We start from the raw sequence: 40,478 nt of genomic DNA, 5'->3' as shown, positions 1-40,478 counted from the left end.
GAGCCGTCAGCTTCCCCTTGGCATGCTGCGCCTCGGTCGCCTTCTCGCTCGGGCCCCGGCGGACCTTCTCCCGGAGGTCGTGCAGCTCGGCCACCAGTTCCGGTACGGTCATCGTCTCCTCCTCCGCGCGACGCAGCCCGGCGTCGGCTGCGGTCACGCTGGGAGAGACGCCTCGCGATGGACTGGAGACCGGGTCAATGAACCCGGGTGACCTGGGCGCCCGCCCGATCGCCCCGTCAGGCCCACCGGTAGTCGGCCGAGAGCGCGAGGTGGGTCGGCACCAGTTCGAGCGCCGGGTTCCCGGCCAGGATCGCCTGGTGCAGCCGCTGCACCCGGGGCGAGGGCTCCAGGCCGATCTCGTCGATCAGCGTGGACCTGAGCCGCCGGAACACCTCCAGCGCCTTGCCGGAGCGGCCGGCCCGGTACAGCGCGATCATGTGCTGGGCGTGCAGGTTCTCGTGCGTCGGATGCTCGGCGGTGAGAGCGGTCAGCTCACCGAGCAGCTCGGTGTGGCGCCCGAGCCGGAGGTCGGCCTCGATGCGCAGCTCCAGCGCGCCGAGCCGCTCCTCCTCCAGGCTCAGGCACTCGATCCCCAGTTGCCGGCCCTTGGGCACGTCCACCAGCATCGGACCGCCCCAGAGCCCGAGCGCCTCGTGCAGCAGCCGGCAGCCCGTCCGGTCCTCCCCTGCGGCCAGTGCCTGCTGGCCCCGGTCGATCAGCGCACGGGCGCGGTGCACATCCACCGCGTCGGCCGGCAGTGCGAGCCGGTAGCCGCCGTAGACGGTGGCCAGCAGGTCCTTGGCCGCCGCGCCGGTCTCGTCGCCGAGGGCCGCGGCGATCCGTCGGCGCAACTGGAGCACATAGGTCTGCAGCGTGGTGACGGCACTGCGCGGCGGGCTCTCGCCCCAGAGCTCCTCGGTCAGCGCGTCGACCGTGACGATCTGTCCGGCCCGGACGGCGAGCAGCGCCATCACCTGCCGCGGCTTGGCCGCCGCGGGAAGCACGCCAACGTCACTGATCCGGGCCCGCATCGGCCCGAGCAGCCTGAAGTCAGCAATCACGGTCTCCCTCTCATGGCGTCCACGCGGTCGCGTCCCGAAGGGCCGGCGTCCGTTCAGGACCAACCCTCAGGGGACCTCAAGACGATCGCATACGCCCCGAGCCCACCGGGAGTGTGAAGTTCCCGAATCCTGCTGTGACTTCCTCATGTCAGAGCGGTGAAGGAGGCACTGGTCAAGGATTGCTCGGATTTCGTTTACTCCTTGCCTGAGCCCGGCTCCAGCATCCATGGATCCACGGTCGGCAACGGCCGCATCAACGGAGGAAGAGCATGTCCGTCAATGAGGACTGGCGTTTCGCAGAGCTGATCGTGCGTGCTTGGACCGAGCCCGGCCTGCGTCGCCGGTACGAGGAGAATCCGCATCAGGTGCTGGCCGAGGCCGGCATTCCGACGGTCCCCGGCGAGGCGGTACCCGCGCTTCCGGTCGTCGAGGAACTCGACGTGGTGGTCGACCTGTTCGACCTGCTCCCCGCCGAGGCACCGGCCACCGCCATGTGCCTCAGCATCAATGACACCGAGCCCACCGCCGTCCTCGCGGGTGCGGAGGCCCTGACGATATGACCACCGACGGGGGGAACGGGCGCGCGCCGCTGATCGGCTTCAAGCGCCACCTCCGGCCGGAGGTGGTCCCCGGTGATGCCGTCTATCTGATGTCCGAACACGGTGTGACGGCCGTCAGAGGGCCGCACCTGGCGGCCCTGGCACCGCTGCTCGACGGCACAAGGGACCTGCCCACGCTGCTGAACGAGGCGGCGCCCGTCGTTCCCCCCGCACAGGTCGCCCAGCTGGTCGGCCAGTTGACCCGGTGCGGGCTGCTCGACCACCGCGCGAACACCGGGCCCGCCGACGCCGCCGACAGCGCGGCCAGGGCGTACTGGGAGCTGGCCGGTGGTGGCGCAGGGGCCGGGACGGAGGCAGGGACGCTGCGGATCGTGACCGTCGGCGAGCTCGACGGCGCGCCGCTGCACACCGCCTGCCGCGGCGCGGGGATCACCCTCGCCGAGCCCGGCGAGGGCGCCGCCCTCGATCTGGTGGTCTGCGGCGACTATCTCGACCCCCGGCTGCGCGAGCTGGATGCCGAGCGGCGGGCGGACGGCCGTCCGTGGCTGCTCGCCAAGCTGTACGGCACCACCCTGTGGGTCGGCCCGGTCTTCCAGCCGGGTGCCACCGCCTGCTGGAACTGCCTGGCCCACCGGTTGCGCGGCCATCGCTGCGCCGAGACCCCGGTCCGGCTGCGGCACGGCGGCGATCCGGTACCCGTTCCGCAGGCCGCACTCCCGGTCACGATCCAACTGGGCGCCCAGATCGCCGCCCTGGAGTGCGCCAAGTGGCTGGCCGGCCACCGCAGCGGCGAGTACGACCGCGTGCTCACCCTGGACACCCTCACTCTCGCCAGCCGGTCGCACCGGCTCACCCGCCGACCGCAGTGCCCGGACTGCGGAGACGCCTCGCTGATGGCAAGTCAGGCCGAGCGGCCGGTGGTGCTGACCAGCCGCCGGCGCGCGGTCCAAAGCGGCGGCGGCCACCGGGCGATGTCCGCACAGAGCATGCTGGACCGGTACGGGCACCTGCTCAGCCCGGTCACCGGGGTGGTCAAGGACATCCGCCGCGACCCGCGCGGCCCCGAACTGCTCAACGTCTACCGCGCCGGCCACAACCTGGCGCTCGGCCCCCGGCACATGTCCGAACTCCGCGCCTCACTGCGCCAGGAGAGCTCCGGCAAGGGCCGGACTCCGCTCGACGCCAAGGTCGGCGCACTGTGCGAGGCGGTGGAGAGGATCAGCGGCCTCTGGCAGGGCGACGAGGCCCGGGTCCGCGGCTCACTTCGCTCCCTCGGTCCCGATGCCGTGCATCCCGGCAGCTGCCAGCTCTGGGACGAGCGGCAGTTCGCCCAGCGGGCCGGGTGGAACGCCGGCGGCCACCCGTTCCACCAGGTGGCCGAGCCCTTCGACCCGGACGCGGTGCTGGACTGGTCGCCCGCCTGGTCGCTGACCCGGGGCCGTCATGTGCTGTTCCCCAGCACCCTGCTCTACTACGACGTCCCCGACCGGCCGGGCCGACGGATGGTCCGCGCCGACTCCAACGGCTGCGCGGCCGGCAGCACGCTTGAGGACGCCGCACTGCAGGGCCTGCTGGAACTGGTCGAACGCGACGCGGTGGCCCTGTGGTGGTACAACCGGACCCGCCAGCCGGCCGTCGACCTGACCGCCTTCGGCGACCCGTGGACCGCCGAGGTACGACAGGCCCATGCCGAACTCGGCCGCGAGGTCTGGGCCCTGGACCTCACCTCGGATCTCGGCGTACCGGTGGTGGCGGCCCTGTCCAGGCGCACCGGCCGCGCCCACGAGGACATCGTCTTCGGCTTCGGCGCCCACCCCGACCCGGCGATCGCCCTCTCCCGAGCGCTCAGCGAGATGAACCAACTGCTGCCACCCGTCCTCGAAGCCCGCCCCGACGGCACCGGCTACGGCTGCTCCGACCCGGTGGCCCTGCACTGGTGGCGCACCGCCACCAGGGACGGCATGCCCTACCTCGCCGCGGACCCGGCCGCTCCCGCTCGTACGCCGCTCGACCACGGCTACAGCCCGGCCACAGACCTGCTGGAGGAACTCCGGAGTCTGCAACGAGCCCTGGAGCACCGGGGCCTGGAGGTCTGCATACTCGACCAGACCCGCCCCGACCTGGGGCTACCCGTAGTGCGGACCCTGGTCCCGGGACTCCGGCACTTCTGGCCCCGGTTCGCTCCGGGCCGGCTCTTCGACGTCCCGGTGTCGTTGGGCAGACTGCCGCGCCCGACGCCCTACGAGGAGCTGAATCCGATACCGCTGTTCGTCTGAACACCACCCCCGCAGGAGCAACCGTGCAACCCGTCCCGCCCTCCGACAGTTCCTCGCCCGCCACGTGGATCGAGCTGTGGTCGCTGAGAGAGGACATCCTGCTGGAGGAACAGCCGGACGACGACTCGGTGGTCCTCCGTTCCCAGTGGGGCGACCTGCACATCCCGCGGCCCGGCGCGGTGCTGACGGAGGCACTGCGCCGGATGCAACTCGGCCCCGTCCAGCTGGAGAACGTCCCGGGCACCGAGGAACTGGCCGCCCGGGTCCGCCTGTTGACCGCACTGCGGCAGCTGGGCGGCCTGGTGGTCCGCTCCATCGGGGCACCGGACGGCGAGCAGCCGCTGCTGTCCGTGGTACCGACGGCCACCGGTGTCCGGCTCGATCCCGTCCTGGTGCCGGAGGACCGCCTGCTGCGGCTGTCCCGGTTCGCCGCCCTGCGCTCCACCGGGCGAGTCAGCCTGCTGGAGTCGCCGCTCTCCCCCTTCCGGGCCGCCTTCACCAGGCCCGAGGCCGGCTGGCTGATCGCCTCACTGGGCCGCCCGATCACCCTGGAGCGGGCCGTCGAGCGGCTGCCGATCGCCCGGCCGACCGCCGTCGCGCTGCTCTCCCATCTGGTCGCGACCGGCATGGTCGAGGTGGCCGAGCAGGTCGCGCAACCCCACGATGCCACCTTCCCCGAGGACCACGACCCGGCGCTGCTCCCCTGGTCCCACGACGACCTGCGGTTCCACTGGAGCAGCCGTCCAGGACCGCACGACCGGCAGTTCGGCGCCACCTACCCGCTGCGCGGCCGGCAGGACCAGCCTCCGGTGCTCAAGCCCGCGCCGGCCGGCCCCCGGATCTCCCTGCCCAGGCCCGACCCGGGGAAACCCGACTGGGACACCTCGCTGGCCGAGGCGCTGGACCGGCGGCGGTCGGTCCGCAGCCACGGCGAGCAGGGTATGACGCTGCACCAGCTCGGCGAGCTGCTCCACCGGTCGCTGCGCGTCCGCAGCACCGGCGACCCCCTCTCGGCCGATGTCCTGCCGCAGGCCTCCAGCCGCCCGTACCCCAGCGGCGGCGCCTGCTACGAGCTGGAGTTCTACCTCACCGCCGGACGCTGCGAGGGCCTCGAACCCGGCGTCTACTACTACGAACCGCTCGGCCACGAGCTGATCCGCCTGCCGTCGGACGAGCGGCTGGGCACGGCACTGCTCTCCGAGGCCCAGACCGGCACCGGGATGGCCGCCCCGCCCGACCTGCTGCTCACCATGACCGCCCGGTTCGCCCGGGTCTCCTGGAAGTACAGCGGACTGGCGTACGCGCTGACGCTGAAGCACGTCGGCGTGGTGCAGCAGACGCTCTACCTGATGACCACCGGCATGGGCCTGGCCGGCTGTGCGCTGGGCACCGGCAACACCAGCCTCTCGGCCGAGGCCTTCGGTCTCGACTGGCGAACGGAGTCGGCGGTGGGCGAGTTCGTCCTCGGCTCCCTCCCCGCAGGGGACGAGACGCGTTAGCCGCCCCGAGGAAGTACGTTCACCACCCCATGGCCTGACGTCGGGTCAGTCATGCCCTCCGAGACGAGGTGTGGACCAGCACGTCACCCGGAATTCGCCCGAGCGGGTCATTTCCGCCCTACCATCGACCGGACGTCAGCGGTGACCGGAGGGAGAGCCATGACAGGCAAGGCCAGAGCGTCGGACTTACTGTCGTCCGACACCCCGGCTCAGGCCAGTCCCGAAGATCTCATCGAGAACCCGGGCAGGCAGGAACCCTGGGTGAGAGTGCTGGGCATCGAGGCTCCCGCACCGCACTTCGCGCTGGGGGTGGTGTGGACAGTCATAGCGGCATTCCTCACCATGCAGATTGTGGACATCCTTGAGGAGGCCATCACACCGTTCACCGTCACCTGCTGTCTGACCGTGCTGCCCGCCACCATCGGTCTCCAACTGGTGCACACCCTCCCCCGGTACCGGCGCATCCGGGCCGGGTACGGGCGGTGGACCCTGCTCGCCCAGGCACTGCTCACCGTCGTGCCCTCGCTGTTCCTCGGCTGGCCCTGGGGCGGGATGGGCGGATTCGTCGGCGCGTCGATGCTGTTGCTGCTGCCGCTGCGGGCAGCGCTCCCGGCCTTCGGCGCCCTGATCGCGGCCATCGGCCTCGGCACCGCGCTGACGGCGCACGGCACCCTGACCAACGTGCTGTACATGATGGTGTCCACGCTGGTCACCGGCATCATCCTGTACAGCCTCTCGCTGCTCGCCAATCTCACGCTCGCGGTCCACGAGGCACAGGAGGACATCGCCCGGGTCGCCGTCATCAAGGAGCGGCTGCGCTTCGCCCGGGACCTGCACGACCTGCTGGGCTACAGCCTCTCCGCGATCACTCTGAAGAGCGAGCTGGCCCACACCATGGTCAACCGCTCGCCCGACCGGGCCCGGGCGGAACTGGAGAGCATCGTCGAGCTCTCCCGCCAAGCCCTGTGCGACGTACGCGAGGTGGCCCGCAGCTACCGTTCGATGTCACTGCTGACGGAACTCTCCTCGGCCCGATCGGTGCTCTCGGCCGCCGGGATCGACGCCCATCTGCGGGTGGAGTGCGGACGGCTGTCGCGGGAGGCCGACACCGTACTGGCGACCGTGCTCCGCGAGGGCATCACCAACGTGATCCGGCACAGCAAGGCGTCGCAGTGCACCATCGAGGCGGTCGCCCAGCACGGCGCGACCAGCCTGCGGCTGGCCAACGACGGTGTCCCCACGCGCGAGCGGGAGCGCGACCGGGACCACCAGGACCGGCTCTCGCGAGGCAGCGGCGGCCTCGGCAACCTGGCCGCCCGGCTGGCGAAGGTCGGCGGGACACTCTCGTCCGGAGTACGCGAGGACGGCTGGTTCCACCTGGAGGCCGCGATCGCGGCAGAGCCGCACGAGACCACGGACACCGAAGAACTCGCCACCCGCGATCGCCTAGCACCCCCAGGGGCACAAGACCGCGCACGCCCGCCGTGCGCTCCCCGGGGGCGCGGGGAACTGCGCGAAGAACCACGCACGACCTCGGCGATGAAGCACTCGATCAGCCATGCGCCGCCCGGGGGCGTCCGCGACTAGACCCAGCCGGCCTCGCGGGCGATGCGTACCGCGTCGAGCCGGTTGCGGGCGTTGAGCTTGACCACCGTCGACGTCAGGTAGTTCCGTACCGTCCCCACCGACAGATACAGCCTTCCCGCTATCTCGGTGACCTCCGCGCCGTCGGCCGCCAGCCGCAGCACCTCGGTCTCGCGCTCCGTCAGCGGGTTGTCGCCGCTGTCCCAGGCGGCCACCATCAGGTCGGGGTCGACCACCCGCTCGCCCTGCGCCACGCGCCGGACCGCCTGGGCCAGTTGGCGGGGCGGGGCGTCCTTCAGGATGAACCCGCGCACTCCGGCCGCCAGGGCCCGGCGAAACGTTCCTGGACGGCCGAGACTGGTCAGGATCAGCGTCCGGCACTCGGGCATCACCTCGTGCAGCTGCGCCGCGGCCGTGATGCCGTCCGTCCCGGCCAGGTCGATGTCGATGACGGCCACATCGGGCTTGTGCTCCAGGGCCGTCGGGACGATCTCGTCGCCGTTGGCCAGCTCCGCGATCACCTCGATGTCCTCTTCGAGGTCGAGCAGCGCCACCAGGGCGCCCCGCACCATGTGCATGTCCTCGGCCAGCAAAACCCTGATGATCACAGGAACTTCCCCCGACTGTCAGCCCCAGGACGACTCGAATATCGTTCGACGGCGCCCACAGAGGATGCTATCCGCACAGACGGCAATCAGCTGTGCTGTTGCCCCAGGAGCCCCACCGAACTTCGACGAGCCGGGGCCGGACCCGCCCCCGGCCGGCCCGGCCCCGGCCGATCCTCCAACGGGCCGTCAGCGCAGCTGGAGCTCCCGTTGCAGCCGTTGTTCCAGGGGGCTCAGCGGCTCCCCCGGACAGAGTCGCTCGGGATGGCCCGGCGACGGGCAGGACAGCCTCGGCCGATCCACCATCTCGGCCGGGACCATCGCACCGAAGAACGACCCGACCGCCATGAGCCCGTGCACCGCGGGTGAGTTCAGCAACCTCGCCAGGCCCCGCACCACCGGGCCCCTCATCATCAGGATGGCCATCGTTGGAATCTCCTCCTCCCGGCCGGGGTCCGCGCCCGGCCAGGAGAAGCCTGTACGCCGGGGCTCAAGGAGCGCTCCAGCGCCGCACAAGAAGTCCACTCCATGCCTCATATGCTCGCGATCAGAGCGATCAGAGCAATCAGAGTGAATATTCACAGGCCATGACGTGAATTTATGCGCATACCAAAGGTGAACAGGTCCACAAACCTTGCGATCGAATTTGCTCCCATGCTGAGACCATGCAATAGTCGGACATGTCCGGATGCACTGCATCCATCGACAAGCCACGGCCTCCCACTGACCCGGTTCGGCCGTCGCCACTGCGCGGCACGCACCCCCTTGGCCGGCGCAGTGACCATGCAGGGGCCCCCGAAGACCACACATCAGGTGGACCGGGGGCCCCGCATTGTTCCCAGGACGGTCAGACGGCGCGCTCGCGGACCTTGAGCTCGAACCAGACGCCCTTGCCGCGCGGCAGCAGATCGGCGCCCCAGCGCTCGGAGAGCGCGTCCACGAGCTTTATCCCGTAGCCGTTCCCGTTGCCCGGCTCGGCCAGGATCAGGCAGGGCAGCGCCCGCGAGGAGTCGCGGACCTCCACCCGCAGCCAGCCGGGCCGCCGGGCGAGCCGCAGCCCCACCGTCCGCCCGCCGGTGTGCCGGACGGCGTTGGCCATCAGCTCACCGGAGAGCAGTTCGCCGACCTCCAGCAGCTGCGGCAGCTGCCAGCCCTGAATCACCGAGAGAACGACCCGCCTGACCACCCGGACCAGCTCGGGCCGGGAGGGCAGGCAGACCTCCTGCTCGGCCCCGACCTGCTCGCAGAGCCAGCCGAAGTACTCCTCCTCCACCTGCCGAGGAGTGAGCCGCTCCAACGTCTCCAGGGCCAAGGATCCTTCGCCTGACTGATCATCAGCAACCGGGCCCACTCCCGGAGGTGACGTCCATTCCGCTTCGCCCCATCCCGCCATGCGCCAATCATTGCGGAACGCATGCGGCCGCGTACGGACAATGACGAAACGATCACTATTTATTTGGCATATGCCATCGGCAAGTCAGGTTGGACTAACCGGGGTTGGCGGGCCGCTACCACTTGCTCCAGGCCAGGTTCCAGCCACTCAGGCCGTTGTCCGGGGCCACCTTGGCGCCCTTGGACCTGACCACCGTGACCGGATCGCCGATCAGCGAGGAGTGGAAGAACTTACCGGCGTTCGAGTTCTCGTTCCCGTAACGGGTGTCCGCCACACCGATGCAGCCGTGGCTGGCGTTGTAGTGGCCCATCGCGTCGGTGGCCCAGGAGTTGCCGTGGACGAACGTCCCGGTGTCGGTGAGCCGCATCGCGTGCGGCACGTCCTTCAGGTCGTACTGGTCGCCCTTGCCGGCACCGTCCGGCGACTTCATCTCGACGTGCTCGTCCTTCTCCTCGATCACCATGATGCCGTTCCAGGAGTCGAAGCCCGCCTTGCCCGCGGTGATCGGCACGGTGCTCACCGTCCGGCCGTTGCGGGCGACCTTCATGGTGTCCGCGGTGGCGTCGACGGTGGTGCGCTGGTCGCGGCCGATGGTGAAGGTCTGGTCGCTGTCCACCCCGCCGTAGATGCCGGGAGCCACCTCGACGTTCTTCAGCCGGTAGTGCACCGTCACCTTGGTGCCCGGCTTCCAGAAGTTCTCCGGCCGGAAGTCCACCCGGTTGCCGCCGAACCAGTGGCCCTTGACCTTGGAGCCGTCCGAGGTGTCGAAGCTGATGCCCTTGTCGACCGCCGCCCTGTTCTTCACCGCCTTGCGGAAGTTGAGCGAGACGATCATCCCGATGCCGTACGTGCTGCCACTCTCGACATTGTCGTACGGGCCCGCGTCCTGCCTCGGCGCCGCCACCGGCTGGGCAGCGGCCGCCGTTCCGGCCCCGCCGCCGACGACCGCGCCGACGACCGCGGTGGTCAGCACCAGCGTCCCGGCGGCCATCCTCTTGCTTATCTGCTTCATGTCCCTGTCCTCCCCTGTGAGTTCGTACCGGCTGTGGCCGGTTACCAGTTCTTCCAGTCGACGTTCCAACCACTCAGACCGTTGTCCGGCGACACCTCGGGGCCCTTGGACTTGACCACCGTGACCGGGTCGCCGACCAGCGAGGAGTGGAAGAACCTACCGGCGTTCGAGTTGTCGTTCCCGTAACGGGCGTCCGCCACACCGATGCAGCCGTGGCTGGCGTTGTAGGAGCCCATCGCGTCGGTGGCCCAGGAGTTGCCGTGGACGTACGTCCCGGTGTCGGTGAGCCGCATCGCGTGCGGCACGTCGGACAGGTCGTACGACTCCGCCGCGCTGACACCGCTGACGCCCTGGGAGCTCATCCTGGTGCGCTCGGCCTTCTCCTCGATCACCATGGTGCCGTTCCAGGAGTCGAAGCCCCGCTTGCCCGCGGTGATCGGGATCGTGTCGACCGTCTGACCGTCCTTGACGACCGTCATGGTGTCCTCGGAGGCGTCCACCGTGCTGCGCTGGTCGCGGCCGATGGTGAAGGTCTGGTCGCTGTCCACCCCGCCGTAGACGCCCGGGGCCACCTCGACACTCTTCAGCCGGTAGTGCGCGGTCACCTTGGTGCCCGGCTTCCAGAACTTCTCCGGGCGGAAGTCCACCCGGCTGTCGCCGAACCAGTGACCCTTGACCTTGGAGCCGTCCGAGGTCTCGAAGGTGACGGCCTTCTCCACCGCGGCCGTGTCCTTCACCGACTTGTGGAAGTTGAGCGAGACGATCATCCCGACGCCGTACTCGGCGCCGTTGTCGATGTTGTCGTACGGGCCCGCTTCCTTCTCCGGGGTGAGCGTGCCGAAGGTGCTCTCCGCCTGCGTGGACAGGCCGTTGGCGTCCGCCGCCTGGGCCCTCACCCGGTACTGCGAGGAGACCGACAGGCCCGCCGCCGGCACCCAGCCGGCGCCGTCCGCCGAGATCGCACCCGCGACCTCCTTGCCCGCCTGATCGGTCACCGTGACCTTGCTCAGCCTGCCGCCGGCCACCGCCACCTTGAGCACACCCTGCGGCTTCACATCCGTCGTGCCGCTCTTCGGCTCGATGGATATCTGCGCCGCCGACACCGTCGGCTTCGGCGCCCCCGCGACCTCGGTGGCCTGCCCCGAGGCCCCGCTCCCGCCGCCTGCGCTGCAGGCCGCGGTGGTCAGCACCAGTACCGTCGCGGCCAGCCCCCCGCGCATCACCTTCATGTCCCCGTCCCCCCTGTGAGTTGCCCTACCGACGAACCGACGAACTGCTGCGACTACCAGCTCTTCCAGTCGAGGTTCCAGCCGCTCAGACCGTTGTCGGGCTTGACGTCCTCGCCGACCGAGTTCTTGACCGTCACCACGTCGCCGATGATGGAGTCGGCGTAGAACTTGCCGGCCGAGGTGCTCTCGCCGCCCTGGTCACCGGGGGCGTCCTGGAGACCGATGCAGCCGTGGCTGACGTTCTCGTGCCCGAAGACGCTCGCGTCCGACCAGTTGTTGCCGTGCACATAGGTACCCGAGTCGGTCAGCCGCAGCGAGTGCGGGACGGGGTGCTTGTACGGCGAGCCCTCCAGGCCGGGAACGGTGGAGGAGTCCATGATCGCAGAGCCCTCGCGGGCCTCGATCACCATCGTGCCGTTGTAGGCGTTCCAGGACTTGGGCTCGGAGGCACCGGTGCTGATCGGGATGGTCTGTACCACCTTGCCGTCCTTCTCGACGGTCATCTGGTGGGTCGAGGCGTCGACCGTGCTCTCCTTGTCACGGCCGATGGTGAAGGTCTCGTCGCTGTCCACCCCGCCGTACACGTCGGGGGCGACCTCGACGCTCTTCAGCTTGTAGTGCACGGTGATCTTGGTGCCGGACTTCCAGAAGTGCTCGGGCCGGTAGTCCACCCGGCGGCTGCCGAACCAGTGCCCCTTGAGGACGGTGCCGTCCGAGATGTCGAAGGTGATGCCCTTCTCCACCGCCGCCTTGTCCTTGACGTCCTTGCCGAAGGAAAGCGAGATGATCATGCCGACGCCGTAGGTGCCGTTGTCGTCGACGTTGTCGTGCGGGTTGGCGGTCTTGGCGGGGGTGAGCGTGGTGAAGCTGCTGTCGGCGGTCGCCACCACGCCCTTGTCGTCCGCCGCCTGGGCGCTCACCTTGTACTGCGAGGAGACCGCCAGGCCGGCCGCGGGCACCCAGCCGGCGCCGTCCGCCGAGATCGCACCCGCGACCTCCTTGCCCGCCTGATCGGTCACCGTGACCTTGCTCAGCTTGCCGCCGGCCACCGCCACCTTGAGCGCGCCCTGCGGCTTCACATCCGTCGCACCGGCCTTCGGCTCGATGGATATCTGCGCCGCCGACACCGCGGCCTTGGACTCGGCCGGCTTGCCGCCGTCCGAGGAACCGCCCTTGCCGCTGCTGCTGCATGCGGTGGTCAGCGCCAGTGCGCCCCCAAGCAGTCCGGCCACCAGAGCCCTGCTCACCGACTTCACGTACGTCCCCCATCCCTGGATCCCAGCGGTATACACGTCGCATCCGCCCGATAAGTTGCGCCCGAAACGGGCAATCGAGTCACGAAAAGACAACGGCCCGGCCACTCGGAGGAGCGGCCGGGCCGTGCTGTCCGAGATGGCTGCCCGACTGTCACCAGCTGGCCCAGCTGAGGTTCCAACCGCTCAGCCCGTTGTCCGGCTGGACCGTTTTGCCCTTGGAGTTGACCACCTTCACCACATCGCCGATCAGCGAGTCCGCGAAGAACTTGCCGGCGACCGAGGCGTCTTCACCTCCCTTGGCGTCCTGCATCGAGATGCAGCCGTGGCTGGCGTTGGACTTGCCGAAGGAACTGCCCCAGTAGTTGCCGTGCACATAGGTGCCCGAGTTGGTGAGCCGCATCGCGTGCGGCACGTCCGAGATGTCGTACTCGGAGCCCTTGACGTTGGAGACGGTGGCGGAGTTCATCCGGGTCACCTTCTCCCTGCTGGAGATGACCATCGTGCCGTTCCAGGACGGGTTGTCGTCGTTCCCGGCCGTGATCGGGACGGTCTTCACCGTGGCACCGTCCTTCTGGACGGTCATCTGGTGGGTGGCCGCGTCGGCGGTGCTGATCTGCGAGCGGCCGATCGTGAACGGCTCGTCCCGGTCCACGTCGCCGTAGACCCCGGGCGCGACCTCGACGTTCTTCAGCCGGTACTTGACCGTCACCTTGGTGCCCGGCTTCCAGTACTTCTCCGGACGGAAGTCCAGGCGCTGGCCGCCGAACCAGTGGCCCTTCACCACGGTGCCGTTGTTGGTCTCGAACGCGATGTTCTTGACCACCTCGTCCTTGTTCTTGACCGGCTTGCTGAAGTTCACCGAGATGATCATGCCGACGCCGTAGGTGCCGTTGTCGGAGATGTTGTCGTTGGTGGAGACCGTCTTGGCCGGGGAGAGCGTGGTGAAGCTGCTGGTCGAGGCCGCGACCAGACCTGCGGAGTCCTTGGCCTGGGCGTTCACGGTGTAGACCGTGCCGACGCCGAGTGCGGCGCCGGGCTTCCAGCTCAGGCCGTCGGAGGCGATCTGTCCCGGCACCGCCTTGCCGTTCTTGTCGGTCATCTCGACGTTGGTCAGGGTGCCGCTGGCCACGGTGACCTGGAACCCGGCCGGAGTCACGTCGGTGGCACCGTCCTTGGCCGAGACCGTCAGCACGGCAGCCGAGGTCTTCGGCGCCGGAGTGGCATCGGCCCCGCCTCCGGCGGCGTCGCCCTTGGCCGAGGAGGTCGCCGAACCGCCCGAGCTGCAGGCCGCTCCGAGCAGCAGAACACCGCCCATGACCAGCGCGACACCGGCCCGACGGCCGGCCCTGCGGGCCCGGCTCCGTCCAGCGGCAGTGCGGGTCGTGTCTATCGCGGCGTCGACCGCCTGAACGGGCTCCACTGCTGCTCCCCTCCCGGTATCCATACCTGGTATACGCACTGTGACCCGGTTGGGTTGCACCGAGCCGGAGACTTCTGCCGCGCGCAGCCTTCGGGGCAGGACCTCGGTCGGGCGCGCCAGGTCAGGATAACTGGGCCGTCTGGGTGAATCCTGAGTGGAGGTCCTGCGTCGTCAGTGTGCGGATGTCCGGGCCGTCGGCTGCCACTGACCCCACGGCAGGTCCCAGCCGCCCAGTCCGTTGTCCGCGGACACGTGCTCGCCCTCCCTGGCGCGCACCTCGACCACGTCGCCGACCAGTGAGTGCCCGAAGAGCCAGCCCGCCGGACTGTCGGGCGAGCCGCCCTTCTCGTCCTCCAGGCCGATACAGCCGTGGCTGGTGTTGGCGCTGCCGAAGAGGTCCCTGGGCGACCAGTAGTTGCCGTGCACGAAGGTGCCGGACTGGGTGAGCCGCATCGCGTGCGGCACGTCCTTGATGTCGTACTCGTCGCCCAGGCCGACGGTCTGCGAGTTCATCCGGGTGACCTGGAACTTCTCCGAGATCACCATCGTGCCGAGGTAGGTGGGGTGGTCGGGGCCGCCGGCCGAGACCGGCATGGTGCGCAGCACCTGCCTGCCCTGGCGCACGGTCAGCATCCGGGTGTCCAGGTCGACCGTGCTGATCTGGGAGCGGCCGATGGTGAAGTGGACCTCCTTCTGCTGGGTGCCGTAGTCGCCGGGCGCGCCCTGCACGTCCTTGAGGTGCAGGGCGAGGGTGACCCTGGTGCCGGGCGTCCAGAACTTCTCGGGGCGGATGTCGATCCGCTGGTTGCCGAACCAGTGCTCGCCGAGCGGTACCGGCGGGTCTGAACTGACGGCGACGGCGCGCTCGACGGCGGCCCGGTCGGTGATCGGGCGGCTGAAGCGCAGCGAGAGGGGCATGCCCACGCCGACCGTGCTGCCGTCCTCGGGGGTGAAGAAGGCCGCGAAGGTGTGGGCGGAGGTGACGGTGGTGAAGGCGGTGTGGCTGACGGCCTTCAGGCCGTCGGCATCCTCGGCCACCACCTCCAGGGCGTAGGGGGTGGTCACGGCGAGTCCGGTGTCCGGGGTCCAGCTGGTGCCGTCGGGGCTGGTCCGGCCGGTCAGCAGGTTGCCCTTGCCGTCGGCGAGGCGGACGGAGGTCAGCCTGCCCTTCTCCACCGTCACCTTGACCGGGCCGTCCAGCGGGACGTTCTGGCTGCCGTCCGTCGGGCTGGTGGTGATCACCGCGCGGGAGACCGCCGGCGCCGACGCGCCGAGCGGAAAGCCGGAGCAGCCGGTGAGGAGGCAGAGCCCCAGAGTCGCCGCATACCGTGCCCAGACCCGTACTGCCGGGTGCATGTTCCGGCCCTCCCAGCTCAGTTGTTCTCGTCGGTTCCGACCGATGCCGGGCATAACGACCCGCATTGCCGGGTGGACACGAGGGAACGATTTCAACCAGCGGACGCCAGAAGGACTAACAGAGGGACAGAATCGTTCACAGTCCGTCATGGGGCACGCCATCACGTGACAGCGACAGCCGATCAGGGAAGAAGAGGGAGGCGGGGAACGGGACTCCCCGCGCTGGGAGGGTGCGGCATGGCGGCGTGGCAGGAGCAGGGGCAGCGGGAGACCCTTCGACGTACGCCCGCCCGAGCCCGCCCCGACGGCGCCGCCCCCGACCCCCTCACGGCCGCCCCCTGGCCGGGCAGCTGGCAGCCGCTCGGCGCCCGCTTCCGGATCGACCCGGCCGGCAACCGGGGCACCAACTTCGCGCTCTGGGCGGCCGGGGCCGAGGCCGTGGAACTCTGCCTCTTCGACGAACAGGGCCGGGAGACCAGACACCCGCTCACCGAACAGACCTTCCAGACCTGGCACGGCTATCTGCCCGGCGTGCTGCCCGGCACCCGCTACGGCTACCGGGTGCACGGCCGCTGGGACCCGTGGACGGGCGCCCGCTGGAACCCGGCCAAGCTGCTGCTCGACCCGTACGCCCGAGCCGTCGACGGCCACTACACCAGCCATGACGCCGTCTGCAGCGCCGTCCGCGGCTGGCCCGAGCGGGACGTCGGCGACACCGTACGGGACAACCGGGACTCCGCCCCCTATGTGCCCAAGGCCGTGGTGGTCCATGACGACGACGACTGGTACGACGACCAGCGGCCCAAGACCCCGTGGGCCGAGACCGTCCTGTACGAGCTGCACGTCCGGGGTTTCACCATGCGCCACCCCGGCGTCCCGCCCCAGCTGCGCGGGACCTACGCGGGGCTCGCCCACCCGGCCGCGCTGGAGCACCTGACGGGCCTCGGCGTCACCGCCGTCGAGCTGCTGCCCGTGCACCACCACGTCAGCGAGGACCACCTCCAGCAGCGCGGCCTCACCAACTACTGGGGCTACAACACCCTCGGCTACTTCGCCCCGCACGCCGGATACTCGGCGAGCGGCAGCCGGGGCCAGCAGGTCGGCGAGTTCAAACGGATGGTGCGCGCCCTGCACGCGGCCGGCATCGAGGTGATCCTCGACGTGGTCTACAACCACACCGCCGAGAGCGGCGTGATGGGTCCGGCCCTCTCACTGCGCGGCATCGACAACGGCGCCTACTACCGCCTCGACCGCAGCCGCCGCGGCTACGCCGACTACACCGGCTGCGGGAACACCCTGGACACCCGCCAACCGCACGTGGTCCGCCTGATCACCGACTCGCTGCGCTACTGGGTCACCGAGATGGGCGTGGACGGCTTCCGCTTCGACCTCGCCGCCGCGCTCGCCCGGGGCAGCGACGGCGTCGAGATGCACCACCCCTTCCTCGCCGCCGTCTCCCAGGACCCGCTGCTCAGCCGGGTCAAGCTGATCGCCGAGCCCTGGGACGTCGGACCCGGCGGCTACCAGGTCGGCGGCTTCCCACCGCTGTGGGCCGAATGGAACGACAAGTACCGCGACACCGTCCGCGACTTCTGGCGCGGCGCCCGACCCGATGTACGAGAGCTCGGCTACCGGCTCTCCGGCTCCTCCGACCTCTACCAGCGCGGCGGCCGCCGCCCGTACGCCTCCGTCAACTACATCACCGCCCACGACGGCTTCACCCTGCGCGACCTGGTCTCCTACCAGCGCAAGCACAACGAGGCCAACGGCGAGGACAACCGGGACGGCACGGACGACAACCGCTCCTGGAACTGCGGCGCCGAGGGCGAGAGCGCCGAAGGCGGCGTGCGTGAACTGAGGCACCGCCAACTGCGCAACATGCTCGCCACCCTGCTGCTCTCCACCGGTGTCCCGATGCTCACCGCGGGCGACGAGCTCGGCCGCACCCAGGGCGGCAACAACAACGCCTACTGCCAGGACAACGACACCAGTTGGCTGGACTGGTCGCTGCTGGAGGAGCCCGAGTGGCGGGCACTGCACCGGCTGACGGCCCGGCTGATCCGACTGCGCCGCGAGCACCCGGTACTGCGGCAGCGAGCCTTCTTCTCCGGCCGGGCCGCCGTCCCCGGAGGACAGCGCGACCTGGCCTGGTTCACCGCGCGCGGACGGGAGATGACCGAGGCCGACTGGTTCGCCCCGACGGCCGTCCTCGGCATGCTGCTCTCCGGCACCGCGATGTCCGAACGCGACGCGCACGGCTGCGAACTGACCGACGGCAGCTTCCTGCTGCTGCTCAACGCCGGCGACCGGCCGGTCCCCTTCACCCTCCCCGGCGAGCCCTGGGCCTCGGCCTACCGCACCCTGGTGGACACCGCCACCGACGACCCGCCCGGGGCCCGGCACCCCGCGCTCACCGCCGTCACACTGAGCGGACGCTCACTGCAACTTCTGCAAACGCCCGCCGTGCCGTGACGGGCCGGTCCCGCTCATGGCCGATTCCGGCTGTCAGGGGCAAAAACCGGATGATAAATGTCAACTGCCCCGCCTACCCTCACGGCGATGGCCACGAACCAGAATCCCGTCCCCATACGCCGGTCCACGGTGCGCTCGCTGCTGCGGCTGTGGCCCTACGCGCGCGAAGTCCGCTGGCGGATCGCCGCTTCGGTCGCCGCCGCGCTCATCGCCTCCGTCAGCGTGCTGGTGGTCCCGCTGGTACTCCGCAGCATCGTGGACGGCCCGATCGCCGACCACGACCTGAACGCGCTCTGGCCGCTCGCCGGACTGCTCCTGCTGCTCGGCCTGATCGAGGCGGGCCTGTTCGGTGTCCGGCGGGTGATCGTGGCCCGCCCGCTCGCCCGGGTGGAGAGCGCCATGCGTGGCGACCTCTACGCCAAGCTCCAGCGCCTGCCGATCTCCTTCCACGACCGCTGGCCGTCGGGGCAGTTGCTCTCCCGGGCCACCTCCGACATGTTCACCATGCGGCTCTTCCTGGCCTTCCCCATCGTCTTCCTGATCGTCAACTCCCTGGTCTTCCTGACCGGTTCGGCACTGATGTTCGCCCTGGACTGGCGGCTCGGCCTGATCGCCCTGCTGCCCATGCTGCCGCTGATGCTGCTCACCCGTCACTTCGAGCGCAGTTACGCCGCCATCGCCCGCCGCGCCCAGGACCAGAACGGCGATCTGGCCACCGTGATCGAGGAGTCCATCCTCGGCATCCGGATCCTCAAGGCGTTCGGCCGCCACCGCACCATGGCCGAGCGCTTCCGGCAGCAGAGCCGCGAACTGCGCGGCACGGAGCTGGAGAAGGCCGATATGCTGGCCAATCTGTGGGCCGTGATCACCGGCCTGCCGGAACTCGCCCTCGGCTGCGCCCTCGCGGTCGGCGCCGTCCGGGTGGCCAACGACGAGCTGACCACCGGAACCCTGGTCGCCTTCCTCTCCACCGCGCTCGCGCTGCGCTGGCCGGTCGAGTCGCTCGGCTGGCTGCTCGCCTACGCCAACGAGGCCGCCACCGCGACGGACCGCTTCTTCGAGGTGCTGGACGAGCCCGAGCACCCCGAACAGCCCCTGGGACTCCCCGTCGTGGCCGACGAGGGCATCCGGTTCACCGGCGTCCACTTCCGCTACCCGGACGCCCCCGCCGACTCCCCCGACCTGCTGCGCGGTATCGACCTGCACATCCGGCGCGGCGAGACGCTGGCCCTGGTCGGCGCCACCGGCAGCGGCAAGACCACCCTCACCGCGCTGCTCCCCCGCCTCTACGAGGCCACCGGGGGCCGGATCACCCTGGACGGCCGGGACATCCGGGACATCCCCCGCCACCGGCTGCGCGAACTGGTCTCGGTCGCCTTCGAGGAACCGACCCTGTTCTCCGCCTCCGTCCGGGAGAACGTGCTGATGGGCTCCCCCGACGCCACCGCCGAGCAGCTCGACGCCGCCCTGGCCACGGCTCAGGCGGGCTTTGTCGAGCGGCTCCCCGCCGGGGTCGAGACCCAGGTCGGCGAGCAGGGACTGAGCCTGTCCGGCGGTCAGCGCCAACGCCTGGCACTGGCCCGCGCGGTGGTCGGCGAGCCCGGCTTCCTGGTGCTGGACGACCCGCTCTCGGCCCTGGACGTGCACACCGAGGCCCTGGTCGAGCAGGCGCTCCGTCAGGTGCTCGGCGGGACAACCGCACTGGTGGTGGCACACCGCCCGAGCACCGTACTGCTCGCCGACCGGGTCGCCGTCCTGGACGAGGGCCGGATCACCGCCGTCGGTACCCACCAGGAGCTGATGAAGAGCTCGCCGACCTACCGCGAGCTGATGTCGGGCGAGTCCGCTTCGACGCTCGAAGGGAGCCCTGCCCGATGACCACCATTGTCGAGCCCGCCAAGCCGGCCGAGCCGGACGAGCCTGCCAAGAGCCCCGCCGAGGCCGACGAACTCCCGTCGCCCGGCGAGGACGAGGACATCCCCGTCCCGCCCGGCGCCGCCCGCGCCCTGCTGCGTGAACTGCTCGGCCCGCACCGCCGCCGGATCGCCTTCGCGATGCTGGTGGTGCTGGTGCAGCAGGCCGCGCTGCAGTCGGGGCCGCTGCTGGTCGCCTTCGCGATGGACCGGGGCATCCCGGCGCTGCGCGACCACGACAGCGGCCCGCTAATCGCGGTGGTCGCCGCCTATCTCGGCTGCGGCGCCCTGAGCACCGTGCTCCAGCGGATGTTCATCCGCCTCAGCGGCCGGATCAACCAGGACATCCTGCTCGACCTGCGCGGCCGGATCTTCCGGCACGCCCAGCGGCTCAGCCTGGACTTCCACGAGCGCTACACCTCCGGCCGGATCATCTCCCGGGCGACCAGCGACGTGGACGCCCTGCGCGAACTGCTCTCCGAGGGGCTCCAGGAGCTGCTGACGGTGATCCTGTCGGTCTGTTACATCAGCGTGGTGCTGGTGGTGATGGACTGGCGCCTCGGCCTGGCGGCCCTGATCTCCTTCCTGCCGATGTACCTGAGCATCCGTTCGTTCCGGCGCCGCTCGCTGCGGGTCTACCGCCGGTCGCGGACGGCCGTCGCCGGGGTGATCGTCAAGTTCAGCGAGACCATGAACGGCATCCGCCCGGTGCAGGCCTTCCGCCGCGAGGCCGCCAACAACGAGTCCTTCGGCACGGTCAACCGCCAGTCCGCCATCGCCACGGCGGACGGCCTGCTGGAGATGGCCAGATACGTCGGCGTCTCCCGGGCCGTCGCCAACACCTGGATCACCGGTGTCGTGGTGCTCGGCGCCTTCCTGGTCGACGACGGCAGCCTGGCGCTGGGCGTGCTCACCGCCTTCGTGCTCTACCTGCGGCGGCTGTACGACCCGATCGACCAGCTGGCGATGTTCCTGAACAGCTACCAGTCGGCCGCCGCCGCCCTGGAGAAGATGGCCGGACTGCTGGCGCACGAGCCGACCGTCGCCGAGCCCACCGAGCCGAAGGAACTGCCGGCCGGCCCGGAGGCGGGCGGACGAGCAGCGGGCAAGGGCCGCGAGGTGTCCTTCGAGCAGGTCCGCTTCGCCTACCGGACGGGGAAGGAGGTACTGCCTCCCTTCGACCTCGTGCTGCCGGCCGGACAGACCACCGCCGTGGTGGGCGCGACCGGTGCGGGCAAGTCCACCCTGGCCAAACTGCTGGCCCGGTTCTACGACCCGACCAGCGGCCGGGTCACCCTGGACGGCGTGGACGTGCGCGACCTCTCCACCACCGAACTCCGGCGCGGGGTGGTCATGGTGACGCAGGAGTCCTTCCTGTTCTCCGGCACGGTCGCCGAGAACATCGCCATCGGCAGGCCCGGAGCCTCCCGCGAGGAGGTCGAGCAGGCTGCCAGGGAGATCGGCGCGTACGAGTTCATCGCGGCGCTGCCCGACGGCTTCGACACCGACGTCCGCAAGCGCGGCGGCCGGATCTCCGCGGGGCAGCGCCAGTTGGTGGCCTTCGCCCGCGCACTGCTCGCCGACCCCGCGGTGCTGATCCTGGACGAGGCCACCTCCTCGCTGGACGTCCCGGGCGAGCAGGCGGTGCAGCGTGCGATGCGTACGGTGCTGGCGGGCCGAACGGCCGTGATCATCGCGCACCGGCTCTCCACGGTGGAGATCGCCGACCGCGTACTGGTGATGGACCAGGGCCGGATCGTCGAGGACGGCACCCCGGCCGACCTGATCAGCGGCCAGGGCCGATTCGCCAACCTCCACCAAGCCTGGCGCGAAAGCCTGGTCTGACACCCCCCGGGAGTGCGCACGACAAGGCTGACCCCGAGGGGCGCGGCTCGGTCGCGCACAGCCGACCCGCGCCCCTAATGCGCTGCCGCCGCAGTAGAGCGTTCAGCGCAAGGGGCCGGTGTCCATTCCCGAGGTCTCCGCCGGGAGGGCGATCAGGCCAGGCTCGGCCGGGGAGGCGAGCAGGCGGTGGGTGGGCAGGACTCGCACGGTGTAGCCGAACGGGCCGGTGCGGCAGAGTTCGAGCGAGCCCTCGTAGCGCTGGCGGCCGTCCAGGTCCGGGCCGCCGGCGGGCTTGAGCAGCAGGACCAGGCCGTCCGAGATCGCATCGCTCTCGTCCACCCGCCCGGAGACCACCTGGACCTCCACGTCGGAGGGCTCCAGCGCCCCGAGCGAGACCTGCACCCGGAGCATGAGCGTGGAGCCCAGCTCCTGGGCCTCGGCCAGCCCTTCGGCCTCGACGTGTTCCACCCGCACGGCCGGCCAGCCCTCCCGGACCCTGGCCTTCCACTCCGCCAGCTCCCGGGCCCCGGCGTTCGCGGCCTCCCCTGGTGCCTCGGCCAGCTCCCGCCGGGCCACGGCCGCCGGTGCGTACAGCCGCTCGACGTACTCCCTGACCATCCGCCCGGCCAGTACCTTCGGGCCGAGGGTGACGAGGGTGTGCCGGACCATGGCGATCCAGCGGTGCGGCAGCCCGTCCGCGCCCCGGTCGTAGAACCGGGCGGCGACCTGGTGCTCGATCAGGTCGTAGAGCGCGGCGGCCTCGATGTCGTCCCGCCGCTCGGCCTCGACGCTGTCCGGGTCGAGGGTGCCGCCGACGCCGTCGGCGGTGGGGATGGCCCAGCCGTTCTGGCCGTCGTACCACTCGTCCCACCAGCCGTCCAGGATGGAGAGGTTGAGGCAGCCGTTGAGGGCCGCCTTCATCCCGGAGGTGCCGCATGCCTCCAGCGGGCGGAGCGGGTTGTTCAGCCAGACGTCGCAGCCCGGGTAGAGGTGCTGGGCCATGGCCATGTCGTAGTCGGGCAGGAAGACGATCCGGTGGCGTACCGCCGGGTCGTCGGCGAAGGCGACCAGCTGCTGGATCAGCCGCTTGCCGCCGTCGTCGGCCGGGTGGGCCTTGCCGGCGACCACGATCTGCACCGGCCTGGTCGGGTGCAGCAGCAGCTCCCGCAGCCTGGTCTGGTCGCGCAGCATCAGGGTGAGCCGCTTGTAGGAGGGGACGCGCCGGGCGAAGCCGATGGTGAGCACGTCCGGGTCGAGGGCGGCGCCCACCCAGCCGAGCTCGGCGTCGCCCGCGCCGCGCTGGCGCCAGGAGGCGCGCAGCCGGTGGCGGGCCTCCTCGACCAGCTGGCCGCGCAGGGTACGGCGCAGTTCCCAGATCTCGGCGTTGCCGATCCGCTCCAGGTCCGTCCAGCGCTTGGCCTCGCCGGTCATCATGGCGTCCTCGGCGCGTTCCAGGCCGAGTTCGGTGGCGCCGAGCCTGACCACGGCCGGGTCGATCCAGGTGGGGGCGTGGACGCCGTTGGTGATCGAGGTGATCGGCACCTCGGTGGCGTCGAAGCCCGGCCAGAGCCCGTTGAACATGGACCTGCTGACCTCGCCGTGCAGGGTGGAGACGCCGTTCGCCCGCTGGGCCAGGCGCAGGCCCATCGCGGCCATGTTGAACAGCTTGGGGTCCCCGTCCGCCCAGGTCTCGGCACCGAGGGCGAGCACCTGCTCGACGGGCACCCCGGCGAGCGCGGCGTCGCCGCTGAAGTGACGGGCCACCAGGTCGCGGTCGAAGCGGTCGATCCCGGCGGGTACGGGGGTGTGGGTGGTGAAGACCGTACCGGCCCGGACGGCCTCCAGGGCGGCGGCGAAGTCCAGTCCCGGGGAGTCGGCCCCCTTCTCCCGCTCGGTGACGAGCTCGCGGATCCGCTCGACGCCGAGGAAGCCGGCGTGGCCCTCGTTGGTGTGGAAGACCTCGGGCTCGGGGTGGCCGGTGAGCCGGCAGTACGTCCGCACGGCGCGGACGCCGCCGATGCCGAGCAGCATCTCCTGGAGCAGCCGGTGCTCGCTGCCGCCGCCGTAGAGGCGGTCGGTGACGTTGCGGTCGGCGGCGCTGTTGGGCTCGATGTCGGAGTCGAGCAGCAGCAGTGGCACCCGCCCGACCTGGGCCTTCCAGATGTGGGCGGCAAGGGTGCGCCCGGCCGGGAGGGCCAGGTCGACCCGGCAGGGGCTGCCGTCGCTCTCCCGGAGCAGACTGACGGCCAGCTCGTCCGGGTCGAGCAGCGGGTAGCGCTCCTGCTGCCAGCCGTCGCGCGAGAGCGACTGGCGGAAGTAGCCGTGCCGGTAGAACAGGCCGACGCCGATGATCGGTGCCCCGAGGTCGCTGGCGGCCTTGAGATGGTCGCCCGCCAGGATGCCGAGGCCGCCGGAGTACTGGGGCAGCGCGGCGGCGATGCCGTACTCGGGCGAGAAGTAGGCGATGGCGGCGGGCAGCGGGCCGCTGCCGTCGCCGGGTGACCGGGCGGACTGGTACCAGCGCGGGCCGGTCAGGTAGTCGCGCAGGTCGTCGTGGAGGTCGCCGAGTCTGCGCAGGAAGCGGCGGTCGGCCGCCAGCGCGGCCAGCCGTGTCGCCGGGACCTCGCCGAGCAACCGCACCGGGTCCTCGCCGACCGCGGCCCAGACCTCGGGATCGACGGAGCGGAAGAGCTCCCTCGTCTCCGGGTGCCAGGACCAGCGGAGGTTGAGCGCGAGTTCGTGCAGCGGCTGGAGTTGTTCGGGCAGGACGGTGCGGACGGTGAATCTGCGGATTGCCTTCACGCCGTGAAGCCTAGACCCCGGAAAGGTGGTGATGGACCGTCAACTGTCGTAGTGCGCACCCGTTCGGGCTATTGGTGAGATCACATTCGGCGCACTCGGCCGTACAGGGGGCGCACAGGGGCGCAAACGACCTGCTGGACGCGCTCCTGGCGCGTGAACAGTCGGGAACAGCTACGTTTCCGCTGGCCGATATGCCCCTGCCTACCGTCCGAAATCGCGCGCTTACCCATACGCAGGGCTTGCCGGTGGTGCGAGGATGCACAAAGGTCGTTGGTACCGCGGGGAGTGCGATCCGGGTGGCGCCTCCCTGCTGCCCCACGGCCGGAAAACTCTTGCGTTGACGAACCATCACAGCCTTCTTCGCCCATTCGGCCTCAGCCGCGGTCCTCACGCGTGTCCTGGCCCTCCGTTCGCTCGTTCTCGAGTGGGCTGGGTCGCTCCGGGGCGTGCTCCGAGGACTGCGTGCCGGGACGCGCGCACGGCGGCGCGGGCAGTTCTTCCGGCCGTACGTCCTCCCTCACCCATGCAGTTTCCCCGGTACTCCCCTTGGCTCCGCACCGGCCTGCGGGAGCTGCCGCCGATCTCGGGCAGGAGTTTGGCATGCACGGCGACACGCGGGACCAGTCCATCTCGGTGGCGGGCGAGCCCGACACCCCCTCCGAAGCGGAGCCGCCACTGCCGGCCCCACGCGCGGCGACCCGCCGGACTCCTGACCGTCAGACTGCGGCCGACAGGACCGCCACCCCCCGCAGGGCCGGCAAGACCACCACCCCCCGGAAGGCAACCTCCCGAAGGGCTCCAGCCCGCAAGACGACAGAGAGCGACACCGTGATCGGCCGCATCCCCGTCCTGGACGTCACCCCGCTGATCGACGCCGGGCGCCGCCCGGCCAAGGCCGTGGTCGGCGAGAGCTTCCTGGTCACGGCCACCGTCTTCCGTGAGGGCCATGACGCGGTCAACGCCAATGTGGTCCTGCGCGACCCGCGCGGCCGCAGCGGCCCGTGGACGCCGATGCGCGAGCTGGCGCCCGGTACCGACCGCTGGGGCGCGCATGTCGCCCCGAGCGCCCCGGGGCGCTGGTCGTACCTGGTGGAAGCCTGGGCCGACCCGGTGGCGAGCTGGCGCAAGACGGCCTCGGTGAAGCTCCCTGCCGGGATCGACACGGCGCTCGTGCTTGAGGAGGGCGCGCAACTGCTCGAACGCGCCGCCGGTGGTGTGCCGAAGAAGGAGGGGCGCGCGCTGGTCCTGGCCGCGGTGGACGCGCTGCGCGATCCCGGACTGCCCCCGCTCAGCCGCCTGGCCGCCGCCCTCGCCCCCGAGGTGACGGACCGGCTGGCCCGCTACCCGCTGCGCGAGCTGGTGAGCGCCTCCCGCCCGCTGCCGCTCCAGGTGGACCGCCCCCGGGCGCTGTTCGGGTCCTGGTACGAGTTCTTCCCGCGCTCCGAAGGCGCCGTGGTGGACCCGGACGGCAACCTTCCGCCGGTCTCCGGCACCTTCCGCACGGCCGCCGAGCGGCTGCCCGCGATCGCCGCGATGGGCTTCGACGTCGTCTATCTGCCCCCGATCCACCCGATCGGCCGCGCCTATCGCAAGGGCCCCGACAACACCCTGACCGCCGGTCGGCACGACGTCGGCTCGCCCTGGGCGATCGGCTCCCCCGAGGGCGGCCACGACGCCGTCCACCCCGACCTGGGCACCGTCGAGGACTTCGACCACTTCGTCTCGGAGGCGAGCGCCCTCGGGCTGGAAGTCGCCCTCGACTTCGCCCTCCAGTGCTCCCCCGACCACCCCTGGGTCAACAAGCATCCCGAGTGGTTCACCCATCGGGCCGACGGCACCATCGCCTACGCCGAGAACCCGCCCAAGAAGTACCAGGACATCTACCCGGTCAACTTCGACCAGGACTTCGACGGCCTGGTCAAGGAGACCCTGCGGGTGCTGCGCCACTGGATGGCCCACGGGGTGCGGATCTTCCGGGTCGACAACCCCCACACCAAACCGGTGGTGTTCTGGGAGAAGGTCCTCGGCGACATCGCCCGTACCGACCCCGACGTACTGTTCCTCGCCGAGGCGTTCACCCGGCCCGCGATGATGCACACCCTGGGGAAGATCGGCTTCCACCAGTCCTACACGTACTTCACCTGGCGCAACACCAAGCAGGAACTCACCGAGTACCTCACCGAACTGGCCGACGAGACCGCCGCGTACATGCGCCCCAACTTCTTCGCCAACACCCCCGACATCCTGCCCGGGTATCTGCAGACCGGCGGCAGGGCCGCCTTCGCCGTACGCGCCGCGCTCGCCGCCACCCTCGCCCCCACCTGGGGCATCTACGCGGGCTACGAGCACTACGAGAACGAGCCCGCCCACCCCGGGTCCGAGGAGTACCTGCACTCGGAGAAGTACGAGCTGCGCCCACGCGACTGGAACAGCCCCGACACCCTGGCCCCGCTGATCACCACCCTCAACCGGCTGCGGCGCCGGCACCCCTCCCTCCAGCAGCTGCGGAACATCACCTTCCACCCCACCGACAACGACCGCATCCTCGCGTACTCGAAGAAGGCCACCACCACCGACGGCCTGGTCGACCACGTCATCACCGTGGTCAACCTCGATCCGCACCATGCCCAGGAAGCCACCATCACCCTCGAAGGCGACCACAGCCTGAGCGTGCACGACGAACTCACCGGCGCCGCCTACACCTGGGCGAGGCACAACTACGTCCGACTCGACCCCACCACGGGCCCGGCCCACATCCTCACGGTTCGGAGGAACCCTCAGTGACAGTCAACGAGCCCGTCGCCGACACCTTCGCCGAAACCTCCCCCAAGAACCTCGACCCCGAGTGGTTCAAACGCGCGGTCTTCTACGAAGTCCTGGTCCGCTCCTTCCAGGACAGCAACGGCGACGGGGTCGGCGACCTCAAGGGGCTCACCTCCAAGCTGGACTACCTGCAGTGGCTGGGCGTGGACTGCCTCTGGCTGCCGCCGTTCTTCGCGTCCCCGCTGCGCGACGGCGGCTACGACGTGGCCGACTACAAGTCGGTGCTGCCGGAGTTCGGCGACCTGGCCGACTTCGTCGAGTTCGTGGACGCCGCCCACGCCCGCGGCATGCGCGTGATCATCGACTTCGTGATGAACCACACCAGCGACCAGCACCCGTGGTTCCAGGCCTCCCGCAGCGACCCTGACGGACCGTACGGCGACTTCTACGTATGGGCGGACGACGACAAGCAGTACCCCGACGCCCGGATCATCTTCGTCGACACCGAGAGCAGCAACTGGACCTACGACCCGGTCCGCAAGCAGTACTTCTGGCACCGCTTCTTCTCCCACCAGCCGGACCTGAACTACGACAACCCCCGGGTCCAGGAGGAGATGATCGCCGGGCTGCGGTTCTGGCTGGACCTCGGCATCGACGGCTTCCGCCTGGACGCGGTGCCGTACCTCTTCGCCCGCGAGGGCACCAACTGCGAGAACCTGCCGGAGACTCACACCTTCCTGCAGCGGGTCCGCAAGGAGATCGACGCCGACTACCCGGACACCGTGCTGCTCGCCGAGGCCAACCAGTGGCCCGAGGACGTGGTGGACTACTTCGGCGACTTCGCCTCCGGCGGCGACGAGTGCCACATGGCGTTCCACTTCCCGGTGATGCCACGGATCTTCATGGCCGTGCGCCGCGAGAGCCGCTACCCGGTCTCCGAGATCCTCGCCAAGACGCCGACCATCCCGGCCGGCTGCCAGTGGGGCATCTTCCTGCGCAACCACGACGAGTTGACCCTGGAGATGGTCACCGACGAGGAGCGCGACTACATGTACGCGGAGTACGCCAAGGACCCCCGGATGCGCGCCAATGTGGGCATCCGGCGGCGGCTCGCCCCGCTGCTGGAGAACGACCGCAACCAGATCGAGCTGTTCACCGCGCTACTGCTCTCGCTACCGGGATCCCCGGTGCTCTACTACGGCGACGAGATCGGCATGGGCGACAACATCTGGCTGGGCGACCGGGACGGCGTCCGAACACCCATGCAGTGGACGCCCGACCGCAACGCGGGTTTCTCCTCCGCCGACCCGGGCAGGCTCAGTCTGCCGCCCATCATGGATCCGGTGTACGGCTACCAGGTGACCAACGTCGAAGCACAGCAGAGCAGTTCGTCCTCTCTGCTGCACTGGACGCGTCGCATGATCGAGATCCGGAAGCTCAACCCTGCGTTCGGCCTCGGCAGCTACACCGAGCTGCCCTCCAGCAACCCCGCGGTGCTGGCCTTCGTGCGCGAGTACGAGGGCGACCTGGTCATGTGCGTGAACAACTTCTCGCGGTTCGCGCAGCCGACCGAACTGGACCTGCGACGGTACGGAGGGCGGTACCCGGTCGAGTTGATCGGCGGCGTGCGCTTCCCGTCCATCGGCGAGTGGCCCTACCTGCTCACCCTGGCCGGGCACGGCTTCTACTGGTTCCAACTGCGCAACCCCCGCGCCGCATAACGCTCGTGAGAACGGCGGCCGGCCGAGCACTCCCCGCGCGAACGGGGATGGGCCCGGTCGCGAAGTAACGATCCATCCGGCTTCACCCCCGGGGGCGCGAGATCCACCACCCGCGCCCCCGGGCTCTCTGCACCATCGCGTACGGAGAACAGCCCAACGGCCACCCACACTATGGCGTGACACCCGAGCCCACCTCGCGTGCCGTCGCCGTCGCGCCGCCGAAATCCGGAAGACTGACGGACCCGGCCAGACCCGTCGGGCAGTCGGCCCGCTTCCGGGGAAAGGGAGTCATGTCCGAAACCTCCCGTTCTCAAGCCCATGTGCACAGCGATCCCTCGAACGGTGCCCCCGCGCCCGTCGGGACGCGCGGCACCGGGGTTCGGAGAACCAGCCCCGGGGTCAGCGAGCTGGTCCAGGCCGCGCTGCCACTGATCGCCGCCTGGCTGCCCAGCCAGCGGTGGTACGCCGGCAAGGGGCGCGCGATCACCGGGCTCACGCCTGTGGTCGGCACACCGCTCCAGGTCGGCGACCCGACGCTGCTGCACCTGCTGCTCAGGGTCGAGCACGCCGGTGACGGGTCCGCGGCCTACGGCGACATCTACCAGTTGCTGCTGGGCATCCGCTCGCAGCCGTCCACCCAGATCGCCCCCTCCGCCGTGCTCGGGCGGCTCAGCGGAGGCCAGCACGACGGCGCGATGGTCTACGACGCGGTGCACGACCCGGAGCTGACTGGGCGCCTGCTGGAGCACATGGCCACCGGTGACCGCTTCGGCTCGCTCTCCTTCCGCCGCACCCCGGGGCCCGGCCTGCCGAGCAACCTGCCGGGGCGGGCCTCCACCGCCGAGCAGTCCAACAGCTCGGTCATCTACGGCACCTCCTTCATCCTCAAGCTCTTCCGCCGGATCAGCCCCGGCACCAACCCTGACCTGGAACTCTCCCTCGCCCTCTCCCGGGCCGGTTCCACCCGGATCCCTCGCGTCGCCGCCTGGTTCGAATGCCGGCTGGAGCGATCGGAACCGGCCACCCTCGGCCTGCTCCAGCGCTACCTCCCCGACGCCGAGGACGGCTGGGAACTCGCCCTCGACCAGGTCGCCAGGCTCAAGGGCGACCCCTCGCCGGGCAACTTCGCGATCGAGGCCCACCGACTCGGCCGGGCCACCGCCGAGGTGCACCGGGTGCTCGCCCGCACCATGCCGGTGGCCCGGCTCGACCGCGCCCAGGTCGGCCTGCTCGCCGGGGCGATGGCCGACCGGCTCGACAGCGCGGTGGCCGCCGTCCCCGGCCTGCTGCGCTACCGGGCCGCGCTGCGCGCCGCCTTCCGGCAGCTGACGGCCGACCACCTGGACGGACTGCCGGTCCAGCGCATCCACGGCGACCTCCACCTCGGCCAGGCGATGCGCACCCCGCACGGCTGGGTCCTGCTCGACTTCGAGGGCGAACCTGCCAGGCCGCTGGCCGAACGCCGCCTCCCGCAGCCCGCCCTGCGGGACGTCGCCGCGATGCTGCGCTCCTTCGACTACGCCGCCGCCCACCTGCTCGCCGGGGCCCCGCCCGACCCCGAACTGGCCCACCTGGCCGCGGCCTGGGCGGCCCGCAACCGTACGGCGTACTGCGCGGGCTACACCGCGGGCGGCGGAAGCGACCCGTCGGCCTCGCCGGAGCTGATGCGTGCACTGGAGATCGACAAGGCGGTCTACGAAGTGGTCTACGAGGCCAGGCACCGGCCCAGCTGGCTGCCCATCCCACTGGCCGCCATCAACCGCCTGGCTCTGACCGTCTGACCTGCCGATCCCCCCCGCCGACAACCGAACACCCCCCACCAGTACGGGAGTCGGCACCCGACCCCGATGTCCAGGAGGCCCCAGCCGTGACTCCGCTCGGCCCGAAGCCCGACCGCACCACGCCCGCCGTGCCCGCCACCTTCCTGCCAGGGCGGGCCGGGGGGTCCGGCGAGAGTGCGCCGGTACGGTCCGCCGCCCCGGCCCGGGCGGAACGGCCCTCGGCCTCGCCCCCTGACTCGCCCCCTGCCGCGGCCACTCCGGCCGTCGAGCCCGACCGGGCCGCCCCGGCCTCGACCGGGCACGCGGCGCTCCGGCTGCCGGAGGCCCCGCTGCCGCCGTCCGAGATCGAGCGTCTGCTCCGCGGCGAGCACCACGACCCGCACTCCCTGCTCGGCGCGCACCTGACCTCCGAGGGCGTCGCGATCCGGGTGCTCCGCCCGTTCGCCGAGCGGGTGGTGGTGGAGACCGAGCACGGGCCGGTCGAGCTGACGCATCTTCAAGGCGGCCTGTTCACCGGACTGCTGTCGGGGCGCACCCTCCCCTCGTACCGGCTGCTGGTGACATACCCCGGCGGCGGAGCGCTCGCCCAGCACGACGGCTACCGGGCCAGGCCCACCCTCGGCGACCTCGACCTGCATCTGATCTCCGAAGGCCGGCACGAGCAGCTGTGGCAGGCGCTCGGCTCGCACGTGCGCGAGGTGGACGGGATCAGCGGCACCGCCTTCGCGGTCTGGGCACCGAACGCCGTCGGGGTCCGGCTGATCGGCGACTTCAACCACTGGGACGGCACCGGCCACCCGATGCGCTCGCTCGGCTCCTGCGGCATCTGGGAGCTCTTCGTCCCGGGCCTGGGCGAGGGCACCCACTACAAGTACGAGATCCACACCCGACAGGGCTGGGTGCTCGGCAAGGCAGACCCGCTCGCCCGCGCCGCCCAGTGCCCGCCGGACACCGCCTCCATCGTGCACGTCTCACGCCACGAGTGGCGAGACACCGAGTGGCTGGCCCGCCGGGCACACGCCGTGCACCACCGCACCCCTATGTCGGTGTACGAGCTGCACCTGGCCTCCTGGCGCCCCGAGCTCACCAGCTACCGCCGGATCGCCGAGGAACTCCCCGTCTACCTCAAGGACTTGGGCTTCACCCATGTGGAGTTCATGCCGGTGATGGAGCATCCCTTCGGCGGCTCCTGGGGCTACCAGGTCTCCGGCTTCTACGCCCCCACCGCCCGGCTCGGCACCCCAGACGACTTCAAGTACCTGATCGACACCCTGCACCAGCACGGAATCGGCGTGATCGTCGACTGGGTGCCCGCCCACTTCCCCAGGGACGACTTCGCCCTCGCCCGCTTCGACGGCGAGCCGCTGTACGAGCCCGCCGACCCGCTGCGCGCCGAACACCCCGACTGGGGCACGCTGGAGTTCGACTACGGCCGCACCGAGGTGCGCAACTTCCTTGTCGCCAACGCCGTCTACTGGTGCGAGGAGTTCCACATCGACGGCCTTCGGGTGGACGCCGTCGCCTCCATGCTCTACCTCGACTACTCCCGCGAGGGCGGCGGCTGGACCCCCAACCAGTACGGCGGGCGCGAGAACCTGGACGCCGCGTCCTTCCTCCAGGAGATGAACGCAACCGTCTACCGCCGCTGCCCCGGCGTGGTCACCATCGCCGAGGAGTCCACCGCCTGGGACGGCGTCACCCGCCCCACCGACAGCGGCGGCCTCGGCTTCGGGCTGAAGTGGAACATGGGCTGGATGCACGACTCGCTGGTCTACATGTCCAAGGAGCCGGTGCACCGCAAGTACCACCACAACGAGATCACCTTCTCGATGGTGTACGCCTACTCGGAGAACTACATCCTGCCGATCTCGCACGACGAGGTCGTCCACGGCAAGCAGGCGCTGGTCGCCAAGATGCCCGGCGACTGGTGGCAGCAGCGCGCCAACCACCGCGCCTACCTCGGCTTCATGTGGGCCCACCCGGGCAAGCAACTCCTCTTCATGGGACAGGAGTTCGCCCAGGGTGCCGAGTGGGACCACGAGCACGGCCCGCAGTGGTGGGTGCTCGACGAGGGCTGGCCCTCGGCCGAGGAGCACCGCGGCGTCCAGCGCCTGGTCCGCGACCTCAACCTCACCTACCGGGACGCCCCCGCCCTCTGGGAGCAGGACACCGCCCCCGACGGCTTCCGCTGGCTGGACGGCGGCGCCGCCGAGGACAACCTGCTCTCCTTCGTCCGCTACGCCGCCGACGGCACACCGCTGGTCTCGATCAGCAACTTCTCCCCCGTCGTCCGCCACTGCCACCGTGTCGGCCTGCCGCTGCTCGACACCGGCGAGCAGCTCTGGGCGGAGGTGCTCAACACCGACGCCGCGGCCTACGGCGGCAGCGGGGTCGCCAACTCCCGTCCGGTCAAGGCCGATCCCACCCCCTGGAACGGCCAGCCCCGCAGCGCCGAACTGATCCTGCCGCCGCTCGCCACCGTGTGGCTGCGACCGGCCTGATCCGACGTCTGCGATGGCTCCCCGATGAGCAGTCGGTAAACACTCAGGGAACGACATCCGCGCGCCCGAACCGCTGTAGTACGTTCACGACGGCCGACCTCCGAACGCGTGCACGAGACACCGTTTCGGCATCCGGCCCTGCCCGCCGAGAGCCGTACCGCAGAGCCGAGAGTGTGTGATGTCGTCCCTGACCTACATGGAATCCGTCGGTGTGGGCCTGCTGCAGGGCGTCACCGAGCTCTTCCCGGTGTCCAGCCTCGGCCACAGCATCCTGATACCCGCGCTGATCGGCGGACAGACCCAGCGCGACCTGGACGTCACCGCCGACGGCTCGCCGTACCTCTCGGTGCTGGTCGGTCTGCACCTGGCCACCGCACTGGCCCTGGTGGTCTTCTTCCGCCGGGACTGGATCCGGATCATTCGCGGGCTGTTCAGCTCGATCCGCCAACGCCGGGTCCAGACACCCGACCAGAAGCTGGCCTGGCTGCTGGTGATCGCCACCATCCCGGTCGGTGTCGCCGGGCTGGCGCTCGACCACCTGCTGCGCGACGCCCTCGGCAAGCCCACCCCGGCGGCGGCCTTCCTCGCCCTCAACGGCCTTGTGCTGCTGGGCGCCGAGCGTCTCAAGCGCGGCGGGACCGGCCGGCGCAGGGCCGGGCAGTACCCGGCCCACATCCCGGGCGGCGACCCCGCGCGGGAGTCCGACCGCCGGATCGCCCGGCTGAGCTACCTCCAGGGCACCTGGATCGGCGCCGCCCAGATCCTCGCCCTCTTCCCCGGCATCAGCCGCTCCGGCGTCACCATGAGCACCGGTGTCCTGCGCGGCCTCGGCCACGAGGACGCCGCCCGGTTCTCCTTCCTCCTCGCCACACCGGTCATCCTGGCGGCCTCCGCCCTCAAGCTTCCCGAGCTGCTGGCGCCCGAGAACGCCGCCGTCCGCGGCCCCCTGCTCGCCGGAAGCCTGGCCGCCTTCGTCGCCGGGTACGTCTCGGTCCGCTTCCTCACCAAGTACTTCGAGACCCGCAGCCTGACCCCGTTCGCGGTCTACTGCACCGTGGCCGGCCTCGGCTGCCTCGCGTACCTGAACCTCTAGGGCCTGCCCGACAGCGAAGGGGCAGCGCCCCTGGGTGGTACATGGCTGATCGGGTGCGTTACAGCCCCGGGCGGTGCATGGTTTCTCGCACAGTTCCTCGTGCCCCTGATCGTGCAATCGGGACTTTGGTCCCTTGCGTTCGGGGGTCCCGGTGGGTGCCGACGGGCTGCTCGGGTGCAAAGGTATGGTCGATATGTCTTCTTCTTGCTGACCATGCCGACGAAACGGAGATAGCCACGTGGCGCGCAGCGTGTACGTGACCGGGATCGACCGGGGGGACGGTCGGCAGGCCGTCGAACTCGGGGTCATGGAACTGCTCACCCGCCAGGTGGACCGGGTCGGCGTCTTCCGGCCGCTGGTGCATGCGGCCGGACCCGGCGAGCCGGGTTCCGACCATGTGGTGGAGCTGCTCCGCAGCCGGTACCGGCTCGACCTCCCCGCCGCCGAGCTGTACGGCCTGACCTACGAGGAGGCCGCCGCGCTCCAGGCCGCCCAGGGGCAGGACGAGCTGGTCTCCACGCTGGTGGACAGGTTCCGCGCGCTGGAGCGCAAGTGCCAGGCGGTCCTCGTACTCGGTACGGACTTCGCCGACACCAACATCCCGGACGAGCTGGCCTTCAACGCCCGTCTGGCGAACGAGTTCGGGGCCTGGGTTCTCCCGGTGGTCGGCGGCCACGACGAGGACCCGCAGGCCGTGATCGCCGAGGTCCGCAACGCCCACCGCGCCTACCGCGACCTCGGCTGCTCCACCCTGGCGATGATCGCCAACCGGGTCGCGCCGAGTGCCAAGCAGCAGGTCCAGCGGGTGCTGGGCGAGAAGCTGTCGATCCCCTCCTATGTCATCCCCGAGGAGCCGGCGCTGGCCGCGCCGACCGTGGGGCAGCTGGTCGAGGCGACCGGCGCCGAGGTGCTGCTGGGCGATGCGGCGGGACTCGCCAGGGACGTCCGGTCCTTCGTCTTCGGCGGCGCGATGCTGCCGACCTTCCTGGACGCACTGACCGAGGGCGCCCTGGTGGTCACCCCCGGGGACCGCGCCGACCTGATGGTGGGCTCGCTGGCGGCGCACGCCGCCGGTGCCCCGCCGATCGCGGGCGTCCTGCTGACGCTCGGCCAGCACCCGGGCCCGAACGTGATGGCCCTGGCCGCCCGCCTCGCCCCCGGCACCCCGGTCGCCGTGGTGCCCGAGGGCAGCTGGCCGACCGCCGCCGCGCTGACCCACCTGGAGGGCCGGCTCGGCCCGTCCAGCTCACGGAAGGCCGAGATCGCCCTCGGCCTGTTCGAACTCCACGTGGACACCGTCGAGTTGACCAGGCGGATCGAGCTGAGCCGCTCCGAGCGGGTCACCCCGATGATGTTCGAGCACGAGCTGCTGGAGCGCGCCCGCGGCGACCGCCGCCATGTCGTGCTGCCGGAGGGCACCGAGGAGCGGGTGCTGCGCGCCGCCGAGGTACTGCTGCGCCGCAACATCTGTGACCTCACCCTGCTCGGCGAGCCGGAGACGATCCGCCGCAAGGCCGCGAGCCTGGGCATCGACCTGCCGCACGAGGACGCTGCGGCCGACCGCGCCCGGGTGCGGATCGTGGACCCGGCGACCAGCCCGCTGCGCCGGCAGTTCGCCGAGCTCTACGCCAAGCTGCGCGCCCACAAGGGCATGACCGTCGAGCTGGCCCTGGACGTGGTCACGGACGTCTCCTACTTCGGCACCCTGATGGTGCAGGAGGGCATCGCCGACGGCATGGTCTCCGGCGCGGTGCACTCCACGGCGGCGACCATCCGCCCCGCCTTCGAGGTGATCAAGACCTCGCCGGGTGCCTCGATCGTCTCCTCGGTCTTCTTCATGTGCCTGGCCGACAAGGTGCTGGTGTACGGCGACTGCGCGGTCAACCCGGACCCGGACGCCCAGCAGCTGGCCGACATCGCCATCCAGTCCGCCGAGACCGCGGTCCAGTTCGGCGTCGAGCCGAGGGTCGCGATGCTCTCGTACTCGACCGGCACCTCGGGCTCGGGCGCGGACGTGGACAAGGTCCGCAAGGCCACCGAGATCGTCCGCGAGCTGCGCCCGGACATCCTGGTCGAGGGCCCGATCCAGTACGACGCCGCGGTGGACGCCCATGTCGCGGCCACCAAGCTGCCGGGCTCGCCGGTGGCCGGGCGGGCGACCGTGCTGATCTTCCCGGATCTCAACACCGGCAACAACACCTACAAGGCCGTGCAGCGCTCGGCCGGTGCCGTGGCGGTCGGCCCGGTGCTCCAGGGGCTGCGCAAGCCCGTCAACGACCTGTCGCGCGGCGCCCTGGTCGAGGACATCGTCAACACGGTCGCGATCACGGCCATCCAGTCCCAGAACGCCTCTGCTGCCGAAGGAGCCCACCCGTGAGCGAAGGCACCCGGGTTCTCGTCCTCAACGCCGGCTCCTCGTCGGTCAAGTACCAGCTGATCGACATGCTCGACGGCACCCGGCTGGCCTCCGGTCTGGTGGAGCGGATCGGCGAGTCGGGCGGGCGGCTCGTCCACACCCCGCGCAGCGGCCTCAAGCGGGAGAGTCTCCAGGTCTTCCCCGGCCACGACGCCGCCCTGAAGGCCGTCGCCGAGGAGCTGGCCGCCGACGGGGTCGGCCTGGACTCGCCGGAGCTGGCGGCGATCGGGCACCGCGTGGTGCACGGCGGGAAGCGGTTCACCGTCCCGACGCTGATCACCGACGAGGTGCTCACCGAGATCCGCCGGCTGATCCCGGTCGCCCCGCTGCACAACCCGGCCAACATCACCGGCATCGAGGTGGCCCGGGACCTGCGCCCGGACCTGCCGCAGGTCGCGGTCTTCGACACGGCCTTCCACGCGAGCATGCCGGAGTACGCGGCCAGATACGCGATCGACAGGGCGGTGGCCGACGAGCACCGGGTCCGCCGCTACGGCTTCCACGGCACCTCGCACCAGTACGTCTCCCGGGCCACCGCCGCGCTGCTCGGCAAAGACCCGGCCGAGGTGAACGTGATCGTGCTGCACCTGGGCAACGGCGCCTCCGCCTCGGCCGTGTCCGGCGGGGTCTGCGTGGACACCTCGATGGGCCTGACCCCGCTGGAGGGCCTGGTCATGGGCACCCGTTCGGGCGATGTGGACGCGGGCGTGGTCTTCCATCTGCACCGGGTCGGGGGCATGAGCATCGACGAGATCGACGACCTGCTGAACCGCCGCAGCGGCCTGCTCGGCCTGTGCGGGGACAACGACATGCGCGAGATCATGCGCCGGGCCGAGGAAGGCGACGCGGACGCCAGGCTCGCCTTCGACACGTACATCCACCGGCTGCGCAAGTACATAGGCGGCTACTACGCCGTGCTCGGCCGGGTGGACGCGATCGCCTTCACGGCGGGCGTCGGCGAGAACGCCGCACCGGTCCGGGCGGCGGCGACGGCGGGCCTGGCGGAGCTGGGCATCGCGGTGGACGCCGAGCTGAACTCGATCCGCTCCGGCGAGGCCCGGGTGATCTCTCCGGAGTACGCACGGGTGACCGTCGCCGTGGTGCCGACCGACGAGGAGCTGGAGATCGCGCAGCAGACCTTCGCCCTGGTGCACTCCGCAGTCTGAGCAGGTGTCAGGGTCGGATCCCACCGGGCGTCCCACTCAGCGAGACGGTTCGTTGGCGATTCCTCATCTTTCGCGCCGAATGCGCCTATAACACGAACGGATAGACTGACCGATATGCGCCGAGCGAAAATTGTCTGCACCCTGGGTCCGGCGACGGACTCCTACGAACAGCTGAAGGCCATCGTCGAAGCGGGCATGAACGTCGCCCGACTCAACATGAGCCACGGCTCGCACGCCGAGCACGAGGAGCGGTACCGCAAGGTCCGCCAGGTGTCCGAGGACACCGGCCGCACCATCGGTGTGCTGGCCGACCTCCAGGGCCCGAAGATCCGACTGGCGACCTTCGCCAACGGCCCGGTCACCGTCGACAACGGCGACGAGTTCACCATCACCACCGAGGACGTGCCGGGCGACCAGCACATCTGCGGCACCACCTACAAGGGCCTCCCGGGCGATGTGAAGCCGGGCGACCCGATCCTGATCAACGATGGCGTCATCGCCCTCGAGGTCGTCAGCGTCGACGGCCCGCGGGTGAAGACCGTGGTCATCGAGGGCGGCGTGCTCTCGAACAACAAGGGGATCAACCTCCCCGGCGCGGCCGTGAACGTGCCGGCCCTGTCCGAGAAGGACAAGGACGACCTGCGCTTCGCGCTCCGCCTGGGCGTCGACATGGTCGCGCTCTCCTTCGTCCGCAACGCGGCCGACATCGAGGACGTCCACAAGGTCATGGACGAGGTCGGGATCCGCGTCCCGGTCATCGCCAAGATCGAGAAGCCGCAGGCCGTCGAGGCCATGGAGGAGATCGTCCTCGCCTTCGACGCCATCATGGTGGCCCGTGGCGACCTCGCCGTGGAGTACCCGCTGGAGCGGGTGCCGCTGGTGCAGAAGAAGCTCATCACGCTGGCCCGCCGCAACGCCAAGCCGGTCATCGTCGCCACCCAGATGATGGAGTCGATGATCCACGCCTCGCGGCCGACCCGCGCCGAGGTCTCGGACGTCGCCAACGCCATCCTGGACGGCACGGACGCGGTCATGCTCTCCGCCGAGTCCAGCGTCGGCAAGTACCCGGTCGAGACGGTCAAGACGATGAGCCGGATCGCCGAGAAGGCCGAGGAGGAGCTGCTCGCGCAGGGCCTCCAGCCGCTGAACCCGGGCCGCAAGCCGCGCACCCAGGGCGGTTCGATCGCCCGCGCCGCCTGCGAGCTGGGCGACTTCCTGAACGCCAGGTCGCTGGTCGCCTTCACCAAGTCCGGTGACACCGCGCGCCGCCTCTCGCGCTACCGCTCGCCGATCCCGGTGATCGCCTTCACCCCGGACGCCGCCACCCGCAACCAGCTCTCGCTGAGCTGGGGCGTCGAGGCGTATGTGACCGAGCAGGTCGCCACCACCGACGAGATGGTGGTCCAGGTCGACCAGGAGCTTCTGAGCATGAAGCGGCTCAACGAGGGCGACACGGTGATCGTCACCGCCGGTTCGCCGCCCGGCATCCCCGGCAACACCAACATGGTCCAGGTGCACCACCTGGGCGCCCGCGCAGGTCTCTGACCTGCGGGCCGCCGTGCCGAACGCCAGTGGGGCGCGCTCTCCTTCGCGGAGGGCGCGCCCCACTGGCGTTTCCCGGGGCCGCTACTGGCCGTAGGGGAGGTTGTCGTTGTACATCTGCATGCCCGGGATGCTCAGGGTGCCGCCGAACTGGCCCGCCTGGACGGCGGTGACCTGCTTCATCTCCAGGTCGAGCGGGATAGGCACGCTGCCGATCAGGTCGTACAGCCACTGCGGCAGGGTGTCCGGCGTGAGCGTGATCTCGCCGAGGTCGATCGGGAGCGGCAGGCCGAGGATCTTGCTGAGGTGACCGGAGAGCCGCTCCACGTACATGGTCACCTCACCGTCGCGCATGGTGGAGGTCGAGCCCGGGGCGCCCTTCACATGGAAGGTCATACCGTTGCCCTCAAGTGTCGACATATCGAGATCGCCGATGTCGACCCGGTCCACGACGAACTTGAGCACCCGCTTGGTGGTGGTCTGGGTCCGGACGTCCACCAGGCCGTAGAACTTCGCGCCGTACAGGCCGAGGGTGGACGAGTGCAGCGTCCAGTTCTGCTCGGGCACGAGCCGGTTGGGCTCCGCCTTGCCGGCGCTCAGCGCGCGGGTGTCCACCTGGCAGTTGGGGTTCTTGGTGGGCGAGGCGGAAGGCGAGGGGCTGGAACTGGGCGTCGCGGTCGGGCTCCCGGACGGCGCCGGAGAGGCGGTCTCGGAGTCGGAGGCGGACGGAGACGAGGACGGCGACGGCGACTCGGCGGCGGGGGTCTCGGCCTCGGGCACGCGGGTCTTCGCCGGAGGCGGGCCGGGAGTGGCCGACGGGCTCGGCGCCGAAGTGGCCTTCGGGGTCGGAGCCGGGGTCGGGGTCGGGCTCCGGTGACTGCCCAGGTGCAGGATCGGGTCGAGGATGTCGTCCAGGATCCCGGCCGGTCCGACCGAGTCGGCCTTCGGGGTCGGCGAAGTGGTCGCCGCCGCCTGCTGAGGCCGGGGGTGCGTCGTGGCGGTGGCGCTCACGGTCGGCGACGGCACAGTGGTCGGCGTCGACACCGGAGCCGGCTGCTGCGTCTGCGAGTCGGGCTGCGCGGTCGGCTGCTCACTTGGCCGGGCGGCCTTGGTGGACGTCGGCTTCGGGTCCGGCACCGGGGTGATCTCGCTCTTCGGCACCGGCGTCTCTTCGAGAACCGTGTCGGCAGCGGTGGCGCAGCCCTTGTCCTT

26 protein-coding genes (1 of these 26 only partly in view) are annotated in these 40,478 nt (G+C 70.6%); 15 read left to right on the top strand and 11 right to left on the bottom strand.

The genetic code is table 11. The features are described 5' to 3' along the window. Nucleotides 1-236 precede the first annotated feature (236 nt). The gene (locus tag P3T39_RS24885; protein WP_348534383.1) at nucleotides 237-1,061 is read right to left on the bottom strand and encodes an AfsR/SARP family transcriptional regulator; all 825 of its coding nucleotides are present in this window, start codon (nucleotides 1,059-1,061) and stop codon (nucleotides 237-239) included. Nucleotides 1,062-1,330: 269 nt separating this feature from the next. Here P3T39_RS24885 and P3T39_RS24880 point away from each other — a divergent pair, with 269 nt between their 5' ends. The 4 genes from P3T39_RS24880 to P3T39_RS24865 all read left to right on the top strand — a co-directional run bounded on the left by P3T39_RS24880 (nucleotide 1,331) and on the right by P3T39_RS24865 (nucleotide 6,983). Beyond that, complete coding sequence (locus tag P3T39_RS24880; RefSeq protein ID WP_280701149.1) at nucleotides 1,331-1,621, top strand: hypothetical protein; 291 nt, start codon at nucleotides 1,331-1,333, stop codon at nucleotides 1,619-1,621. Beyond that, entirely contained in the window at nucleotides 1,618-3,897 is a 2,280-nt protein-coding gene (locus P3T39_RS24875; RefSeq protein ID WP_280701148.1) for a TOMM precursor leader peptide-binding protein, read from the top strand. Before P3T39_RS24880 ends, P3T39_RS24875 begins: the two co-directional genes overlap by 4 nt. A 23-nt stretch (nucleotides 3,898-3,920) precedes the next feature. Continuing rightward, entirely contained in the window at nucleotides 3,921-5,396 is a 1,476-nt protein-coding gene (locus P3T39_RS24870; protein ID WP_280701147.1) for a SagB family peptide dehydrogenase, read from the top strand. 261 nt (nucleotides 5,397-5,657) lie between these two features. Beyond that, nucleotides 5,658-6,983, top strand: a complete 1,326-nt coding sequence (locus P3T39_RS24865; protein WP_280701146.1) for a histidine kinase — start codon at nucleotides 5,658-5,660, stop codon at nucleotides 6,981-6,983. Here P3T39_RS24865 and P3T39_RS24860 read toward each other — a convergent pair. The 8 genes from P3T39_RS24860 to P3T39_RS24825 all read right to left on the bottom strand — a co-directional run bounded on the left by P3T39_RS24860 (nucleotide 6,980) and on the right by P3T39_RS24825 (nucleotide 15,251). Then, nucleotides 6,980-7,588: a response regulator transcription factor gene (locus P3T39_RS24860; protein WP_280701145.1), complete on the bottom strand. Its 609-nt coding sequence runs from the start codon at nucleotides 7,586-7,588 to the stop codon at nucleotides 6,980-6,982. The genes P3T39_RS24865 and P3T39_RS24860 overlap by 4 nt on opposite strands. Before the next feature lie 186 nt (nucleotides 7,589-7,774). Then, nucleotides 7,775-8,011, bottom strand: coding sequence for a DUF6059 family protein (locus P3T39_RS24855; RefSeq protein ID WP_280701144.1), 237 nt, complete (start codon nucleotides 8,009-8,011; stop codon nucleotides 7,775-7,777). A 421-nt stretch (nucleotides 8,012-8,432) separates the two neighbouring features. Next, a complete protein-coding gene (locus P3T39_RS24850) occupies nucleotides 8,433-8,897 on the bottom strand; it encodes an ATP-binding protein (RefSeq protein WP_280701143.1) in 465 nt (154 codons plus the stop codon). 196 nt (nucleotides 8,898-9,093) lie between these two features. Beyond that, nucleotides 9,094-9,990, bottom strand: a complete 897-nt coding sequence (locus P3T39_RS24845; protein ID WP_280701142.1) for an Ig-like domain-containing protein — start codon at nucleotides 9,988-9,990, stop codon at nucleotides 9,094-9,096. Nucleotides 9,991-10,031: 41 nt separating this feature from the next. Continuing rightward, nucleotides 10,032-11,219 (bottom strand): Ig-like domain-containing protein, encoded by a 1,188-nt coding sequence (locus P3T39_RS24840; protein ID WP_280701141.1) that lies wholly within the window; start codon nucleotides 11,217-11,219, stop codon nucleotides 10,032-10,034. Between the two features lie 53 nt (nucleotides 11,220-11,272). After that, nucleotides 11,273-12,475 carry an Ig-like domain-containing protein gene (locus tag P3T39_RS24835; RefSeq protein WP_280701140.1) on the bottom strand — a complete coding sequence of 401 codons (1,203 nt, stop codon included), beginning with the start codon at nucleotides 12,473-12,475 and terminating at the stop codon, nucleotides 11,273-11,275. 151 nt (nucleotides 12,476-12,626) lie between these two features. Further along, nucleotides 12,627-13,895 carry an Ig-like domain-containing protein gene (locus P3T39_RS24830; RefSeq protein ID WP_280701139.1) on the bottom strand — a complete coding sequence of 423 codons (1,269 nt, stop codon included), beginning with the start codon at nucleotides 13,893-13,895 and terminating at the stop codon, nucleotides 12,627-12,629. 171 nt (nucleotides 13,896-14,066) lie between these two features. Beyond that, nucleotides 14,067-15,251, bottom strand: coding sequence for an Ig-like domain-containing protein (locus P3T39_RS24825; protein WP_280701138.1), 1,185 nt, complete (start codon nucleotides 15,249-15,251; stop codon nucleotides 14,067-14,069). Between the two features lie 237 nt (nucleotides 15,252-15,488). Here P3T39_RS24825 and glgX point away from each other — a divergent pair, with 237 nt between their 5' ends. The 3 genes from glgX (at nucleotide 15,489) to P3T39_RS24810 (ending at nucleotide 21,481) form a co-directional block, all read left to right on the top strand. Then, complete coding sequence (gene glgX / locus P3T39_RS24820) at nucleotides 15,489-17,723, top strand: glycogen debranching protein GlgX (protein ID WP_280701137.1); 2,235 nt, start codon at nucleotides 15,489-15,491, stop codon at nucleotides 17,721-17,723. Between the two features lie 87 nt (nucleotides 17,724-17,810). Then, on the top strand, nucleotides 17,811-19,601 hold the full coding sequence (locus P3T39_RS24815; protein WP_280701136.1) for an ABC transporter ATP-binding protein: 1,791 nt from the start codon (nucleotides 17,811-17,813) through the stop codon (nucleotides 19,599-19,601). Beyond that, the gene (locus P3T39_RS24810) at nucleotides 19,598-21,481 is read left to right on the top strand and encodes an ABC transporter ATP-binding protein (RefSeq protein WP_280701135.1); all 1,884 of its coding nucleotides are present in this window, start codon (nucleotides 19,598-19,600) and stop codon (nucleotides 21,479-21,481) included. The genes P3T39_RS24815 and P3T39_RS24810 overlap by 4 nt, the downstream gene beginning before the upstream one ends. A 102-nt stretch (nucleotides 21,482-21,583) precedes the next feature. Here the strand turns inward: P3T39_RS24810 and glgP are convergent, their stop codons facing one another. After that, on the bottom strand, nucleotides 21,584-24,283 hold the full coding sequence (glgP, locus tag P3T39_RS24805) for an alpha-glucan family phosphorylase (RefSeq protein ID WP_280701134.1): 2,700 nt from the start codon (nucleotides 24,281-24,283) through the stop codon (nucleotides 21,584-21,586). A gap of 828 nt (nucleotides 24,284-25,111) precedes the next feature. Here glgP and P3T39_RS24800 point away from each other — a divergent pair. The 8 genes from P3T39_RS24800 to pyk all read left to right on the top strand — a co-directional run bounded on the left by P3T39_RS24800 (nucleotide 25,112) and on the right by pyk (nucleotide 39,269). Next, complete coding sequence (locus P3T39_RS24800) at nucleotides 25,112-27,067, top strand: alpha-1,4-glucan--maltose-1-phosphate maltosyltransferase (protein WP_280701156.1); 1,956 nt, start codon at nucleotides 25,112-25,114, stop codon at nucleotides 27,065-27,067. Continuing rightward, nucleotides 27,064-28,767 (top strand): maltose alpha-D-glucosyltransferase, encoded by a 1,704-nt coding sequence (gene treS, locus P3T39_RS24795; RefSeq protein WP_280701133.1) that lies wholly within the window; start codon nucleotides 27,064-27,066, stop codon nucleotides 28,765-28,767. The genes P3T39_RS24800 and treS overlap by 4 nt, the downstream gene beginning before the upstream one ends. Nucleotides 28,768-29,057: 290 nt before the next feature. Further along, nucleotides 29,058-30,548, top strand: coding sequence for a maltokinase (locus tag P3T39_RS24790; RefSeq protein WP_280701132.1), 1,491 nt, complete (start codon nucleotides 29,058-29,060; stop codon nucleotides 30,546-30,548). A gap of 86 nt (nucleotides 30,549-30,634) precedes the next feature. Then, complete coding sequence (glgB, locus tag P3T39_RS24785; RefSeq protein WP_280701131.1) at nucleotides 30,635-33,049, top strand: 1,4-alpha-glucan branching enzyme; 2,415 nt, start codon at nucleotides 30,635-30,637, stop codon at nucleotides 33,047-33,049. A gap of 178 nt (nucleotides 33,050-33,227) precedes the next feature. Next, complete coding sequence (locus P3T39_RS24780) at nucleotides 33,228-34,142, top strand: undecaprenyl-diphosphate phosphatase (RefSeq protein ID WP_280701130.1); 915 nt, start codon at nucleotides 33,228-33,230, stop codon at nucleotides 34,140-34,142. A gap of 238 nt (nucleotides 34,143-34,380) precedes the next feature. Next, a complete protein-coding gene (gene pta / locus P3T39_RS24775; RefSeq protein ID WP_280701129.1) occupies nucleotides 34,381-36,519 on the top strand; it encodes a phosphate acetyltransferase in 2,139 nt (712 codons plus the stop codon). Next, complete coding sequence (locus P3T39_RS24770) at nucleotides 36,516-37,724, top strand: acetate kinase (protein WP_280701128.1); 1,209 nt, start codon at nucleotides 36,516-36,518, stop codon at nucleotides 37,722-37,724. Before pta ends, P3T39_RS24770 begins: the two co-directional genes overlap by 4 nt. Nucleotides 37,725-37,838: 114 nt before the next feature. Beyond that, a complete protein-coding gene (pyk, locus tag P3T39_RS24765; protein WP_280701127.1) occupies nucleotides 37,839-39,269 on the top strand; it encodes a pyruvate kinase in 1,431 nt (476 codons plus the stop codon). Nucleotides 39,270-39,350: 81 nt separating this feature from the next. On the opposite strand, the gene P3T39_RS24760 is transcribed toward pyk, so the two are convergent. Continuing rightward, on the bottom strand, nucleotides 39,351-40,478 hold the 3' portion of the coding sequence (locus P3T39_RS24760) for a hypothetical protein (RefSeq protein ID WP_280701126.1). Its footprint extends 168 nt past the window's final position; only the last 1,128 of its 1,296 coding nucleotides appear in the window; its start codon lies beyond the right edge, outside the window; it ends in the stop codon at nucleotides 39,351-39,353.

Source organism: Kitasatospora sp. GP82 (genome assembly GCF_029892105.1).
In the GTDB taxonomy this organism is placed as follows: Bacteria; Actinomycetota; Actinomycetes; order Streptomycetales; family Streptomycetaceae; genus Kitasatospora.
This window is presented reverse-complemented; position numbering and strand designations above follow the sequence as displayed.

Coding starts and splice junctions, on each gene's coding strand:
- P3T39_RS24810 (WP_280701135.1), top strand. CDS start 19,598: ATGACCACCATTGTCGAGCCCGCCAAGCCGGCCGAGCCGGACGAGCCT.
- P3T39_RS24790 (WP_280701132.1), top strand. CDS start 29,058: ATGTCCGAAACCTCCCGTTCTCAAGCCCATGTGCACAGCGATCCCTCG.
- P3T39_RS24880 (WP_280701149.1), top strand. CDS start 1,331: ATGTCCGTCAATGAGGACTGGCGTTTCGCAGAGCTGATCGTGCGTGCT.
- P3T39_RS24855 (WP_280701144.1), bottom strand. CDS start 8,011: ATGGCCATCCTGATGATGAGGGGCCCGGTGGTGCGGGGCCTGGCGAGG.
- P3T39_RS24875 (WP_280701148.1), top strand. CDS start 1,618: ATGACCACCGACGGGGGGAACGGGCGCGCGCCGCTGATCGGCTTCAAG.
- P3T39_RS24815 (WP_280701136.1), top strand. CDS start 17,811: ATGGCCACGAACCAGAATCCCGTCCCCATACGCCGGTCCACGGTGCGC.
- P3T39_RS24840 (WP_280701141.1), bottom strand. CDS start 11,219: ATGAAGGTGATGCGCGGGGGGCTGGCCGCGACGGTACTGGTGCTGACC.
- pyk (WP_280701127.1), top strand. CDS start 37,839: ATGCGCCGAGCGAAAATTGTCTGCACCCTGGGTCCGGCGACGGACTCC.
- P3T39_RS24825 (WP_280701138.1), bottom strand. CDS start 15,251: ATGCACCCGGCAGTACGGGTCTGGGCACGGTATGCGGCGACTCTGGGG.
- P3T39_RS24780 (WP_280701130.1), top strand. CDS start 33,228: ATGTCGTCCCTGACCTACATGGAATCCGTCGGTGTGGGCCTGCTGCAG.
- P3T39_RS24845 (WP_280701142.1), bottom strand. CDS start 9,990: ATGAAGCAGATAAGCAAGAGGATGGCCGCCGGGACGCTGGTGCTGACC.
- glgX (WP_280701137.1), top strand. CDS start 15,489: ATGGCGGCGTGGCAGGAGCAGGGGCAGCGGGAGACCCTTCGACGTACG.